Source organism: Saccharothrix sp. CB00851 (assembly GCF_001905065.1).
Taxonomy (GTDB): domain Bacteria; phylum Actinomycetota; class Actinomycetes; order Mycobacteriales; family Pseudonocardiaceae; genus Actinosynnema.
Genome location: NZ_LWLC01000027.1, coordinates 57,672 through 115,342, shown reverse-complemented (window position 1 = coordinate 115,342; position 57,671 = coordinate 57,672). Strand labels below are relative to the sequence as shown.

Sequence of the window (57,671 nt, the reverse complement as noted above, 5' to 3'; positions counted from 1 at the left end):
CCGACCCGGGCCTGGGCGCCGTGTCGCCGTTGCTGCTCTACCCCGGTGACGGCGCGCTGGTGCAGTGCGCGGGCGGCGCGTCCACCGCCGACGGCCGCATCGGGCCCGTCGGGCGCGGCCAGCGGCTCGGTCCGCGACACCGCGAGCACCGCGAGCAGTCGTGGGCGCCCACCGCCGCGCTGATGGTGCGGCACGACTCGTTCCGCCGGGTCGGCGGGTTCGACGAGTCGTTCGACCCGGTCTCGCTGTGCGAGGACGTCGACCTGTGCTGCCGGCTGCGTGCCGACGGCGAACGGCTGCGCTACGTCGGGTCGGTGGCGATGCGGCACTTCGAGGGCACCACGTTCAACCACGTCGGCCACGACAAGCTGCCCATCTGGAAACGCCACATGCGCGTGATCCGCAGCCGTTGGGCCGAACCTTTCGCCGCCGGACCCACCCACACCGCCGCCGACCTGGAGTGGGTGCCGGTCCAGAAGGACTACACCGACCTGGACCGGCCGCGGGTGTCGGTGCTCGCCGACCCGGACTCCGCCTCGGCGGACCTGAGCTTCTTCGCCAGCGACCGCGTGCTGGCCACCGCCGAACCGGCCGACGTCCGGGTCGTGCTCGTCGGCGCCGACCCGGTGCCCGCCGTGCGCGGTGTGCGGGTCGTCGGCGTGGCCGATCCCGACTTGCGCGTGCTGCTGCCCGCCGCCCGCGCCCACGGTGCGCCCTGGGCGCTGCGGGACGGCACACGGCTGGTGGAGACGGTGCCCGCGGAGGGGGTCGTGGTGCGTGCGCCGGACACCGCGGCGGCGCTGACGGCGTTGCGCCGGGGACTGCACGTGCTGCTGGGCAAGTACGCCGTGGACGACCTGGCGGGTCTGGTCGACGCCGCCCGGCAGGCGCCCGGCCGGTGCTCGGTCGACCTGCCGTGGGCGCACCACCCGCAGCTGGTCGAAGTGGGCAAGGCCGTCGCCGAAGGCCGCGCCGAGGGCTTCACCGTGCGGCTGGAGCAGCCCGAGGGCCGTGACGTCGTCACCGAACTCGGCCCCGACGCGCTGGACGCCGTCGAACGGGTGCTCGGCGTGCCCGTGACCGACCTGAAGACCGTCACCGCGACCCGCTCCCGGGTTCGCGCCGTGGCGGTGGCCGGCAGCCTGACCGGGACGATCGAACTCGGCTGGGGCGAACCCCGCTTCCACCTCTCGGTCACCGGCATCACGGCGACCGCGGACCTCGTCGCCGCACCGGTGAGCGGCGCGTACGCGGACTTCGTCGGCGCGCTGCGGGGCGGACCGACGCCGTTGACGGACCTGGACGCCGTCGCCGGCCTGTTCGACGTGGTGCTGGAGTGGCGTGCGGAAGTGGCCGCGCTCCTCGGTTTGTGACCCTTCCCGCCCTCCTGGCGGGCCCGAGTAGGGAGAACCCTGGGATGAACCTGGTCGACGTGCTGCGTGCCGGAGCCGACGCCGGAGGGTGGCTGGACCACCCGGCCTACGAGATCGACGGCGCCATGCTGACGCACGCCGACGTGTACGACGGTGCGGGCCGCGTCGCCGGTGGCCTGGTCGGCGCGGGCGTGCGGCCCGGTGACCGGGTCGCGCTCGTGCTGGACGACGGTCCGGACTTCGTCCTGAGCTTCCTGGGCGCCGCGCACGCCGGCGCGGTGGCCGTCCCGATCAACCCCCGGCTGCACACCGACGAACTGCACCAGGTGCTGCGTGCCGCCGCACCGGCACTCGTCGTGGTCAAACCCGGCTTCGCGGTCGAGGGGTTCCAGGTGACCACGTTCGCCGAACTCGAAGCCACCCAGGCCGTCCCCGTGACGCCGCGCACCGCGGACGACCAGGTGTATGCCACGTTCACCTCGGGCACCACCGGCGTGCCCCGACTGGTGCCGCAGCTGCACGGCGACCCGATCATCCACCACCGGTCGTTCGCCGTGCCCGCGCTGGAACTCGGACCGGACGACGTCGTGCACTCGGTGTCGAAGATGTACTTCGCCTACGGCCTGAGCAACTCCCTGTTCTTCCCGCTGCTCAGCGGCAGCCGCGTCGTGCTGAACCCACAGGCGCCCCTGGTGGACGACGTGCTGGCGATCGTGGACAAGTACAACGTCACCGCGCTGTTCGCCGTGCCGACGTTCTACAGCAGGCTCATCGCCCAGCCCGGCAGCGAACGGCTGGCCAACCTCCGCATCGCCGCCACCGGGGGCGAAGTCCTCTCCCCCGCGCTGGAGGAGCGCCTGATGGAGGTCCTCGGCGACCGCCTGCTCAACGGCATCGGCACCACCGAAGTCGGCCAGGCGTTCACCCACAACACCCGCGCCGCACGCCGTTCCGGCACCGCCGGCCGTCCGCTGCCGCCCTACGAAGTGCGCATCGTGGACGACCACGGCGACCTCGTCGAACCGGACGTCATCGGCCGCCTTCAGGTCCGCGGCCCCACGATCACCCTCGGCGTCGACGAGAACGGCAAGGCCCTGCGCACCACCGACTGGTACGCCACCGGCGACCTGGCCTCGGTCGACCCCGACGGCTACGTGCGCGTGACCGGCCGGCTGGACGACATCGAGAACGTCGGCGGCATCAAAGTCCACCCGCTGGAAGTCGAACACCTCCTGGCCAGTCACCCACTGGTCCGCGAGGCCGCCGTCTGCGCCGTCACCAACGCCGACCAGTCGGTCCAACTCCGGGCCTACGTCGTGCGCACCGACGGCCCACTCGAAGACGACGACCTGGCCACCGCCCTGACCACCCTGACCCGCCAACACCTGACCGCGTACAAGGTGCCGCGCAGAATCGTCTTCGTACCGTCCTTGCCGCGCACCGGATCGGGCAAACTACGCCGCCACGTCGTCCGAACCTGGAAACCCTGACCCGAAGCCGACGCCATAACCACACCGCCGCCACCGACTAATACCCGACCCGCACGAAACCCGAGCACCAAAAACCGCTCCCCCATTCCTCACCCACCCCCGCTCCACACCTGCCGCCCTCACATCACCCTGCGACAGACGTCGACATCCCATCAACCACCCCAGCGACGCCCAAAAGTGTCATCGACACATTCCGTAAACCCACATCACCCAACCCGGACCGGTCCCACGCCCACCCGGACCCCAGGACCGGCCCCAGCCCGACCACAGCACCCCACTACCGCGGATCAGGACGCTGCGCCTCCATGCTCGCCGCCCGCGCAACAAGCGCACTGGCCGCCGCATGCGCCCTGTCCAACCCGACAGCCAGCAGCGTAGCCCGGATAACCGAGACCGGAACGCGGTTCCTCAGCGCCAGCGAAGTGCGCTCAGTCTCGATGTCGAGCCGAGTCGCAACATCCGCCGGAAGCATCACCGGCACCAGATCCGTCACGTCGTCATAGATCAGAGGAGGAACTTCATTAGTCACCGCGCCAGCGTCGCCGGTCAGATCAACAAATACCAGTGCCCAATAGGCTGACGATGCAGCACCCCACGACCGAGTGTCCCAACCTCACACCTCCTCCACCCCCAACACCGCACCTCAACCTCCCCCCAACCACCATCAACCCAACCCCCACGGGTCCCACCACCTCCCGATCTCCACCCTCCCACCACCACCCCCACCGACCACCAACCCAACACCACCTCCCTGACCAGCCCAAACCGCCTCCAGACCCCCCGATTTGGACCACGGAAGACGATCATGTAATCTATGCGCACACCACGGCGAGAGCCGAGTCCGGGTGGCGGAATGGCAGACGCGCTAGCTTGAGGTGCTAGTCCCCGCAAGGGGGTGGGGGTTCAAGTCCCCCCTCGGACACCAAAACGGCTGAGATCTCAGCCGCCGAAGTCCACGCAGAGTCACAAGTTGACCACTCTGCGTGGACTTCTTTGCGTCTGTGGCGGGATCTCGGCCTCTGCGACTCTCAAAAGAGGGCTAGATGATCTTACCAACGGTGTTGACGGTGCGGCAGTTACCACGGTTGCGGCTGAAATCCCAGCAGGCTGAATCGGCGGTGCTGTCATGAAAGAACGCGCTGTTCCCTTGTTCGTCCCACCGGCCGTGCGCCCGAAGATGGCGCCGCAGCCGCAGCACTTTCCGGCACTTCCTCGACGTTGTGAGGACACCGACCTGCGGTTGGCGATCACGCGCGTCGATCACTCGGGTCGCGTCGGCGACCGGTGGCTGATCGACGCACTCGGATGGCAGCCCGGTGATCGCCACGAGGTGGTGGTGACGCCTGATGGTGCGGTCGTATCGGTCGACCCAGAAGGTTCATACCGCATCGACAAGCGCCGCCACGTGTTCTTGCCCGCTGCTGTCCGGCAGGGGTTGGGCGTGGCCACGAACGACCGTGTGGTCCTGGTTGCCCGCCTTGAGATCGCCACGCTGACCATCCACGCGACCTCAACGATCGCCGACCTGATCCTGCAGCACTACGTCACCCAGGAGGCATCCCGTGGCTGGTGACTTCGACAAGGCGGAGCTGGTACGTCGTCTCCTCTCCGAGCTGGGCGTCACGTTGTCGGATCTGTCCGCAAGGGCGGTCCCCACCGTTGCCGAGTACATGCCGCAGGTACGGGCGGCGGCATCGAACTGGCAGCTGAAGGCATACCAGGCGCACTGGCGACGAGCAGAGGTCAACCTCTGTCGCCGACGGGTGAATGCTGACCCAGTACGGGCGGGCGAAAATGGACCCACTCCCTGACAGTGGGGAGTGATCAACGTGGAGGACTGGGCGGAGATCCGCCGGTTGCACCGGGCCGAGGGCATGCCGATCAGGGCGATCGCCCGCAGGCTCGGTCTCGGCCGGAACACCGTGCGTCGGGCGTTGGCGGCGCAGGGCCCGCCGCGGTACCGGCGGCCGGTGAAGGGCTCGATCGTGGACGCGGTCGAGCCGCGGATCCGGGAGTTGCTCGCGGACTGGCCGACGATGCCGGTGCCGGTGATCGCGGAACGGATCGGCTGGCGGCACGGCATGACGGTGCTCAAGGACCGGGTCCGGGAGTTGCGGCCGTTGTTCACGCCGCCGGACCCGGCCTCGCGGACCAGTTACGAGCCGGGTGAGTTGGCGCAGTGCGACCTGTGGTTCCCGCCGGTCGACGTTCCGCTCGGGTTCGGGCAGTCGGGTCGTCCGCCGGTGTTGGTCATGGTGTCGGCCTACTCGCGGGTGTTCACCGCGCGGATGATCCCGTCCCGGCGGTCGGCGGACCTGTTGGCCGGGCAGTGGGCGTTGCTGAGCGGGTTCGGGCGGGCCCCGAGGGCGCTGGTCTGGGACAACGAGTCCGCGGTCGGGCAGTGGCGGGGTGGTCGGCCGGTGTTGACCGAGGCGATGAACGCCTTCCGGGGGACGTTGGGCATCGCCGTGATCCAGTGCCGCCCTGCCGATCCGGAGGCGAAAGGCCTGGTCGAAAGAGCGAACGGCTATCTGGAGACCTCGTTCCTGCCGGGGCGGGGATTCGTCGACCCCGCCGACTTCAACGCGCAGTTGGTCGAGTGGCTGGTGCGGGCCAACAGCCGGCGGCACCGGAGCCTGGGGTGCCGGCCGGTGGACCGGTGGGAGGCCGACCGGGCCGCCATGGTCGAGTTGCCGCCGGTGGCCCCGGCGGTCGGGTGGAGGTCGAGCGTCCGGCTGCCGCGTGACCACTACGTCCGGCTGGACTCCAACGACTACTCGGTGCATCCCGACGTGATCGGCCGCCGGGTCGAGGTCGTCGCGGACCTCGAACGGGTGACCGTCACCTGCCAGGGCCGCCTCGTCGCCGCGCACCAGCGGTGCTGGGCCGATCACCAGAGCCTCACCGACCCCGACCACGCGGCCGCCGCGGCCGGGCTTCGGGCGGCCCGTCGACGGGCCGCCGTCCGCCCGGTCGACACCGCGGTCGAGCACCGCGCCCTGACCGACTACGACCGGGCTCTCGGCATCGACGACGCCAACGCGGGTCAGGGGGTGGCGTGATGGCCGCCAAAGCCACCGGCGCCGCCGCGACCGGGCGCGACACGGCCTCCGAGATCGCCTATCTGACCAGGGCGTTGAAGGCACCCTCGCTGGCCGACGCGGTCGACAGGTTGGCGGATCGGGCACGGACGGAGGGCTGGACGCACGAGGAGTTCCTGGCCGCGTGTCTGCAACGCGAGGTCGCCGCCCGTGAGTCCCACGGCGGTGAGGGTCGGGTGCGTGCCGCCCGGTTCCCGTCACGCAAGTCGTTGGAGGAGTTCGACTTCGATCATCAACGCTCGTTGAAACGCGACACGATCACGCACCTGGGAACCCTGGACTTCATCACCGCCCGGGAGAATGTCGTCTTCCTCGGGCCGCCCGGCACCGGCAAGACGCACCTGTCGATCGGGCTGGGGATTCGGGCCTGCCAGGCCGGGCACCGGGTCGCGTTCGCCACCGCGGCGCAGTGGGTCGCAAGGTTGGCCGACTCCCATCACGCCGGACGACTCCAGGAGGAACTGGTCAAACTCGGTCGCGTCCCGTTGCTGGTCGTGGACGAGGTCGGCTACATCCCGTTCGAGGCCGAGGCCGCCAACCTGTTCTTCCAACTGGTCTCGTCCCGCTACGAGCGGGCGAGCCTGATCGTCACCAGCAACAAGCCCTTCGGCCGGTGGGGCGAGGTCTTCGGCGACGACGTCGTCGCCGCGGCCATGATCGACCGGCTGGTCCACCACGCCGAGGTCATCTCGATCAAGGGCGACAGCTACCGGCTCAAGGACCGCGACCTCGGCCGCGTCCCCGCGGCCAGGACCAACGACTGAAGATCGACAAGGAGTGGGGTGGGTCCATTTTCAGACGGCGCTGCTGGGTCCACATTCGAGCGCCGTTGACAGACGCGTGTGGTAGCCCGGAGGGAGGTCGGTGGGATGACACGCACCCCGGGACCACGACGCAACAGGACATCCCCGACGCAACGAGACCGAGACGGAACGAGCGGGAGGTCATCCTGCTGATCTGCCCGTCCGGCGAGGACGCTTTCAAGCTTTCAANCCGGCTCAAGGACCGCGACCTCGGCCGCGTCCCCGCGGCCAGGACCAACGACTGAAGATCGACAAGGAGTGGGGTGGGTCCATTTTCAGACGGCGCTGCTGGGTCCACATTCGAGCGCCGTTGACAGACGCGTGTGGTAGCCCGGAGGGAGGTCGGTGGGATGACACGCACCCCGGGACCACGACGCAACAGGACATCCCCGACGCAACGAGACCGAGACGGAACGAGCGGGAGGTCATCCTGCTGATCTGCCCGTCCGGCGAGGACGCTTTCAAGCTTTCAAGCTTTCAAGCTCCGAGCTATCGAGCTATCGAGCTATCGAGCCTTCACACCCTCAGGCGACTACGGCGGGCTCGGGCAGGGGGAACAGACCGAGGAAGCGCTCGACGCGCTCCCGGTTGCCGGTGAGCTTGATGTCCCCCTGCTCGATCGCCTCCGACAGCCCGCGCCCGCTCCAGATCAGCGCGTTGAGCGTCACCGGGTCGGTCTCGATGACGGCCTGCGGGTGGTCCAGGTCGCCACGCATGATCCAGATCCGGTCCGCCGAGAGCTGCACCCGGAACGAGTCCTCGCCCAGGCGCAGCACCAGGTCGGCGGTGAAGCCGTCGGCGCGGCTGGGGTCGAACAGCGTCTTCAGCGCGAGCATCAGCGAGTCCACGCTGATCGCGGCGTCGTGCCGCAGTGACGGCGACCGGCCGCCCCAGCGCCCGAGCGAGGTGATGACGGGCTCCAGCTCCTGCCCCCACTCCGTCAGCTCGTACACCCAGGCAGCGGCGGGCGGCGGCAGCTTGCGGCGCCGGACCACGCCGAACTCCTCCAGCTCGCGCAGCCGGTGCGACAGCACGTTGGGGCTCGCCCCCGGCATGCCGGTCCGCAGGTCGGTGAACCGCTTCGGTCCGAACAGCAGCTCGCGCACGATCAACAACGCCCAGCGCTCCCCCACCAAGTCGAGGGCGTGAGCGGTCGCGCACCCGTCGTCGTACTTGCGCTTGGTCGCCATGACCCCACTCTACCAGCGGAAGTCCTCTGTACGCCGTCTATGGTTGTGTTTTAGGACTAGATGCTAGTACCGTTCTACCGAACGAGTTGTTTTCAGGACCGACCAGTCCTAGGAGAGCGGATGTCCAGTCAACGGAGCGACCAGCCATCACCGACGCCGGACTCGGTCGAACCGCCGGATCCGCGCCGCTGGAAAGCGCTGGCCCTGCTCGGCACGGCGTTCTTCATGGTCATCCTGGACGCGACGATCGTCCTCACGGCGATCCCGTCCATCCAGGAGGACCTGAACTTCGACGTCGCCGGCGTGCAGTGGGTGCTCACCGGCTACGTGATCACCTTCGGCGGCCTCATGCTGTTCTTCGGCCGGGTCGCCGACCTCATGGGACGCCGAGGGGTCTTCCTCGCCGGCACGGCCTTGTTCGTGGTCTCGTCGCTGCTGTGCGGCGTCGCGTGGGCCCCCTGGGTGCTCATCGCCGCCCGCGTGGTCCAGGGCATCTCGGCCGCGATCATGGCTCCCACGGCGCTGTCGATCGTCGTGTCCGTCTTCCGCGACCCCGCCGAGCGCAACCAGGCGCTGGGCGTGTGGGGTGCGCTGGGCGGCATCGGCGCCACGGCGGGCCTGCTGCTGGGCGGCGTCATCACCTCCGGCATCAGCTGGGAGTGGATCTTCTTCATCAACGTCCCGGTCGGCATCGCGATCTTCCTGCTCGTGCCGGCCCTGATCAGCGAGTCCAAGGAGCGGGTCGCGGTCCGCAAGTTCGACGTGGCCGGCGCCATCACCGTCACCGCCGCGCTCGTGCTGATGATCTACGCGATCATCAACGCGCCCGAGGTCGGCTGGGGCAGCACCGGCACCATCGTCCAACTGGTCGCCGCGGCCGTGCTGATGGTGCTGTTCATCGTCATCGAGTCCCGCTCGGCGGCGCCGCTGGTGCCGCTGCGGATCTTCAAGCTGCGCACCCTCACCGCGGGTAACCTGACGATCTTCGCGGTCGGCCTCACCGTCGACGGCATGCTGTTCCCGCTGACGCTCTACGTCCAGGACGTGCTGGACTACTCGGCGCTGCAGTTCGGCCTCACCAGCGCCGTCATGACCGTGATGTCCATCGTCGGCGCGTTCGCGGGCCAGGCGGCGGTCACCAAGCTCGGCCTGCGCCCGATCGGCGTGCCCGCGCTGCTGCTGATCGCGGTCGGCACCGGTCTGCTGATCACCGTGTCGGCCAACGGCACCTTCTGGGGTGACCTGTTCTGGGGTCTGCTGATCTTCGGCCCCGGTATGGGCGCGGCGTTCGTCGCGTCGCAGATCGCCGCCCTCGACGGTGTCGCCGAAGAGGAGTCCGGCCTGGCCGCGGGCCTGGTGGACACCTCGTTCAACATCGGCAGCGCCCTGGGCATCGCGATCGTCACCTCGGTCGCCCTGTCCGTCTCGAAGGGCTTCGCGACCGACGACCCCAAGATCGCCCTCACCGAAGGCCTGCAGTCCGCGTTCCTGGTCGCCACGGTGTTCGCGGTGCTGGGCCTGCTCGCCGCGTTCCTGCTCCCCGGGAAGACCCCCGACCCGGCGGGAGCGGACGCGGGCGCGGAGGCGGCGTTGGCGTCCAAGAAGGACTGACGTCCGCCGCCCGGAGTCGCGCGGGTGGACCGGGGCACGGCCCACCCGCGCGGCTCGCCGTCAGATCACCATCGAGAGGAACGACATGAGCACGCACGTGATCCAGTACACCGCCAAGAGCACGGAGACGGCCGACGAGAACCAGGAGCTGGTCGAGCGGATCTTCACCGAGCTCAACGCCCAGGACCCGGGCGGCATGCGGTACGCCACCTTCCGGCTCGCGGACGGCGTGACCTTCGTGCACGTCGTCATCCACGAGACCGACGACAACCCGCTGGACGACATCGCCGCGTTCGCCGACTTCCAGAAGGGCTTCGGTGACCGCGTCGGCGGCCCGCCGTCGTTCAGCGACGCGACGCTCGTCGGTTCCTACCGGTTCGCCGGGTAGCAGGGGCCGAGCGCGGACGTCGGCCCGCCTCGGCACGCGCCGGGTGAGGCGGGCCGACCGTTCCGCACCACCGCCCGGGCCACCCGGGCGTCATCGCAAGACCGTCCTCACCCTGGGCAGGTGTACCCGTGGCGAGCAAGCGCAAGTACGAGGAGAGTTGTGCGGCCGCCCACGCGCTCGACCTCGTCGGCGAGCGGTGGGCGCTGCTGGTGGTCCGCGAGCTGTTGTTCGGTCCCAAGAGGTTCACCGACCTGCGCAGCGGGATACCGGGCGCGAGCCCGGACGTGCTGTCGCAGCGCCTGCGGCAGTTGGAGAACTCCGGTGTGGTCCGGCGTCGCAGGCTGCCGCGGCCCGCGTCGACGCGGGTCTACGACCTGACCGCCTGGGGCCGCGAGCTGGAACCGGTGATCGTCGGGTTCGGCCGGTGGGGCGGGCGGTCGCCCGTGCTCGACCGGCACGCCGCCATCGGCGCCGATGCCGTGATGCTCGCGTTCAAGAGCCTGTTCGAGCCGCGGCTGGCCGCCGGGTTCGCCGTCGACGCGTTCCTGCGGGTCGGTGGCGACGGGTTCCGGGTCGCGGTGTCCGACGGCGCCATCGACGTGGACCGGGGCGACGCCGCGGGCGCGGACGCGGTGGTCGTGACCGATCCCGGGTCGCTGCACGAAGTCGTGTGGGGCGCCCGGCGGCTGGAAGACGCCGAAGCGGCGGGCGAGATCGCCGTGCGGGGTGACCGCGACGGGTTCGTGCGGCTGCTCGCCGTGCTGGTCCCACCCGAACCAGCCGTGGTCGACAACAGGGAAGACGACAACCGGGAAGACACCGTCCCCGTCGCGTAACGGCGCTCGCCGCCACGGCCGCCTATCGCGTTTGACAGGAGTGCCAAGGTGGTTGTCGTGGAGCGAAACGACAGTGCCGCGAACACGATCCTCCGCCTCGCCGGCCTGGCCACACCGATGGCGCTCCGGGTCGCGGTGACCCTGGGCCTGCCGGACCGCCTGCTCGGCGACGGCGCGACCACCGAGGACCTCGCGGTCGAGCTGGACGTCGACCCGGTCGCGCTCGGCCTCCTGCTGAACCACCTCACGACGCTCGACATCGTCGAGCGCACCCCCACCGGTTACCGGACGACGGCGTTCGGTGAGCACCTCCGCGCCGACGCCGACAACCGCCTGACCGACCTGCTGCACCTGGACACCGCCGGCGGTCGCGCCGAGCTTGCCCACGTCGACCTCGTCCACAGCGTCCGCACCGGGCAGGCGGCCTACCCGCGCCGCTACGGCCGTGACTTCTACACCGACCTGGACGACCAGCCGCACCTGCGCGAGTCGTTCGACCGGCAGATGGCCCGCCGGTTCCGCGACCAGGTCCCGCGGATCGTCGCGGGCGTCGACTGGTCCCGCTTCGCCACGATCGTGGACGTGGGCGGTGGCGCGGGCGGCCTGCTCGTCGCGATCCTGACCGCCCACCCGGACGTGCACGGCCACCTGGTCGACCTCGACCGGACCGCCGCCGAGGCCCGCCGCACGTTCAGCGCCCACGGCCTCGACGGGCGGGCGCGGGTCACGGCGGGGAGCTTCTTCGACCCGCTCCCGGCCGGGGCGGACGCCTACCTGCTGGTCGACGTCCTCCACAACTGGGACGACGAACACGCGCACCGCATCCTGGGCCGGTGCGCGGAGGCCGCGCGGCCGGACGGGCGGATCCTGGTCGTCGAAGGGGTCGGCGGCCTGCGGGCCGACAGCGAGAGCGACCTGGCCATGCTGGTGATCTTCGGTGGCCGGGAGCGCCACCTCGAGGAGTTCCGCGTGCTCGGCGCGGCGCACGACCTGGGTCTCGACTCCGTCACCGAGCTGACCGATCACCGCTGCCTGCTCGAGTTCCAGCTCGCCGGAGGCCGCTGAACACGTCACTCGATCGTGTGACAAAGCGGTTCTCGCAGGCGAGCGGCCGGGGTGGACCGCTTGACAGCCCGCGAACGGAGTCGCCAACCTCGACCACGGCGGCGACCGGGGGGAAGTCGCCGCCGATCGCTTTTCGACGTGATATCGGGGGGAATCATGTCGGTGACCGCTCGCACCGCGGGTGCGGAGCAGCGCGGAGTCGGGAACCTGGTCGAACGACTGGAAGGCCTCGCCCGCGACGGGGGTTGGCTGGACCGGCCCGCCTACCACGTCGGCGCCGAGAGCTACCGGTTCGCCGACGTCTACGAGGGCGCGGGCCGGGCCGCCGCCGCGTACACCGCGCGCGGACTCGGCGCGGGCAGCCGGATCGCGTTGCTCCTGCCGGACGGGATCGACCTGGTGTGGGCGTTCCTCGGCGCCCTGCGGATCGGCGCGGTCGCCGTGCCGGTGAACTCGACCATGCACCCGGACGAGGTGCGCCGCGCGATCCGGATCGCCGAGCCGGACGCCGTCGTGGCCGAAGAGGACCCGGGCGGTCCGGCGGTCGCCGTGATCGCGCCCGAGGACCTGCGGGCGGACGGTGTCGTGCCGTACGCGCCGACCACGCCCGACACCCCGGCGTACGCGGTGTTCACGTCCGGCACCACGGGTGACCCGAAGCTGTGCTTCCACACCCACGGCGACCCGGGCGTGTACGAGCGGGCAATCGGGTCGGTCGTCGGCATCACGCCGGACGACGTCACGTTCTCGGTGTCGCGGATGTACTTCGCCTACGGGCTGGGCAACTCGCTGTTCTTCCCGCTGCACGGTGGCGGCACGACGGTGCTGTCACCGGAACGCGCCACCGAGGACGATGCGCTGCGGATCATCGAGGACCACGGCGTGACGGTGTTCTACGGCCAGCCGAGCTTCTACGCCCGGCTGGTGCGCCACCCCGACCACGGGCTGCTGTCCGGGCTGCGGCTGGCGCTGGTCGCCGGCGAGGTGCTGCCGGACGTGTTGGAGTCACGGCTGCGGCGGGTGCTCGGCGAGCGGCTGCTGAACATCTTCGGCACCACGGAGATCGGGCACGCAGTGGTGGCCAACGCGACCGGCCACCACCGTGATCACACGATCGGGCGGGTCCTGCCGCCGTACCGGCTGCGGATCGTGGACGGGGCGGGGGCTGAGGTGCCACCGGGCGTGCCGGGTGCGCTGGAGGTGGCAGGCCCGTCGATCGCGCCGGGCGTCGCACGGGGTGGCGATCCGCCGTCGCGTGCCGGGGATTCCTGGTACGCCACCGGTGACGCGGCCACCGTGGACGAGGACGGGTACGTGCGGCTGCACGGCCGGTTGGACGACGTGGAGATCGTCGGCGGCCAGAACGTGCACCCGGCGGAGACCGAGGACTTCCTGATGCGGCACCCCGACGTGCGCGAGGCGGCGGTGTGCTCGGCGCGGCGCGAGACCGGTGTCACGACCCTGCGCGCCTTCGTGGCGCTGGCCGACCACGCGTCGCCGGACAAGGTGCGCGCCGAACTGCTGGCGGGCGCGCACGCGGCCCTGACCTGGTACAAGGTGCCGGACGACGTGGTGTTCGTGGCCGAGTTGCCCCGCACGCCGACCGGGAAGCTGCGCCGGCGTGAGCTGCGCGCGCTGGCAGGGGGGTGAACCGGTGGCACAGGTCCGGGTCGGGCAGGTCGGTGTGAACGGGAAGGCCGCGGCGGCGGTCGTGGTCACCATGGTGCTGTGGGCGTCGGCGTTCGTCGGCATCCGGTACGCGGGGCAGCACTTCGAGCCGGGGTCGCTGGCGCTGGGCCGGTTGCTGGTCGGTGCGATCGCGCTCGGCGCCGTCGCCGCGGTGCGCGGTGTCGGCGTGCCGCCGAGGGCGGCCTGGCCGGGGATCATCGGCTCCGGGGTGTTCTGGTTCGCGTTGTACATGGTGGCGCTGAACTGGGGTGAGCGGCACGCGGACGCCGGGACGGCGGCGCTGATCGTCGGTGTCGGCCCGATCCTGGTGGCGTTCCTGGCCGGGTGGCTGCTCCGCGAGGGCTTCCCGGCCCGGCTGCTGGCGGGGTTGGCGATCGCGTTCGCGGGCGTCGCGGCGGCCGGGCTCGGCGACGGTGGCGGCGGCTCGACGACCCGGGGTGTGCTGCTCTGCCTCGTCGCGGCGGCCGGGTACGCGGTCGGGGTGGTGGCGCAGAAGCCGGCGCTGCGGCACGCGTCCGCCCTGCAGGCGACGACGTACGGCTGCATCGTCGGCGCGATCGTGTGCCTGCCGTTCGGCGGTCAGCTCCTCGGCGACCTGCGCGACGCGCCGGCGAGCGCGACGGTGTCGGTGGTGTACCTGGGGTTGCTGCCGACCGCGCTGGCGTTCTACACGTGGGCGTACGCGCTCTCCCACATGACCACGGGCAAGCTCGGCGCCACGACGTACCTGGTGCCCGCGATCGTCGTGCTGCTGTCGTGGGCGCTGCTGGACGAGGTGCCGGATCTGGTGGCGTTGGCGGGCGGCGCGCTGTGCCTGGTCGGTGTCGCCGTGTCACGCGGCACACCGCGCCCCGCCGTCCCGGCGTCGAGGTGAACGTCACTCAGCGGGCGCCGTGCCGACCCCGATCAACGTGGTGGCGTCGAGTTCGCCGATACCCCCGTCGCGCAACGAGGACAGGTACAGCTCGCGAACGGTGTCGACGGTCTCCGGCGCGAGCTCGGCCAGGGCACCCCGGAAACCGGACCCGAGGACCACCAGCCAGGCGACCTCCGGCGTCATGGTGAGCCGGAGCTCGTTGACCTTCACCTCCACTTCGGACAGACCGAGCCCGGTCAGCCACTCGGCGTACGGCTCCGCCTGGTTGATCTCGTCGATCAGGTGCGGCGCCCGCTCCGGTGCGGGCTCGGTGGCGGTGGCCTCGGCGACCGCCAGCCTCAGGTGCCGACCGGCGGCGACCATCGAGTCACCCCGCCAGATGGTGAAGGCGACCCGCCCACCCGGCCGCGCCATGCCGATCGAGCTTTCCGTGCCGGCGGTCATGTCGGGGAAGAAGAAGATGCCCAGCGCCGACACGACCACGTCGTAGCCGCGACCGTCCCAAGCGGTGACGTCGGCCTGGTGCGCGTGCAGCTGCGGCAGCCCGGCCGCGTTCCCGCGCAACTCCTCGACCATCGGACCCGAGATGTCGACGGCGTCCACGACACCGTCCGGCCCGACCAGCCGTGCGGCGGGCACGGCCGAAGCGCCGGTGCCGCAACAGGCGTCGAGCACGCGGTCACCGGCCCCCGGCCCCGCGGCCGCCACCGTCGCCTCACCGATCGGGCTCCACAGGTAGCGGCCCAGCGCGGTGAAGTCCGTCGCGGCGGCGTCGAACGCCCGCCGGGTTTACTCGTTTCGCGATCCACTCGACATGGCCGCACGATAACCGCTGCCGCCGGAGATCGCGGCCTGACGCCAATCAGTCCCTTGGCCGAGGCCGGCTCTCATCGACCGGGACTTCGAAACGCCGCGCTAGATCCGGCCGGTCGTCGACACCAGCCTCACGACCTCGTGCGGTGGCCGTGCGGACGCGCGCCGCTCCGCCTCCCGGTAACCGTCGCCGTAGACCGGGTCCGGGTTGGACGACAGCCGGTCCAGGTAGTACCGGGCCAGTCGGCCGCCGCGGTGGCGCAGCCACCAGCTCGCGACCAGTTCGCAGAGCCCTTCCTCCTCACGGGCGCCCCGGATGCCCGCACCGGGGCAGAGCGCGAGCCAGGCGTGGCCCATCTCGTGCGCGAGCACCTGGCCGAACTGCGTGGCGGGCATCCCGGACACCACCAGCAGGCGCGTCACCTGGCTCGTCCCCCCCGCTGTGCACGACGCTGGTCAAGCCGTGCACGGACGTGCCGGCGAGCTGTCCGAGGTGGTCGGGGGAGGTCAGTTCGACCCGGACCCGGTTCGGCAGCCGGATGCCGTAGGAGTGCAGCAGGGGTCGGACCAGGCTCACCACCGCACCGACGTCGGACTGCCGGTCCACGGCCCAGGCCGAGCAGCGCCCGCACCTGGTCCTGCCGTCGTCCAGCACGGTCCGGGCGCGCACGCCGGAGCCGCCCGTGGCCGCCGAGCAGCTCCAACACCGGGCACCGCGGGAACACGCGTGGCACATCGACTCCCCGAAGTGGTCCACCGCCCACGAGAAGCCCACTCCGTTACCGCACACGACACACACGTCGCCGGCGTTCACGGCTAAGCTCGCCTGATGAGAGCGGACGTGGTACTCGCCCGCTGCCGCCAGGGGTCCGCGCTGTACAGGCTCAGGGTGGAGCAGCACCCCGACTCCTGGTACGCGAACTGGGCCTTCGCGATCGACGAGGCCAAGGCCCGTGGCGAGCGGTACGACGCCACCACCATCGACGGCGGCCTGCGGATCGGTGAGGGATTCCCCGGTTGTCCCCGGTGCACCGCCGACTCCTTCGTCCAGTGCGGCTCGTGCGGTCGCCTGAGCTGCTGGGTGTCCGGTTCCTACTGGCACTGCCAGTGGTCGCCGTGCACGTCGTCCGGGAACCCCAGCGGGGCGATCCGCACGTTCAGCGCGCACGGCGACCACTGACTACTGCTCGATCACCGCGCTGACGGCGTTGAACTCGATCTGCGAGCCCGGCACCAGCGCGACCGACCGCCCCGGCGCGACGGGGGTCGCGACCTGCGAACCGGGTGGCGTCACGAACCACGGCAGCGTGCTCAGGTTCTTCAACCCGTACCTGTCCTGCTCGGGGTGCTTCGCGACCTCGGCCAGCGGCGGATCGGTCAGCACCACGTCACCGCGCCGGTTCACGTGGTGGGCGTACAACTTGGTGTCGCGGTCCAGCACGACGGTCCGCCGGCCGTCGATGACGAGCTTCATGGGCACCTGCATGGGCTTCCGGCAACCCCAGCAGGTCGCCGCGCGCCTGGTGGCGCAGTAGAAGTTCTCCCGCTTGCAGTGCGGGCACGCGAAGATCGCGTCCAACGTCGCCGAGATCGCCGCCTCCCACTCGCCGAACGTCGGGCGGCGCGCCGGATCCGCCAGCCCGGCGGTGAACACCTTCGTGAAGATGTCCCGGACGGCCTGCGGGTAGAGGTCCCAGAAGATCCGCGCGTTCACGTGCACGCCGGGTATGGGGCGGTTGCTCGCGTCGTGCGGGTCGAAGATGAACACCGGCTGGGTGCCGTAGATCCGGCGCATCGCGGCCGCGTCGAACACGTGGATGCGCGACTCGGCCTCGCCCTGCAGCGGGTGGTCGTTCATCAGCAGCAGGAAGAGCAGGACCGCCATCGAGAAGCTGTCGGTCAGCGCGGACGGCTTCTTCTCGTTGCGCACGATCTCCGGTGCCATGAACCGGGGTGTGCCGAGCACCCTGGGCGCGGTGCGCGAGGAACCGACGTTGTCGTTGTCGCAGATCAGGATGTCACCGGTGCGGGGTTCGACGAACAGGTTCCCGTCGGAGATGTCGCAGTAGAACAAGCCCTTGGCCTGCAACGCCTTGAACGCCGACACGGTGTGCCCGGCGGCCTGCACCAGCTGCCGGAACCTCATCGGGACCTTGCGCCCGAGCACTCGCGTCAGGCCGACGTAGTCCGGCGGCCGCAACGGCATCACGTACCCGAACTCGCCGTCCTTGAACACGATGTCCTCGGGCCAGAGGAACTTCGCCGACGGTGCGTGCTCGTTCACCAGGTAGGTGATGTTCCGGCGCAGCTCGTCGGTCTGGAACGGCGGCAGGTACCACTTGATCGCGACGACCCGGCCGTCCGGGGTCCGCCCCTCCCGGACCTCGCCCTGACCGCCCGCGCCGAGCACGTCCCCGACCGTGATCGGCGTACCGGACTCGCTGTCGAGCCGCTCACCGGCCTTGATCATCGCCGGTCACGCCCCTTCCCGTGTTCGTCTGCGCGGACTCGTCCGGCGCCACGTCCGCTTCGGCGAGGTCGGTGTCGACCCGCGTGCGGGCGAGCCCGGTGGTGGGGTTGTGGATGCTCACGCCGGGCCGGTCCTCGGGCACCTGCTCGAGGTCTTCGGAGGCCGGCTCCGCGATCTCCGCGGGCGGCGAGGCGGCCTCGCGCTCCGCGGACTCCGCCGCCACGTCCACGGCACCCGTCGATTCGGGGAGCACCTGCACCGAGGCCGGTGGAGCCTCGTCGCGGTGGTCGGTCGGCACCTCGCCCGCCCAGGCCAGCGCGACGCTCATGTCGTCCCCGCTGCCCCTGCGCGAGATCTCGGGCAGCCAGCGTTCCAGGTCGTCGACGAACACCGACCTGCCCCGCCCGTCGCGCGTCGGCCCGCCCGCCGCCCTGGCGCGCTCCGCGACGTCCTGGCAGAACTGGAAGAACCCCCGTTCCTCGCGGTAGGAGTTCACCACCCCGTCGGTCGTCAGCACGATCGCGGACGGCACGTGACCGTGGTCGAGCGGGATCGTGCCGACCCGGATGCCGTCCGGCGCGTTGTCGTCGCACAGCGACGGGGTCATGTTGCCGATCGCCTCCGGTGGCGGCGGCACCAGGTAGCTCGCCTGGCCGCCGACGATCTTCACCAGCGCACCGTCGCCGAGTTGGACCCAGTGGAGTGAATCGGGGCCCACGATCACGCCCAGCACCGTCGTGCCGTACGCCTTCGCCTGCCAGCTCCCGAGCTTCGGCAGGTCCCACCGCGGGTCGTCGGGCAGGGGCAGCGGGCCCAGCTCCGCGGGCGTCGGCGCCGTCCACTGCCCCGCGTACTGCGCGAACCCGCGCAGCTGCCAGAACAGCTGCTCGGTCTGGGCGAGCCCGTTGTGCTCGGCGAACTTGGTGACGAACCGGATGATCCCGCGTTCACCGCCCTGCCTGCCCGGCAGCACCGGTGGCTCGGCCACGAGGTCGGCGTGCACCATCGCCCGCCACGTCGGGACGACGTGACTGGTCTCCTGCTCCCACAAGGCGTGCAGGTCACCCGGGTCGACGCTCTCCCGCGCGGCGCGCACGCGCTCGTGGAAGGCGAGGAACACCTCCCTCATGGTCTGCACGGCCAGCTGCGCGCCGCGATCGCTGCGGAAGTGGCGCTCCGAGCCGTGGCCGTCCGCGACGACGACGAACGCCCACTTGCCGTCGTCGAGCACCCGGCTGTCGCTGTAGTCCTGGCAGCTGATCCCGTCGCGGACGTGGGAGGCGCCCAACGCCGAGTGGTGGGCGGCCCGCCAGTTCCGCTGCTGTCTTCTCCCCCTGCCCTTCAGGGCGTCGACCACCTGGTTCACGACGTTCACCAGACGAGGTCCTCGGCCGAGGTGGTGGGCGGTGGCGGAGGCGGCGGCGGTGTGCCGAGGAACTGCGTGCCCACCGGCTGGCTCGCGGGCGAGGAGGCCGACTTGAGCACGGTCGTGGACGCGTACTTGATGAACTGGACGAGGTCGCGGGGGTTGCGCGCGGTCAGCGGTTCGATCTCGGGGTGCGCGATGAACTGGCGCAGCACGTCGAGGTCCGCGTCCGGGCCGATCCCGATCGCGATGCGGATGGCCCGCTTGCCCCACGGCTGGTCCATCAGCGCGCGCAGCCCGCTGTCGATGTCGTCGGTGGGCTGGCCGTCCGACACCAGCACGATCACCGGTGGCAGGCCGCGCTCGGGCATGTTGTCCACGGACAGCTCCGCGGCCATGGCCTTCATCGCGGCGCCCATGTCGGTGATGCCGCTGACCGAGACGTCGGCCCAGCTGAAATCGGCGAGCGGCACGGGTCGCGGCGTCATCCAGCGGTAGCCGGTGCTGAACGTCATCGCGCGGACCTCGACCGCGGCGTGCGGGTTCTCGTCGGCGGAGGCGACCATCTCCGGCAGGGTTTCGCGGATGGCGTGGTTGAGCTGGCCGATCTTCTGGCCGGCCATGGAGCCCGACACGTCGAGCATCCAGAAGAAGCGGAGCGGTCGGTGGGAGATGGCCCCACCGGGCAGATCGGAAGTCACGGGGAACTCCTGTCCGGGGCGTGCGTCGATCAGGTTCGTGCGTTCGGGGGCGGTCGGGGGTCAGCAGTCCTCCACGGGGACGGTGTTCAAGGGCCCGTGGCGGCCTTCGATCATGGGGTAGACGTTGACGGTGATGGACCCGTCGGGCTTGCCTTCCTTGGGGTTGCCACCCCAGAACGCCCGGCTGGCCACCAGGCCGCCGTCGTCGCGGTGCGAGAACGCGCCGAGCCTGGGCAGGATCTCGGCGTTGAACGCCTTCGCCCGGTCCGCTCCGCTGGTCGGCTGGTCGGCGACGCCGAAGGACAGCACGACGCCCGCCCTGCGCCCGTTGAGGTCGGGCTGGGACAAGCGGGCCACCACCTGGTCCTCGACGGCCTTGAGGTGGGCGTCCCGCTCCGGTGACGCGCGCCCCGTCAGCAGGGTCGGGTCGGCGGTGACCCGGAAGCAGATGAACGCGCTGTCCACGCCGGGCGGCGGTGTCGACGTGGTCGTGGTCGTCGTGGTCTTGGTGGAGGTAGTAGGGGTGCTCACCGCGCCGCCGGTCTGCGTCGCGAGGAAGATGACGACGAGCACCAGCAGGGAGTCGGCGAAGATCCAGCCGACCACACCCACGAGGTTGGACCCGCTCTCCGCACGGCGCTTCACCGCGTCAGCCCGCCCGTCCCGACCCGCGCCGCCACCACCGCCGCCTGACCTGGCTGTCGAGTTCGACCACGCGGGTCATCGCCTCGACCACCCGGCGGCTCTGCTGGGCGCTGTCGGCCAGTTCCACCGACACCGCGTGGAGTTCCGGGAGCAGCAGCGCCGGGGCGGCGCGCAGGTCGTCCACCGCGCGTTGGAGTGCCTGCGCGGCCTTGACCGCGGACTCGTCGAACTTGACGAACGAGTCACCGACCTGGCCCGCCGCGGCACGGCGCTCCTCCAACTCGCGGTCCAGGGCGACGACCACGGACTTGCGCAGGTGTTCCATCTGCGCCGGGAGGTCGGCGACCACGGTCCGCAGCACGGCTTCGGTTTCCTTGGCCAACTTCGCGGTGCGGTTGGCGGCCGTGGCGGCGGCCAACGGGTTGTCGGCGAGCACGCCCAGTTCCTGCGTGACGACCTCCTGGCGGGCGTGGATGCCGTCGAGCTTCGCGCCGAGCTCGCGGATGCCCGCCAGGACGTCGAGCACCTGCTGCTGCGCCGCCGGCAGTTTGCTGTTCAGCCCTTCGGCACCGGTGACGAGCGTGTCGACCCGGTCGCCGAACCGGTCGGTGGACCGCGCCAGCGCCTCCACGTTGGACTTCAGGCCGTCCGAGCTGTCCACGATCGCCTTGCCGCCCACCGCGAGGGCGTTGGCGGCGTCGACGAACTCCGCGAGGCCGCGCTTCCCGGCCTCGATCGACACGACCAGTTCCTCGCGAGCCTTGGCGAGTTCCGCGACGGCGGCGCTGTGGGCGGCCGCTTCGTCGCGCAGGTCGTCGACCCGGGCGTGGTAGATGTCGTTCAGCCGGCCGTGCAGTTCACCGACCGCGCGCACGACGGCGAGCAGGTCGTCCCGCGCGGCGGGCAGGTTGGCGTTGACCTCCTGCACGCCCGCCGCGAACGCCCCGGTCACGGTCTCCATCTCCCGGACGCGCGTGGCCAGCTCGGTGGTGGGCCCCTCCAGGCTCTTGGCGCTGCCCGCGATCACGGCCCCCGTCCGGGCGAGGTCTCCCGTCGCACGCACGAGTTCGGTGATGTTGGCGCGTCCGTCGTCCACCAGCTCCGCCAGCACCTTCTGCGCGTCCACGAGCCGGCGGAGGGTCTCGTCGTAGACCGGGAGCAGCTCCTTGGCGCTGTCCGTCAGCCGGTCCACCACCTGGTCCTCGACCCCGCGCACGGCCGCCCCCGCCTCGATCAGCACGTCCCGCAACGCGTCGACCTTCAGCAACCGGTCACGCTCCTCCGCCTCCGCCGCGCGGCGCTGCAGCAGCGTGCCGCCCACGAAGAACACGACCACCGCGAGGATGGCGCACAAGTCGAGCAGGGCGACCACGTCGAGCGTCACCCACGTCCGGTCGCCGAACCCACGCGTCCACATCTGCAGGAACGAGGCCTCGGCGAACTGCTCCTGCTCGGCCCGCGGCGCGTTGAGCAGCTCCCGGTACGCCTGCACCGCGAAGTAGATGCCACCCCACGTGACCAGCAGGGGCAGGAAGAGCAGCACCGTGCGGACGACATCGACGTGCCGGGCGCACCACGCCACCAGTCCCCGCCGCTGCCCCACCACCGCCTCGGCATCGAAGAACGCGAGCAGGTCCACGCCTCGCCAGGGTGCGGTGTTGCCGTTCCCCAGGTCGTCCGCCAGCCGAACGAGCCCGGAGGCGAGGTCGCGGTAGGCGGGTAATCCGGCCAATTCCCGAAGGCTCGCCTCGGGACTCTTCGACACCACTCGAACCTCGTTCTCGTCGCACGTGCACACGAAGCCGCCAAGACCTGCCAGGTGGCTCACCGATCGCGGTATCGCGACGTCCCGGACCGTCGTTACTCGTCTCGGCGGCATCGTATCGGAGTCATTGCGCGACGGTGACCGATACGACAAAAGAGCATTAGCCGCAACAATCCGAGCCTACGCAATCCGCAATTATCGGGCTACCGACGGGTCGGACTGTCGCGGTCACCCGATCACACCGGGACCATCACCGACTGCTGATCTTCCCAGCTCAGCCCGTCGCACCGGAACCCACTCACGCAATTCCGCGACGATTCCTCACATTGCCGCCGATACCCGAGTCACCGCGTCGATCAGCCGACTGGGCACCCGATGCGAGCCAGGCCGCGCGATAGGCGAGAACCGACTCCGGGGTCGAGTCCTCATAACCGAATTCGACGCCGCAGCGGTCGCAGATGTCGAACGAGGCAACCTCGCCATCCGCACCCCACGGCGGTTCCTCGTGCCACGAGCCGCAGACCCGGCACCTGTGGAGGTCATCCCGCATTGAAGTACTCCAGGTTCGCAGGGCCCGACCACCGCACCCGGGAACGACCGGCCGGAGCAGCCGAGTGCAGCGAACCAGGAACTTCGTCACAGGCGACGGTGGTTTCGCGGTAGAAGTACCTCACCGCCTACCACCCGAACCCGGTCCGCCCCCGACCGAACGCCGCCACGCTGAACTTCACCGCGGGTGCCGTGACCAACAACCTCGCCGTCACCGAGAACGTGACGGCGGCGTTCCACAACGGCAGCGACGGCACCCTCGACCTCGTCGTGGACGTGACCGGCTACTTCTACGAGTACTGACGGACGTTCTCCGGACGCGCGGCCGGACCTGTGGTCGGTCCGGACGCGCGGCCTTCGGATCAGCGGTTTCTCTCCACCCACAGGCAGTAGAGGTCGAACCCGCCAGGGCTGGCGTCGAACTGCTTGGCCAGCTCTCCGCTGCCCGCGAAGTCGGCGAGCACGTGGTGGGTGCCCTCGCGCAGGCTGACGGCGAACAAGGGTCGCCCGACAGGCGAGTCGCAGGCGGCGTCGCCGGTGCCGGGCGGGTGGAACTCCGGGCACGTCGTGCACGGCGGCAGGGTGAACTCGTGCGCGGTGGAGCCCGCCAGCTTGATGGTGATCTCGCTGTTGACGGTGTTGTAGAAGCTGATCGTGATCGGGCCGCCCTCGCCGAGGGGTGCGGGCACCGGCACCCGCGCGCCCGTGCCGATGGCCACCGCGGCGGCGATCCGCGCCGATCTGGCCTGCGGCAGGCTGCCGTGCTCGGGGAAGATCCTCATGAACCGGTCCAGTGTGACGACCGCGGCCTCCGCCTGGCCGTCCCGCAGCTCGCCCAGCCCGCAGTCGAGCATGACGCGCGGGTACTGCTCCTTCGCCTGGCCCGCCACCTTCTCGGCGACCTTGTTGGTCAGTTCCGCGAAGAAGCCGAAGACGTCCACCACCTCGCACGGCTTGCCGGCGGCGAGCGGCGCGGTGGCCGCCGCGTAGAGCGCGTCGAACGCCGCGGGCACCTCCTTGGCGGCTGGCGTGTCACCGAAGTCGTCGGCGATCGCCTCAAGAGCGGTGGCCGCCGCGCTGGCGCCGACGGGCGTCTCGGAGGTGAGCTTCTTCGCCAGCCGCAGGTAGGTGTCGGCGACCTCCGGGGCGAACGACTCGTCCTCGGCGAGCAGGTCGCGGTAGACCTTGATCGAATCGGACAGCCTGCCCTCGTCACGCAGGCCGCGGGCCCAGGTCGTGTAGGTCTCGATCAGCTTCTCGCGGACGAACGGGCCCAGCGGGCTGTCCGGGTGGTCGCGGCGGAACTGGCCGTAGCGCTGCACGACGGTGGCTTCGTCCTCGGAGTCGGCCGCACGGGTGAAGTCGGCGCACTCGACCAGGCCGCGGTTCGCCGCGGCGATGTCCGAGCTGAGCGTCAGCTCGTAGGGCCCGGTCACGGCCTTGAACCGGTCGGTCGCCGCCACGCAGTCACCGCGGCCCTGAGCGGCGAGCCCGTCGTCGTAGGCGCCGCGACCCAGCACGCCGTACCCGGTGTACGCGCCCACCACGGCGACCACCGCGACCGCCCCGACCACCACGGGCCGGCGATTGGCGATCGGCGGGTGCTTCACCGCGATCCGCCGCGCGTCGAGGACGAGGACCACCAGCCAGACCGCCGCCAGGCTGCGCCACAACCACGGGTTGGCCGCCGCGTTGGTGGCGAACGCGACGCCGACGAGCGCGACGGCGAGGACCGTCGCCGTCCACGCCTGCCAGCGTCGGCGCAGGTAGAAGTAGCCGGCACCGACCCCGGTCAGGTTCAGCAGCACGGCGGCCGCGGTGGACTTCGGCTCGGGCGGCGTCGGGAGGATGCGCAGGATCGGGTCGGTCGGCGTCGGGTCGACCCACACGGCTTGTTCCTGCGGCCCGTTCGGCCGCGCCCACGGATTCACCGCCACGGTCGGGTGAGCCGCCGCGAGTTCGGCCGACTGGGTGGCCGCCGCTCCAACGGCCGCCGGCTCAGCGGCTGGGGCAGCGGTCGCGTCAGCCGGGGCCGGTCCGGCGGCGGGCGAGTCGGCCGCCGCCTCGGTGGCCCGCGGTGCTACCGGTTCGGCCGGTGCGGGGTCCGCCGGCGGTTCGGTGGTCGCCGTTTCGGTGGTCGGTGCTTCCTGGTCCGCCGTCGGCGGCTGTACGTCCGTGTTCTCCGGCTCTGCCGACACGGCACCCGGCGGTTCGGCCGCCGGTGGCTGTGCCGTCGATTTGTCCTCGCTCATCCCAACCCCCCACAACGGTGTCCCCCGACCCGATCACCAGGGGACCACACCGCGGTGGTCGGTTGCATGGTTTTTGTCGCCGACAAGCCATTCCGAGTCCAAAGCGTGAACGGCGAGCCGCACGACCGCGGCCCCACCCCGGTCGTGCGGCTTCGCGGTGACTTCAGCCCGTCCCGTCCCCCTGCTCCGGCGGCAGGTCGATCCAGCTGCCGACCGCGGTGGGCACGGAGATGCTCGGCGCCTTCGGCGGACCCAGCGCGCTGGCCACGGCCTCCTTCCACACGTCCTGGTCGCGCGGCTCATCGCCCTCCTGCACCTCGGCGAACCGGATGATGCCCTCGGTGTCGATCAGGAACGTGCCGCGCCGGGCGATGCCCTCGGCGTCGTTGAACGTCCCGTAGGTCGTGGCCACCTCTCCGTGCGGCCAGAAGTCCGACAGCAGCGGGAACGGGTACTTCTGCCGCTCGGCCCACTCCCGCAGCGAGAACGGCGAGTCGACCGACACGCCGAGCACCTGGACGTTGTAGCTGCGGTAGACCTCGATCTCGTCGCGGATCCGGCACAGCTCGCCCCGGCAGACGGGGGTGAACGCGCGCGGGTAGTACACCAGCAGGACGCTCTTGTCACCGGCGTACGACGACAACGTGACCGGCCTGCGGTTGTCGTCCTCCAGGGTGAAGTCGGGAGCCTGCGAACCGATCTCCAACACAACACACCTCCTCGTCCCGCTCAGCCCACGACCGAACGCCGCACCTGCTCCACGTCGAGCGCGCGGGCCTGGCGGATCACGTCGGCCAACGCCCGCTCGCTCAGCGAGCCCTCGTGCGCGAAGATCAGCGCCCCGGCCCGCATGACCGCGATCGTGGGTATCGTCTTCACGTTGAACGCCGTGCCCAGCTCGGGCTGCTCGTCGGTGTCGATCGAGGCGAACACGACGTCGTCGTAGTTCCCCGCGGCGCTGCGGAACACCTCGGTGAACGCCTGGCACGGGCCGCACCAGTCCGCCGAGATGTCGATGACGATCACGTCGTTGCTCTTGATCAGCTCCTGGTACGACGGCACGTCCAGCTCGATCACTTCACGGCCGGTCTCCGACATCGGTCACCGCTCCTTCCACGTCGACCACCACTCCTCACACCGTCACCGGGTCGGCGACCTGCTCGACCTTCTGCATCACGTAGGCGACCAGCTGCAGCAGCGTCTGCTTCACCTCGGCACGATCACGCGCGTCGCAGCGCAGCACCGGGATGCTCGGGTCGATCGACAGCGCCCGCCGGACGTGTTCGAGGGGGTGGTGCAGGATCCCGTCGAACGTGTTGACCCCCACGGCGTAGGGGATCTTGCGGTTCTCGAAGAAGTCGATCGAGGTGAACGAGTCGGCCAGACGCCGGCTGTCGGCCAGCACGACGGCGCCGAGCGCGCCGCGCACGAGGTGGTCCCACATGAACCAGAACCGCTCCTGCCCCGGTGTGCCGAACAGGTAGAGCAGCAGGTCGTCGCTCAGCGCCACCCGGCCGAAGTCCATCGCCACCGTGGTCGCCATCTTGTTCGGGATCCGGGTGGTGTCGTCCAGCTCGTTGCTGACGACGGTCATCATCGCCTCGGTCTTCAGGGGCTGGATGTCCGAGACCGCGCCGACGAAGGTCGTCTTCCCCACACCGAACCCGCCCGCCACCACGATCTTCGTGGAGGTGACCGAGCCGACCTTCTTCACTGGACCGAAATCGTGGATGTTCATGGTGCGTCGCCCTTCCCGGTCCCTCAGTTGGCCGCGGAACCGGCGGAGACGCCCCGCTCCGCGTCGTCCACGCGCTCACCCGGCGTCAACTGGTCGCTGAACTTGTCCACGAGCAGCGCCATCTCGTAGGCGATCTGTCCGATGTCGTAGCCGGGATCGGCCAGGATGGACAGGCACGAGCCGTCGCTGATCGCCATCAACAGCATGGTGCCCGCGTCCATCTCCACGATGGTCTCCCGCACGTTGCCCGCCTCGAACCACCGGGCCGCGCCCTCGGTGAGGCTCAGCAACCCGGACGACACCGCGGCGAGCTGGTCCGCCCGGTCCTCCGGCAGGGCGCCGGAGGCGGCGAGGAGCAGTCCGTCCGCGGAGACCGTGATGCCGTGCGCCACCCCGGGAACGCGGTCCACGAACTCGTTGATGAGCCACCGGCACTTGTCGACGAGTTCCTGGTAGGTCAGCGACTTCGACTGTCCGCTCATTTTCCTGTCTCCCTCTCCAACACGGTCCAACCGCCTGTGTGTTGTGGTCGGCCCCGCATCCGGGCCTCTTGTTCCTTCGCCTTGCGCACACCGCCCTGGTAGCTGGACAACCTGCGCCGCAGGTGCGCGGGGTCGCGTTCGATCGGCTTGGGCCGGTCCGACCCGTTCGCACTTCCCGGCGGGAGGTGCGCGCCCTTCTGGCGCAGCGGCAGCCCGTCCTCCGTGTAGACGGTCTCCTGCCGGGGCGGCTCGGGCGGGGGTGACGGTTGCGGTGCCGCATCAGCGCCCCGCTCGGGTTCCGCCGCCCCGTCCCGCGCCTTGAACCACCGGGACGGTGCCCGCGGGTCCGGTACGCCACCGGCCGGGCCGCTCGTGGTGACACCCGCGGGGACCGCCGCGAGCACCGGCGTCGCACCACGATTGCCGGGAATCCGCACCGGCAGGTCAACGGGGACGTCGTCGTGCTCCGCGCCCTTGCGCTCGACGGCTCCGCGACGCGCGTTCCGCACGGCCTTGTCGCGTTCGGCACGCCACGCCTTCGACTTGCCGTACCAGGAAGAGACGCGGCGCCCGCCCTCGTCGTCGTCCGGCGCGGACCTCGTTTCCGGCGTCCTCACGGTGGTCATCACCGTCACCGGACCGGCAACGCCCGCGCGCACCGCTTCCTCCTCCAGCAGCACCGAACTGGGCACCGAGATGAGCGCCGACACGCCCTCCACGTCGTCGCCGCCGAACAGCTCGACCTTGAACCCGTGCCTGCCCGCGAGCCTGCCCACCACGAACAGGCCCGTGCGGCGCGAGCGGGCGATCTGCGCCGAACCCAGGTTCGTCAGCCGCTCGTTCGCCTTGCGGACGTCCTCGTCGGACATGCCGATCCCGTTGTCGAACACCCCGATGGACAGCCCTTCGTGCCTGCCCAGCTCGGCGTTGACCGTGACCTCCTTGTCCGGCGGGCTGAACGCCGTCGCGTTGTCGAGCAGCTCGGCGATGATCCGGATGAGGTCGCCCGCCGCGGTGTTGGAGATCCGCACCGACGGGATGCCCAGCACCCTGATCCGCTGGTACTTGTCGACCTCGGACATCGCGGCCCGGAACACGGCCTCCATCGGCACCGGGTTCTTGGTCGCCCGCACCAGCTCCGTCCCCGCCAGCACGAGCACGTTCTCGTTGTTGCGCCGCATCCGCGTGACCAGGTGGTCGAGCTGGAACAACAGGTGCATGTCGGCGGACGACCGGTCACCGCTCTCCAGGCGTTCGATCACCTCCAGCTGGCGCTGCAGCAACATCTGCGACCGCCGGAACATGTTGACGAACACCTCGGTGTACCCGGCCCGGACGTCCTCGTTCTCCAGGTCCGCCCGCAACGCGGCCGCGCACAGCTCCTCGACCCGTCCGACGAGCAGGGCGAGACCGGGGTCGGACACCGCGGGAAGCCTCTTGGCCGGCTCACCGGCGTCCTTGCGGCCGAGCGCGCCGGCCAGGACGTCGGTGAGCGGCACCGCGGCCAACGCGTCGATCTCCTCCCGCACCAGGGTTTGCGCGTGGTGGAGGCGTCGCACTATCACCACCACCGCGGCCAGGAGTGCGAGTGCTCCGACGGCGAGGGCCGCCACCGCCGGGCGGGCCCAGCCGTCGGCCCGGAACAGGGTCGCGAGGGCCGCCACCACGAGCTGCGCCAGCCCGATCGCGGCGAGCACGACACCCAGACGTGTGTTCATGGCTGCTCCGTCCTGGTCATCCGGCATCGGGCAGCTGTGACAGCCCGGAGTAGACCCGCCGGAGCAGGTCCATCGACGGCAGGCCGTTGACGATGACGGCCGTCTCGTGCACGCGCAGGTAGCCCTTCGCGATGCACTCGCCGATGATCGTCAGCGTCAGGCCGAGCGGCGCGGAGACGCTGACCGCGACCTCGGCGACCGACTGGGGCGCCAGGCACACCCGGCACACCTCCCGCTGGTCGGCGGTCATCTGCCGGGCGGGCAGCAGGGAGAAGGGTCGGGCCAGCTCGACCACGGTCTCGAAGCCGAGGTCGTCCGGGGTACCGGAACGCTCGGCCGAGCGCACGTACGGCCGGATCAGCGCCGCGTCATCGAGCTCGGGCACCGGGTCGGGTTCGGGCTCCGGCTCGGCCACCCCGGTCGACGGCACCAGGCAGGACCGCCGCGAGCCCTCGTTCTCCTCCTCCACCAGGACCCTGATGGGCACGAGGTGGGTCAGCGCCTCCACGACGATCGCCGTGTCCGTCGCGGGACCGGGTTCCTCCGCCGCGGAACGGTCGCGGAAGTCGTGCTCGGCCCACTCGCGGTAGTCGGTCCACCCGCCGAAGCGCGACGGTGCCGCGCGGTCGGTCCGTGCCGCCGCGGTCCGGTTCCCGTTCGCGGTCATCGCCGCGCCCCGTGGTCGGTGCGCATGCCGATCCCCCGGTCGGACTCCGGCCAGACGTCGTCGAAGCGCTCCGCCTCCACCGGTGGGAGCACCGCGCGCCGCGGTTCCCGGTACGGCAGCGGAACGACGACGCGCAGCCCGTGCGGCGAGTCCGAAGTGGCTATCTCGACTTCGGTGGTGAGGGAGGAGAAGTTGGGCGACTGCGCGACGGCCACGGCGGCACCGGCGCCGACGAGCAAGCCGAGCAGTGCGGGGAGCATCCGCGGGTTGAGTCGCATCACTTGCGCCTTTCGAGGTCGTTTCCCGGCTGATCAGACGGGCGACAGCGGGGGTGGCCCGGCGAGCTGCCGGTCCCCGGCCGCACCGGTGTCCGGCCAAGAGCCGGCTCGCAGCTTCTTCCCGTAGTCCAATACCGCCACCGAGCGGTCGAACCCGATGACACCGGTGAGCCTGCCGTCACGCAGGTAGCCGGTCAGCGAGCGCTCCGAGGAGGACGCCTGGTCGAGCGAGACGTGCTCGGTGCCGACCGACGGCATCCCGACGGCCTGGATCCGCAGCCCGTGCTGCTCGGACCAGAACCGGGGCACCGGGGTGAACGGCGTCGCCGACTCGCGGCCGCTCAGCAGGTTCTCCGCCGCGGCCCGGCCCATCTCGATCGCGTTCGTCCAGTGCTCGACGCGCCGGGGCTTGTCGTCGAACCGCAGGTTCGGCCAGGACGCGACGTCACCGGCGGCGACCACGTCCTCCATCCCCTCGACGTGGCAGGTGGCCTCGCACACCACCCCGTTCTCCAGCCGGGCACCGGAATCACGCAACCAGGACACCGCCGGAACCGATCCGATCGCCACGACCACGCAGGAAGCGCTGATGGCGCGGCCGGTGGACAGCAGCAGCTCCGCGCGGGACGCGTTGCCCGACCAGGACTTCACGGAGACACCGAGTTCGAGGCGGACCTTGTTGCGCCGGTGCAGGTCGGTGAGCCGGGTCGCCAGGTCGTTGTCGAGCAGGTTGTTCATCAACGTGCCGGTGCGCCCGACGATGGTGACGGACCGGTCCATGGACCGCAGGCTCGACGCGACCTCGCAGCCGATGAAACCGGAGCCGATCACCACGACCTGCTCCCGCGAGCGTTCGAGCAGGGTCTTCGTCTTCCGCGTGTCCGCGCGGGTGCGGACCACCACGACGCGCGGATGCCCGTTGAGCCCGCCGGGGTGCCTGCGCGGCTCGACACCGCTCGCGATGATCAGCCCGTCGTACTCCAGCTCCTCACCGCCGGGCAGGTGCACGACCCGCCTGCGCGGGTCCAGCTGCGTCACCGTGGTGTTCAGCCGCCACGTCGCGTCGAGGCTCTCGGACGGTGCCGTCAGCACGTCCGCGGCACCGAGTTCGCCGGTGAGCAGCTGCTTGGACAGCATCGGGCGGTGGACCGGCATGGTGGACTCGGACCCGACGATCACGACTTCACCGTCGAACCCGAGGTCGCGCAGCCGTTCGGCGGCGCACAGTCCCGCGATACCGGCTCCGACCACCACGATCCTCGGCACTTCGTTCATACGTCCCTCCCGGCGACTTCGATGGCCCGCATCGGGCAGGACCGCGCCGCGGAGAGCACGTCCAGGTTGCGGGTGATGTCAGGGCTCTGCCGGTAGGCCAGCCGACCGTCCTCCTGGAGCTGGAAGACGTCGGGCGCCTCGGTCTGGCAGAAGCCGTAGCGGTGGCAGCGCTGGTTGTCGACGCTCACCGTGAGCGGCGCCGCCTTGTCCACCGGCGTCGCCCGCACGGAGTCGCCCTCGATGAGCCCGACCTTGGCCAACACCCTCGACGGCACGAACCGCACCGCCACCAACGCGATGGCGGGCGCCGAGGCGGTGAGACCGGCGAGCCACACGAGCTCGAAGTTGCCGTTGGCCCACGCTCCCCACCACGCGTGCGCGGCGCCGAGCACGAACACCGCGTACGCGGTCTGGTGGAACCGCAACCAGTTCCGGTAGCGGAAGACGCGGTGCATCCCGGCCGTGACGACGATCGCCACCATCAGGTCGAAGGCGATGATGCCGAGCGCGTGCCGGACGTAGCCGTTGAGGAACGGGATGAACACCTGCGAGCCCACGACGAGCTGTTCGTCCAGGAACCAGAACCCGAAACCGTGCACCGCCGCGGTCGCCAGGGTGAACGTGGCCAGCATGGCGTGCCCGCTGCGCAGCGCGTGGTGGCCGGTGAACCGGCGGACCCAGCCGGTGGCGGTGAAGATGCCCCAGCACAGCGTCAGGCACATGGTGAGGTAGGACAGCCGCGCGGAGAACGCCACCACGCTGCGCACGCCGTTGTCGTTGCCGGTGTAGCCGGCCGCGAGCACGTCGATGGGCAGGCTCGTCATCGAGATCACGTCCACGCCTCCGCTTCCTCTTCCTCGGCGGCCTCTTCCGGCCGCATCCGCGAGCCGACCCGGACCACGAGCAACGTCCCGAAGCCCACGGTCACCAGCAGGGCGACACCGAGGACGAAGTCCACCGGCGCGGGCAGGGCCTGGTACCGCGCGTCGGTGCCGGAGTGCACCGCCAGCGCGTCGGACGTCGCCAGGCCCGTGCTCTCCAGCAGGGCCATGTGCCGGGACACGTAGTCCTCGGCGATCGCGGCGGCGGAGCGGACGACGTCGTTCTCCGTCGTGGACCGCACCGCGGCGATGGCCATGTAGACCGACCCGTGCGCGGCGCGCGTCAGGTTGACGTAGACCCGGTCGAGCTCGTCACCGCTCGCCGCCCGGATCTCGTCCCGCCAGCCCTGCTGCTGCGGGGTCGGTGCCTGCGGCAGCTGCACCTGCAGGCGGTCCGCGGCGGCGATGTTGGTCTGGTGGAGGACGTGGTGCTCTTCGGCGAGCTGCGCCGCCACCGCCCGCACCTTCGGGTTGGTGCTGCGCCGGGCGACGTCCTCGCTCGCGGGTGCCTCCCAAAGGCCCGCTTGCGCGACCGCGACGAGCATCTTCACGTCCGCCGGGTACAGCGGGCCGTACGGCGCGTCGATGGTCGTGTCGTTGCGCAGGCCTCGTCCCGGCGGGTCGCCGTCGTGCCAGCCGCTGGTCGCCGAGACACCGCACGCACCGACCGTCCCGGTGACGGCCAGGACGAGCGCCAGCCGGACGGGCAGCGATCTCCGCCCGGCACGCGTACGACCCGTACTACGCGAGAGAACGCTCATCAATGCCTTCACCTGGAAGTCCTGAGCTGCGATGTGGTCGAGCACCGGCCACCGCGGTTCGGGCTCACTCCACTTGCGACGGTGGCCATGGTGTACTCCCGTTCGGTCTTGTCGAGGGCCACCACGAGTGTTCATCCGGGAGCGTTCGCCGGTCAGCCGCCGGGGACCACCTCTGCACGAACTGACCGTCAGGTGTGCCCGAGTCCGCCCTCGGAGCGGAGGTCCGACGGGACGGCGCACCGGCGGAAACGCCGAAGTGGCGCCCCCGGAGATCCGGGGGCGCCACTTCTTGAGGGGTGGAGAGGTGGTCAGGCGGCCGCGGGGGCCTCGGTGAGCGGTTTGGCCTTCGCGCGGCTGATGGTGATCGACAGCACGGCCGCGCCGATGCTGAGGAAGCCGGCGACGTACCAGGCGGGTGCGTAGTCGCCGAAGTTGTCGCGGGTGATGCCGGCCGCGGTGGACGCGATGGCGGCACCGATCTGGTGCGAGGCGAAGACCCAGCCGAAGACGATCGGCGCCGACATGCCGAAGTGCTCGCGGCACAGGGCGACGGTCGGCGGCACAGTGGCGATGAAGTCCATGCCGTAGAAGATCACGAAGATGATCATTGGGCCGGTGACCGACTCACCGAACAGCGACGGCAGGACCAGCAGCGACGCACCGCGCAGCACGTAGTAGACGCCCAGCAGGATGCGGGAGTCGACGCGGTCGGTGAGCCAGCCGGACAGGATCGTGCCGATCAGGTCGAACACGCCGATCAGGGCCAGCAGGCCGGCCGCGGTGACGCTCGGCATGCCGTGGTCGTGCGCGGCCGGGATGAAGTGGGTGGCGACCAGGCCGTTGGTGGTGGCACCGCAGATGGCGAAGCCGAGCGCGAGGAACCAGAACGGCTTGGTGCGGGCGGCGTTCTTCAGGCCGGTGAGGGCGAGCCGCGCGGCGTTGCCGGTCGCGGGCGGGGCCGGCACGATCTCGTCCGCGCCGTACGGCGGGATGTTCACGTCCGCGGGGTGCTCCCGGAAGAACAGCAGCACCATCGGCACGGTCGCGAACGCGACCAAGGACACCACGATCGCGGCGGTGCGCCACCCGCCGTCGGACTCGCTCAGCGACGCCACCAGCGGCAGGAAGATCAGCGAACCCGTGGCGCCGCCGGCCGAGAGCAGACCGGTGACCAGGCCCTGGCGCTTGACGAACCAGCGCGTGCCGATGGTCGCCACGAACCCGAGCGAGATCGAACCGGCACCGACGCCCACCATCACGCCCCAGAGGAGCACGAGCTGCCAGGCCGACGACATGAAGATGGTCAACCCGCTGCCCAGCGCGATCAGCGCCATCGCACCGGCGGTCACCCGGCGCACGCCGAAGCGCTCCATCAGGGCGGCGGCGAACGGGGCGGTGACGCCGTACAGGGCGAGGTTGACCGACATGGCGAAGCCGATCGTCCCGGTGGACCAGCCGAACTCCGTCTGGAGCGGCTCCACCAGCGCACCCGGGGTCGCGCGGAACCCAGCCGCGCCGACGAGTGCGACGAACCCGATGCCCGCGATCATCCAGGGCCACAGTTGCTTGTTGCGAATCACGGGGCAAGAGTGCTCGATCCACGGCCGTTTCGGAAAGTGGCTGGAAGGCCATCCTGTGCAAGAATCGGGCCATGACCCGACCCCACCAGGTGGCCGTGCTCGCGCTGGACGAGGTCGTCGCGTTCGACCTCGGCACCCCGACGCAGGTCTTCAACGCCGCCCGCGACCGGGACGACCAGCGGCTTTACCAGGTCCGGATCTGCACACCCGGCGCCCGGCCGGTGCGCAGCGCGGCGGGGTTCACCATCACCCCCGAGCACGGTTTGGAGCTGCTGGCCGAGGCCGACACGATCATCGTGGCCGGGGTCTACTACGGCGCCCAGCCGCTGACCGACGGCACGCTCGACAAGCAGGTGCGCGACGCCCTGCGCACGGCCGCCCACTGGGGCGCGCGGGTCGTGTCGATCTGCACGGGCGCGTTCGTGCTGGCGGCCGCCGGCCTGCTGGACGGTCGCCGGGCCACCACCCACTGGGCGCACGCGGACACGTTCCGCCGACTGTTCCCCCAGGTCGACCTCGACCCAGGGGTGCTGTTCGTGGACGAGGGACGTGTGCTCACCTCGGCCGGTGTCGGTGCGGGCGTGGACCTGTGCCTGCACATCGTGCGGGGTGATCACGGCAGCGAGGTCGCCAACATGGCCGCGCGGCGGTGCGTCGTGCCGCCGTGGCGGCCCGGTGGCCAGTCGCAGTTCATCGTGCAGCCGGTCCCGGAGGTGTCCGACACGTTCATCGCCGGGGTCCGGGCGTGGGCGCTGGAGCACCTGCACGAGCCTCTGGACCTGCACGCGATGGCCGCGCACGCCCGGATGAGCGTGCGCACGTTCACCCGGCGGTTCCGCGAGGAGACCGGGTTGAGCCCGGCCAAGTGGGTGACGCAGCAGCGCGTCGAACGCGCTCGGCACTTGTTGGAGACCACCGATCTGCCCATCGACCAGGTGGCCCGGCACTCGGGCTTCGGTACCGGGGCGACGTTGCGGCAGCAGATGGGCGCGACGCTCGGGGTGGCGCCCAGTGCGTACCGGACCACGTTCCGGTCGGCGGGCTGAGTGGGCTGGCGGGCTGGTGGGCTGGTGGGCCGCGAAAGCTTGAAAGATCAAAAGCGTCCTCGCCGGACGGGCAGATCAGCAGGATGACATCCCCCGGTTCCGGCTTCCTCTTGTTCCGTCGGGAACTGCTGTTGGGTTGGTGGTCCCGGGGTACGTGTCATCCCACCGACCTCCCTCCGGGCTACCACACGCGTCAAGAGGGCCCCGAAGTCGGAGTGTCAGGCAGCGCTTGCACGAGGCCCTCTTGACACGTGCGGTAGGGCTACGCCAGGTCGGCGGGATGACACGAACCCCTCCCAATGAAAAGCGGAAGCGCATCGCGGCCTCCACCCGCCCCGGGCCCGTTCGTCCCCGCGCTCGTCGGCGACCCCCGGCACGTGCCACTGGCGGCGCTCTTCTCTCTACAACAGGTAGGGCTTCGTGTCATCCCGCCGACCTGGCTTTGCCCTACCGCACGTGTCAAGGGCGGCGCGTCCAACTTCGACTGTCACTTCACTGGGACCGCGCGCCGCCCTTGACACGTGTGGTAGCCCGGAGGGAGGTCGGTGGGATGACACGGAGTCCGGGACCACGCTGGGACAGCAGTTCCCGACGGGACAAGACGGAGACGGGACAGGGGGATGTCATCCTGCTGATCTGCCCGTCCGGCGAGGACGCTTTTCAGCTTTCAAAGGCTTCTAAAGGCTTCAGCCGTCCGGCGCCGGTCCACAGTAGACCGGCGCCGGACCGCCGCGGGCGACCTGAGGGGCATCAGGCCGAGGCGTCGCCCGGTTCCGCGACGGTGACGCTGTAGAGGTCAAGCTCGCGGAACGGGTTCGGCTGGACGGTGCGCAGGCGCGTCGACCAAGCCGAGAGCGTGCTCTGGTACCAGACCGGGATGGTGGGCATGTCCTCCAGGATCATCCGCTCCGCCTGCTGGTACAGCGCCCACGCCTGCTCACGATCAGGACTCCGGTCGGCGGCTGACAGCAGGGCGTCGACCTCGGGGTTGCTGTACTTGCCGACGTTGTCGGAGGCGCCGGTCCGGTACATCGGGGTGAGGAAGTTCTCGATCGACGGGTAGTCCGCGATCCAGCCGGAGCGGAACAGCGCGGTGACCTCTTGGGCGTTGAGCTTGCGGCGGAACTCGCCCATGGTCGGGATCGGCACGAAGCGGCACGGCACGCCGAGTGCCTCGGTGACCGACGCGCAGATCTCCTCCATCCAGGGCTGGTTCGGCGAGTCGACGTTGGACGTCAGCTCGATCTCGCCCTCGAACCCGGTCTCGTCGAACAGCTCCTTGGCCCGCTGGGGGTGGTAGCCGCACAGCTCGCCGCCCTGGTTCTCGGCGCGCCCCGAAACAGCGGGCGGGACCAGGCCGTCGGCGGGCACCTGGTGGCCCTGGAAGATCCGGTCGATCAGCTTGACCCGGTCGATCGACATGGAGATCGCCTGCCGCACCCGCCGGTCGGCGTAGCGCGAGTCGTACAGCGGGAACGACACGGTCTGGATGCCGAGGTAGGTCCGGTCGTGGGTGCGGCCGGGCAGGTCGCGCTGGTACCGGTTGCCCTCCAGCGCCCAGTACGGGGTGACGTCGAGGTAGTCGAGCTTGTCGGCCATCACGTCGTGGTAGGCGTCGCCCAGGTCGCGGTAGATCCGGAACTCGACCCCGCCGATGTGGGGCTTGTCGTCCCCGGCGTAGCCCTCGTAGCGCTCCAGCAGGATGTACTCCTCCCGCTCACGGGACACGAAGCGGAACGCGCCGTTGCCGATCGGGTGCGCCTCGTAGGCCGCCCGGTCCTCGAAGAACGCCTTGGGCAGCGGGAAGAACGCGCTGCACCCGAGCGTGACGGGGAACTCGGAGAACGGCGCGGACAGCCTCACCACGAAGGTCAGGTCGTCGATCACCTTCAGGCCGGACAGCTCGGCGACCTCCGACTCCGGCGCGTTGACCTCCTCGAAGCCCTCGATGTGCGACAGGAAGCTGGCCGCCTGCATCTTGTTCGGTCCGTGCGCGGTGAAGTTCCACGCGTCGACGAAGCTGCTCGCGGTGACCGGCGTGCCGTCGTGGAACGTCCAGCCCGGCTTGAGCCGGATGGTGAACTCCGCGGAGTCCGCGGTCTCGATCGACTCGGCGACCGCGTTCCTCGGGTGGGCGTCCACCGCGTCGTAGGAGACCAGGCCCCGGAACAGGGCCGCGATCACCTTGACGCCACCGGACTCGGTGGTGTGGCCGGGGATCAGCGCGTTCTCCGGCTCGGTGCCGTGGTAGCTGATGACCGGGCTCTCGCCGGCCCGCGTGGTAGGTCGCACACTTCCTCCGTAACGCCGTGGGTTTGCTCAGCGCTGGTCGTTCAGCGCGTGGTACTGGCCGTGCAGGAAGACCAGGGCGGGTGCGTGCTGGTGCTCGTTGACCGCCACGACCTCGCCGATGACGAGGGTGTGGTCGCCCACGTCGAAGCTGTCCCAGAGCACGCACTCCAGCCAGCTCGCCGAGTTGAGCACCAGCGCGCCGGTCTCGTGCCCCGGCGTGGCGCGCAGCGCGCCGACCACGGGCGCCCGGGTGACCCGGTCCCTGGCGAGCTGCCTGGCGACCTCGCGGGCCCGACTGTCCAGGATGGACACCGCCCACTTCTTGGTCTCCAGCAGGTCCGCCAGGAACGCCGAGTCGAGCCGCAGGGCCAGCGACACCAGCGGCGGGTCGAGCGAGACCGAGGTCAACGAGTTCACCGTGACCGCGTCGTGGCGCCTGCCGCCGGCCCGATCGCTGTAGGTCGTCGCCACGCACACGCCGGTGGCGAAGTTCCGCATGACACCACGCAGGTCGAGGGGCATTGTGACCTCACCTTCCGGTGCCGCCGTCCGCCGGGGCACGGGTCAGATCGCCTGGGAGAAGGAGAAGACCCGGTCGGGGTCGTAGCGGCGCTTGATCTCCGCCAGCCGGTCGGCATTGGGGCCGTGGTACGCGGCGCGCCAGTCGTCGAGGTCCGGGTCGGTGAAGTTGACGTAGGACGCGCCGGTGGCGTACTCGCCCATGTCCCGGTGCAGGTCGTGCAGCCAGTCCAGGTTGCCGCGCACCACCTCGGGCGACTCGTCCGGCAGCCACGAGGTGTCCAGCGACACGAGGAACAGCACGTCCCGGTGCGGGAACGCGGTCTCGGTCACCGGCACGTCGTTGATCGCGCCGCCCCACGTGAACAGGGCCGCGCCGGCGCCGTCGGGGTTCGCGCTGCCGGGCCACTTGTCCACCGCGGTCACCAGGGTCCGCAGCCCGTCCTCGGACAGCGGCTCCGGCGTGCACCGGGTGCGCACCGCGAACGCGCCGCCCGCGGTCTCGTGGTGCAGGTAGTCCGCCGCCTCCCAGTAGGTCCGGTCCGCGATGTCGACCCGGGACGGCGGTGCCGCGGCCAGCGCCGGTGCGAGCAGCTCCCGCAGTTCTTCGGCCGGGCCGAGGTGCTGCCCGATCACCGAGACGACGCCGGACTGCCCCGCCGCGCGGCTCACGCCGATGCGGGCGGAGAAGGCGTTGGGCGCCAGGCGCATGACCTCCTGCATCACGGTCAGCACGTCCATCGCGTGCGGCCAGTCCCACAGCACCAGGCACGTGGACGCGGCGGGCACCGGGCGCGCCTGGAACGTGAACGAGGTGTGCACGCCGAAGTTGCCACCGCCACCACCCCGGCACGCCCAGAACAGGTCGGGGTTCTCGGTCTCGCTGCACGTCACCGTGCTGCCGTCGGCCATGACGAGGTCGGTGGACACCAGCGAGTCGCAGGTGAGCCCCATCGCGCGGGACACCACCGAGACGCCGCCGCCGAGCACCAGGCCGCCGATGCCGACGTCGTCGGAGTTGCCCAGCGGGAAGACCAGGTCGTGCTCGCGCAGCGCGTCGTAGATCCTGCGCGTCCGCGCGCCGCCGCCGACGGTGACCAGCGCGGTCGACGGGTCCACGTGCACGTCGTCGAGGTCCTGCAGGTCGAGCACCAGGCCGCGGTTGACGGAGTTGCCCGCGTAGCTGTGCCCGCCACCGCGGGCGACGAGCGGCACCCCCGCTTCCCTGGCCCAGCCGATCGCCCGGCCGACGTCGGCCGGTCCCGCCACGGACAGCACCGCAGCCGGCCGCACGTCGCGGAAGCGCTCGTTGAACGGCCTGCTGCGTTCCTCGAACCCGTCGTCGCCGGGCAGCCTCAGCCGCCCGTCGACCACGTCGCGCAACCCGTCCCACCCGGTCATGCCCACACTCCCCGTTCGCTCCGAGTCCGACGTCCGCGTCGGCACTTCCTCGAGGTACGACACCCCGCTGGCAGCGTGGTCGCCGAAGCGCTGCCACTCCTCGCGCAGCACCAGCCGCCCGTCGGGCCGCGGCTGCGGCACGTTCACGGTGTGCCCGGAGATCACCTCGCCGGTGCCGAGCACCATGGTGTACGCCAGCCGCAGCGTGCCATCCGGCGAGCACACCCCGGTGACCGTGCCCCGCCGCACCTTCCCGCCGGTGAAGTCGGCCCACACCAGGTCGCCGTCCTGGTGGTACTGGGCGACGGTGCCGTCACCACCGCCGGCCTTGCGGAACAGCCTGCCGTCGTAGTTGATCATTCGTCCACGTCCAGCAGCCCGGCGGGCATCTCCAGCACGGCGCCCCGCGGCTTCGGGGCCACCTCTTCGGAGTCCACCTGGACCAGCGCGCTCGCCGCGACCAACCGCTCCTCGCAGCTCTGCGGGTCGTCGGCCTGGCACACCACGAACGAGTGCCGGGCGATGTAGCCGCCGGGGGGCAGCCGCAACGTGGTGCCCGGCTCCACCATCGGGGACGCCGTCACCAGGCCGGGCGCCTCCGTCGGCACGGTCACCGAGCGGACCAGGCAGTCGTGCTCGGGGTAGCCGAACCGGATGCCGGCCACGCCGCGCCGGTCGCGGACGATGTCGGGCCGCTGCCCCAGGGCCACGTCCACCATGACCTCGCCGGGGTCGATGCCGGTGGCGGTCTTGCCCAGGAACGGGATCAGGTCGCCGCCGACCCGGCCGTTGATCTCGATGATCAGCGGGCCGCGGTCGGTCAGCCGCACCTCGGCGTGGGTGATGCCGTCCTCGATGCCGAGCACCCGGTGGGCCCGCGCCAGCGTGTCGAGCAGCACCGGGTCGTCCAGCAGCGGGTCGGCGGCGTCGACGACGTGCCCGATCTCCTCGAAGTACGGGTGCTCGCCGGTGCGCTTGCGGGCCACGAACATCGGCAGGTACTCGCCCTTGTGCAGGGCGCCGTCCACGCTGATCTCGGGGCCGACGGCGTACTCCTCCACGATCGCGCCGCCGCGGTAGGGCTCGTCGCCGACCAGGCTGGCGTCGGAGGCGACCTGGAAGGCGTCGACCAGCTCCTGCTCGTCGCGGGCCAGCACCACGCCCATGCTGGCGCCGAGCGCGCGGGGCTTGACCACGACGGGGTAGCCGATCCGCTCGGCGGCGGCCCGCGCCTCGGCCAGGTCGGCGGTCATCGCGAAACCGGGCTGGAGCAGCCCGCCCTCGGTCAGCCGGGTCCGGGCGCTGTACTTGTCCCGGCAGCCGTGCACGCCGGGGATGCTCAGGCCGGGCACGCCGAACTCGGCGGCCAGTTCCGCCGCGGGCATGACCAGCGGCTCGTCCCAGCACAGCACGCCGACGACGGTGTGCCGGGCGGCGATCTCGCGGGCGGTCGTGGCCAGCAGCTCGTGGTCGAACACGTTGACCACGGTGATCTCGTCGAAGTACTCGTGCTGCCAGGTCGGCTGCAGGTTGTTGATCAGCACCAGCTGGTGGCCCGCCCGGCGGGCCCTGGCCGCGGCCGAGCGGACCAGGTACTCCCGGTAGAGCTTGAGCCCGCTGCCGATCACCAGCAGCACGGTCTTGGAGCTGCTCATGTCGTGGTTCCTCCTGTTTCGCAAGAAAGTGCTGGGGCGACTCAACCGGCGCGCAGGGCGTCCGCGATCCGGTCGGCGACCAGGGGCGCGGTGCGGAACCCCGCGCCGCCGCTGGCCGCCCGGGCCCAGACGGCCGGTCCGACGCGGACGAGGTGCGCGTCGCCGGTGCGCGCGTCCACCGCGTAGTGGCACCGCTTCACGGCGGCGACGGCGTACCGCTCCACGTCGGCCAAGACCTCGGCCGCCATGACCCGCTCGGCCCACCGGGTCTCGTCATCGTCGTCTTCGTCGTCCACGTCGGACACCTCGCGGCAGACCGCGTCGGTGCTGATCTTCAGCAGCGTCCCGCCGCCGGACGGCATCAGCCACGCGCGACCGTCCGCACCGATCCGGCCGGCACTGGGCGCGGTGTCCCACCACCCGACCAGCTCGTCCGGCGGGCGCAGGTACACCATGGTCTGCCGGTGCAGCACGGTCGGCAGGTCCACCAGGGACCTCGACCACGGGCCGCCGGCGACCAGGGTGAGGTCACCCTGCTCGACCGTGCCGTCGGCCAGCGCCACCCGACCCGTCACCGGGTCGACCGAGGACACCTCGCACCACGGGCGCAGCCGGGCCGCCGGGTGCTCGTCCAGCCACCGCGCCGCGCTCCACAGCACGCGGTCGGCCAGCAGCACGCCCGCGTCGAGTTCCAGCACGCCGACCGAGCCCGCCGGGAACCGCACGTGCGGCAGCTCGTCCGGCTCGACGAGCTTGACCGCGAGGCCCGCCTCGGCGCCGAGCGCGGCGACCGACGCGGCCCGCCCGTCCGGCCACGCGGTCACCACGCCGACCCGGCGGTAGAAACCGGCGTCCGGCCCGCACAACAGGGCCTCCAGCTCCAGCCACCGCTCGTAGGCCGACGCGGCCAGCCGGGTGCCCTCCGGGTCGGTCGGGTCGAGCGCCCGGACGGCCCGGTGGTGGTCGAACGAACTCGCACCGGGGTGCGGGATCGGGCCCCGGTCCAGCACGGTCACCAGGTGCCCGTCCCGCACGCACCGGATGGCGGTGAGCAGCCCGGTGACGCCCGCGCCGACCACGACCACCCGCCGGCGCGCGCCGTCCCGCACCGGTACCGGCCGGGCGTCCTCGGTCATCTCATGCCGTCCATTCGGGCAGCCGCGGCAGGCTCGTCGGCGTGACGGTCGTCGCGCCCGCCCCCGTCGGGATGTCCGTGTCCGGCAACGCCTTCTCCGCCAGGTCGATCAGGATCGGCGCGGCGCACCGCAGCACCACCTCGACCTCGTGGCAGAAGTCGCCCTCCTCGCCCGGCCGCACCGACCACCGGGCCAGCCTGCCCAGCTGCTCGGCCAGCACCTCGGCCGCCCGGGTGAGGCTGAAGACCTCCAGCTCGTAGCAGGCGGCGAACCGCTCCACGATCCGGGTGGCCGCGCCGCGCGACCGCTCCGACACCGGCAGCGGACCGCGGCCGGTGAACCGGTCCACCTGGTCGGCCACCCGGTTCCACGGCGTGACCAGGCGCGTGGACGTCACCCTGGCCAGCGCGGCCCGGCTGAAGTCGGTGCGCTGGTTCTCCGGGCTGGTCGCGGCCAGGTGGAACCGCACCAGGTCGCGCGGCACCTCGGCGACCAGCTCCCGGCCCCACACCACGTGGCCCCTGCTGGTGGAGAACTTCGAGTTGTCCAGCTCGTAGAACTCGTTGGTGACGAACTCCTCGGGCAGCAGGTACCGCCCGTCGGCGGCCAGCAGCATCGCCACCATCGCCACCGCGAACGGGTAGGTGTTGTCGAAGCCGAGGAAGTAGACGACCTTCGTGCCGGCGTCGGCGAGCCACATCTCGTCGTCCACGGCGAGCGGCACCGCGCGCCGCTCGGCCGACAGCGTGCCGCAGTAGATGCTCCACGCCGCCGGCTCGGCGTTCGGGTTGATCCGCTGGCCGGCGACCTCCGGGAACGGCGCCGGGATGCCCCACGACGTCGGGTAGGTGACCGGGTAGTCCGGCAGCGGCCGGGACAGCATCTCCCGGATCGCCTGCGCCATGTGCGGCCGCATCGCCCGGCCGTGCACCGCGAAGTGCTCGCGGATCCGCTCGCGGTACCGCTCCATGGGCAGCACGAGCACCTGCGCCTCGCGCAGCTCCAGCGGGTCGTCGGGGTCGACGGTCGACTTGGGGTCGATCAGGTCGCCCGCGGCGATCGGGTGGCCGCAGCTCTCGCACAGCCCGGCGCACCCCTCCGCGAGGCACAGCGGGCAGCCGCCCTTCACGAAGCCGTCCACCAGGTACTCGCCGGTCGCCGGTGAGTACGGGAAGGTCATCGTGCGCAGCTCGAACTTGCCCGCCGCGTGCAGCCGTTCGACGAACCCGAGCACCGCCTTGACGAACCGGTCCTCGTCGCCGGTGTACCCGTCGACGTCGATCCCGACCGCGGCCAGCGTCGACTCGATCTGCTCCGCCGACCGCGCCACCAACTCCCGCGGCGTCACGCCCAGCCGGTGCGCCGTGGTGACCACGTAGGTGGAGGTGTCCTGGTAACCGGTCGCGAGCAGCACTTCGCGGCCGGTGGCCCGCAGGTACCGGGCGTGCACGTCGGCGGCCAGGAACGGACCGGCGACGTGCCCGAGGTGCAGGTCGCCGTTCGCGGTCGGGGCCGGCGAGATGATCAACGTCGGTCGGCTCACCGCGGTTGCTCCTCGTGCCGGGCGAGGAACTTCTCGGACATCTCGGCGTCCCACCAGACGCCGTAGTACTCGAAGTCCTCCGCGCCGCCGTTGACGACCTTGTGCGTGCAGCCCGGGGGCAGGTGCACGATGTCGCCCGCGACGAAGTCGTACCGCTCGCCGTCCACGTCCAGCTCGGCGGTGCCCTTCATGGCGATGAAGATCTCGTACTCGTGGTGCGAGTGCGGCGTGGACTCGGTGCCGGCGCGCAGCACGCACCAGGCGCCCTCGAACGGGGCGTTGAGCGCGGGCCAGGGCATCAGGCGCTGCCCGTCCAGGCCGTACGCCGGTTCCAAGTTGTCCCGGTCCAGCTTGCGGATCTCGACCATGTCGTTCACACCTCCGCCGCGACTTCGGCGACCGTGCGGCGGGCGAGCAGGTCCTCGGTGATGTCCTGGGACCGGTGCGCGAGCACGCTGATCAGCGAGTCGGCGATGCCGTGCGTCTGCTCGTTGACGCCCTGGAGGTAGATGGCGCCCCAGGCCGAGTCGCCGAGGTCGACCCGGTAGCGCCGGCTGACGTTGACGTCCGCGAGGCCCATCCGGTCCGCCAGGTCGCCGACCATCGCGGGCATCCGCGGGTCGTACCCGGTGCCGAGGAACACCGCGTCGCAGCGCAGCGGCTCGACCTTGCCGCTCTTGCGGTCGCGCAGGTCCAGCACGACCTCGTCGCCGTCCATCCGCGCGCCGACGACCTCGGTCAGGCTCCGCACCGAGGACCGCTGCCGCCCCAGCATCTTCTGCTGGTACAGCATCGAGTAGATCTCCTCCAGGAACGGCGGCGCCAGGCCCGCGTAGTTGGTCAGGCGCATCTCGTCCAGCACCTGCGACCGCGCCTCGGGCAGCATGGTGTAGAACTCGTCGACGAACGACGGGTAGAACAGCTCGTTGACGAACTTGCTCGTCTGGTAGTTCTGCAGGCCGATCGAGCGCAGCACCAGCGTCGGCTCGCTGTCCGGGAAGTCCTGGTGCAGCGCCATGAACATCTCCGCGGCGCTCTGCGCGCCACCGATGACCACCGGGCGCATCGGACGGTCGGACGGCGCCGTCAACCCGGTGATCCGGCCGGAGTACTGGGTGCTGTGCACCACCCGCTCCCGCGGCAGGTCGCGGAACACCTCGGGGACGTGCGCGTCCCGGCCGGTGCCGACCACCAGGTCGCGGCACGTGATGGTGTCACCGTCGGACAGCGTGACGGCCCACCCGGCGACCGAGCCGTCCTCGGCGTAGCGCGGGTCGATCCGCTCGGTGCGGGCGTTGTAGCGGATGCGGACCTGCTCCAGGCCGTCGGCGACCCACTGCTGGTAGGCGGAGAGCTGCCAGCGGTAGGGGTTGAAGGTCGACAGGTTCACGAAGTCGTCCAGCTGCCCCTGCTGGTGCAGGTAGTTCAGGAACGAGAACCGGCTGCGCGGGTTGCGCAGGGTCACCAGGTCCTTGAGGAACGACACCTGGCTGCGCGCCCACGGCAGCAGCAGGTTGCGCTGCCACTTGACGTCCGGATACTGCTCCAGCACCAGGGTGCTCGTCGCCAGTTGGCGCTCACCGGACTCCTCGATCGCGACGGCGAGCGCCAGGTTCGACGGCCCGGCACCGATCATGAGAACTTCGACATCTTGCCCAGTCACATTCCCCACCTGACTACTAGGTCGGCTCACCCGCCGGGCAGCGGGCCCGCGGGTCGGATGTTCCTGCGCGCCGGGCACTGCGTGGCTCGGCACGACTTCCGGCGCTGGCACCGGCACGGCGCGGTCCGCGTCACGGCCCTCTCGGACCGCCGGATGCCCTGCGCCACAGAGAATCCCCATCCGGTCCGAACACCGCCGCGAACAAGTCCACAAGGGACCGGCGTCGACCGGGAAGGAGGGACGATCAGCTCTTCTTGCCGCCGCCGATGACGCCGAGCGACAGCGCGAAGGACGGCTTGCTGCCCAACAGGTACGCCCCCGCGGACTGCAGGATGCGGTCCTGGGCCACGACGTGCTGGCACATCGTGTTCGTGTCGCGCAACCACCGGTCCATGGGCGAGCGCTGGTAGATCGACGAGGTCTGGAGCAGGTCGTACAACCGCGACACGATCGAGCGCGCGGTGCGGAAGGCGTGCCTGCGTGACAACGGGAGCGCGGCACGCTCGTCCGCCGTCAGGTCGTCCAGGGTGCCGCCCGCCGACAGCACCTCGTGCTGCCGCCGCAGGGCCGCGTACACCGCGTGCCGCGTGGCCGCGAAGTCCGCCTCGCAGTCGGCGATGGTGACCTGGGTGCGGTAGTCGTCCGCCATCGCGCCGGCCGGGCCCACCTTGGTCGAGGCGATCTCCCGCACGTGGTCGAGCGCGGCACGGGCCACGCCGAGCGGCACGCCGGGCATGTTGCGCATGTGCACCTCCGGCTGGGCCAGCGGGCCCTCGCCGTTGCGCACGGTGTCGAAGGTGACGGTGCGACCCTCGGGCACGAAGACGTCGGTGATCGCGTAGTCGCAGCTACCGCTGCCGGCCAGGCCGGTGGTGTGCCAGGTGTCGATCACCTCGACGTCGGCGCGCGGCACGATGAACAGCTTGGAGTCGTGCGGGTCGCCGTCCTCACCCGGTTCCGGCTGACCGTCCCGGTACAGGAACGCACCGGAGATCACCCAGTCGGCGTGCGTGATGCCGCTGCCGAACGGCCAGCGGCCGGTGAGCCGGTACCCGCCGGGGACCAGCTCGGCGCGCCCGGTCGGGAACAGCAGGCCCGCGGTGACCATGTCCAGGCTGGTGAACATCTCCTTGGCCACGGCCTCGTCCAGGAACTGCGCGTACAGCCCGGAGTCCGAGCCGATCATCGCGCACCAGCCGGCACCGGCGTCACCGTAGGACAGCGCCTCGATCACCTCGGTCTGCTCCACCGAGTTCAGCTCGGGACCGCCCCAGTTGCGGCCGAAGCCCATCCGGAACACACCGGTCCCGCGCAGCACCTCCACCAGGTCGGCGGGCAGGCGGCGCGCGTCCTCGATCTCGGCCGCGCGCTCGCGCAGCAAAGGTGCGACGGCCTTGGCACGGGCCATGATCTCCGCCGCGGGCGAGTCCGGCGACACCGGGTCGGCGCCCACCCCGGTCCTGCCGGTCTGAACATCTGTGGCTGTCATCCGCTCGCTTCCCCTCGGCTGCGCTGATGTCACCCGATTCAAACCAGCGGGTCCGTTGACTGGAAGGATTGACCGGATCAGACAATCAACCGAAGAAAAACGCCGCGTTCGGCGGCGATGACCGGGACGTTCTCCGTCACGAGACCGTCGCCTCGCCGCGCGCGACCAGGTGCGCCGCCACGACCGCCCGCCACGGCCACCACCCCTCGGCCGCCCGCTCCGGGTCGCGGACGCCGAGTTCGCGCAACGCCCGGCGGACGGCGGGGGCGTCCACCGGGAAGGCGTCCCGGTGCCCCAAGCGCAGCGCGATCTGCTCGGCCGCGGCCCGCCCGATCCCCTCGACCGCCGTCAGGCCGGCCACCAGGTCCGCCGAGGACGCGCCGCCGTCCAGCACGACGTCGCCGTCGGCCACCCGCCGCGCCAGCCCGCGCACGGTGTCGGCGGCGCCGGTCGGCAGCCCGATCCCGGTCAGCTCCTCCCCCGCCAGCACCTCCGCCGACGGGAACAGGTGCGTCAGCCCGTGCGTCAGGCCGGGCACCGGCAGCCCGAACCGCCGGACCAGCGCCCCCGTCCGGGCCCTGGTCCACGGCAGGTCGCCGTGCTGCGCCACGACCGCGTGCAGGGCCACCTCGAAAGCACCCCACGCGCCGGGCGCCCGCAAGCCGGGCCGGGCCGACACCAGCGGCCCGACGACCGGATCGGCCGACAGGTCGTCCACCGCCGGACCGGTCTCCACGTCCACCGCGACCATGCGGCTCGCCCGCTCCACGACGTGGATCAGGCCCTCCCAGTAGGGCAGGTGCGCCACCAGCACGAGGTTGTCCTGCTCGCCGGGGTGCACCTCCAGCAGGCCCGCCTCGCCGTCCAGGCTGATCGTGCGGCGGTACACCCGTTCCTCGACCGACTCGACACCCGGCACCGCCCTGGCGGCGAGGTGGTCCAGGACGCCGTCCCAGTCGAACGGCCGGCGGAACGGCAGCCGCATCGCCAGCCCGCCGTCCGCGGCCAACCGGTCGGTCCGGCGCCTGCGCTGCCGCAGCTCGCTCGGCACGGCCCGGAACACCTGGCGCATCTCCCGGTTGAACTGGCGCAGGCTGCCGAAACCGGACGCGAAGGCCACGTCGACCAAGGCGAGGTCGGAGTCGTCGAGCAGCCTTCGCGCGAAATGCGCACGACGCGACCGCGCGAGCTGGTCGGGGGTCACCCCCAGGTGGTCGTTGAACAGCCTGCGCAGGTGGCGCGGCGACACGCCCAGCCGCGCACCGAGGGTGACCTCCGTGCCGCCGTCGAGCACCCCGGCCAGGATCAGCTGCACCGCCCGGCACACCAGCTCGGGCGCCTCGGGGCCGACCGGACCGGCGACCCGGTACGGGCGGCAGCGCAGGCAGGCACGGAACCCGGCGGCCTCGGCCGTCGCGGCCAGCTCGAACGTGCGCACGTTCTCGGCGAGCGGCCGAGCCGGGCACCCCGGCCGACAGTAGATGCCGGTGGTCACCACCGCCCTGAACGTCGTCATGCCGCAGGAATACAGGGACCGCCACCCGGCCCGCCACCGCGACCGCCGGGATGTCCGCATCTGACCAGACTCCTCCGGGCGGCTCCGAGATCCTCTACCGCGTTGGTCGTCCACCGCAGGAGGTCTTGTGCTCACCAAGGTCCTGTCGATCCCGCTCAAGCCCGGCAAGCAGGCCGAAGCCGAGCAGCTCGTCCGGCGGTTCGCCCTGCTCGGCCCCGAGCAGGAGCCCGCGACGCTGTCCTTCCGCGTGTACCGGAACGCGGCGCGCCCCGACTACCTGTTGCTCATCGGCAACTTCGCCGACCAGCACGCCTACGACGCCCACACCGGCTCGCCCGCCTACCGGGAGCTCGTGGCGGGCCGGCTCGCCGCGCTGGCCGTCGAGGTCGTGGAGACCGACCACGATATGATCATCAGCATCTGAGGACCGCCGTCACGTCGGGCGCCCGCGGCGCCCGACGTGACGGTCACCCGCCGCCGCAAGGGCCATCCGGGTGATCTTCGCCGGATCGTGCGAGGTTGATTGTTCGGGCCGATCAACTCTGCCGTTCAATGCCGCCGTCGGTTCGAATAACCGCGGCGCTACCCGTGGCGCCCGGCCCGACAGGGCCATCGAAGGCGGCGATAACGGAGACAGACCTGTGACTGGCATGGCAGAAGACCTGTCCGGCGCGTCGGCCCTCCCGCGCACGACGCCGTCACCTCACAACGCCCGCGTTTCGACGGTGAGACCGACCAGGGGCAACGCCGGACCACTCCGCCGCGAACCGCTCGCGCCGCGATCGCGGTGTCGGCCCTCCCGCCGCACCCAGGCCCCTGTCGCGTGACCGCTCCGCGCCCGGAGTCGGGCGCTGCCACCCGGTAGCCGGGAGTCGGCCGATCACTTCGTGTTACCGCACGTGCCTGCCCGGGAGCGTGGCCGTGTCGAGCGGCTGTCGACCGGGTGTGCCCATCTGTCCGCTGTGGCCGCCAGCCGGATCGACGCGCGCGCCGTCGGCGGCAGTGGTGTTCCGACGTCCGACGAATCCGTCGGCTTGAAGGAGGGGTTCCGTCATGGCGAGACCAGAGAAGCCAGTGGACGTCGGCGGCGGAGTGGCGGCCGCGTTCGCCACGGAGCTGCGCCGATTACGGGCGTGCGCGGGCAACCCGACGTACCGGGAGATGGCGCGCTCGGCGTTGTTCGCACCGTCCGTGCTGTCGAACGCGGCCAGCGGTACCCGGTTGCCGACGTTGCAGGTGACGCTCGGGTTCGTGGCCGCGTGCGGCGGTGACCGCGAGGAGTGGCGGCGGCGCTGGATGGAAGCCGCGAACGTGGCCAACACCGACACGCCGTCCTGGGGCCGATATAGGAGCTCGCCCAGCGACCGGGGGATGCCCCGGCCGGCCCAGCTGCCGCTGCGATCCTGGGGGTTCGTCGGCAGGCGACGTGAGCTCGACCTGCTCGACGTGCCCGCGGCCACCCCGGTGGTCGTCACCGGTCCGGTCGGGGTGGGCAAGAGCGACCTGGCCCTGCACCACGCGCACCGCGTCGCCGCCGACATGGTCGACGGCCAGCTGTACGCGGACCTCGGACCGCTGACCGGCACCGCGTCGGACGCCGGGTTCGTGCTGGACGGTTTTCTGCGAGCTCTGGGAGTGCCCGCAGACCGCCTGCCCGGCACGGTCGACCAGCGGGCGGGGCTGTACCGCTCACTGCTGGTGGAGCGCAGGCTCCTGGTCCTGCTGGAGAACGTCCGCGACGAGCGCCAGGTGCGCCCGCTGCTGACGGAGTCCCGGCACAGCCAGACCCTGGTGGTCAGCCGCAAGCCGCTGCTGGGCCTGGACGGCGTGCGCCGCGTCCGGCTGGACGTGCCGTCGCGGTCCGACTCGCTCGCGATGATCACCGCGGCCGTGCCCGAGCGGGCCGAGGCCGAGCCGCACGAGTGCGACCGGCTCGCCGAGCTGTGCGACGACCTGCCCCTGGCGCTGAACATCGCCTTGCGCAAGCTCGTCGCGCGGCCGGACGTGCCGCTGCACCGGGCGAACGCCAAGCTGGCGGAGCGCGACGGCGCGCTGAGCTGGCTCCGCATCGGCGACCTGTCCTTGTTCGAGTCGCTGAACTGCGCGTACCAGGAGGTGGGCGAGGCAGCTCGGGCGCTGCTGACGCGCATCGCCCGCCTGCCGTACCGCTGCGACCCGGACTCGGTTGTGCCCGAGGGGGGCGAACTGGCGGAAGAACTGGTGGAAGCCGGCCTGCTGCGCCGCGGCGACCAGCCGGGCAGCTACCGGGTGGAACGACTGGTGCGGGTGTTCGCGATCCAGGTGGCCGCGGGTCCGGGCAACCGCGCTTACCCGTCGCCGTTGCGCCTCGACGTGCCGCCGAGACAGTCACGTCGCCACGAACCGGTCGACTGGGACGCCTTCCGCGGCCGTCCCGACCGGGCGAACTGCCCCCCGGAGGTCACGGCCGGCACGCTGTCGCCCGTCCGCATCGAACTACCCAGCCGCTTCGTGGACCGGATGGCACCGGTTACCGAGGCACGTTCCTGAATCGCGGCGGCCGGTCCCGCTCGACCGGCCGTCCGCGGAGTTCCCCGGTTCCTCCGCTGTGGCCGCCCCCGACCTGGAGGCTCCCGGCCCGTGCGCAGACCTCACTTCGACGCGAACGTCGGTGTGCCACGGTGATCTGCCGCGGCGCGTTCCGCTCGCGCGGCTGAGGCGAAACCGACCCTCGGACGCCGTGCCGGGAGGTAGGCTCCGGGCGAATTCGCCGTGACACTGGGGGGAACCACCATGGTGCGAAGCGTGCTGCTGGCCGCTGCGCTGATCGTCTCGTCGATCGTGGCGGTGCCCTCCGCCGTCGCCGCCGCGAACCCGGTCGCGTCCGCCTACACGCCGGTGACGCCGGTGCGGGTGCTGGACACCCGCACGGGTGCCGCGGTGGGCGCGGGGCAGAGCGTGGTGCTCGACCTGTCCTCCCGCACGCCCGCGGGCGCCACGGCCGTGGTGCTGAACGTGACCGCGACGGAGCCGACGGCGAGCACGTACGTGACGGTGTGGCCGACCGACGCGCCGCGCCCGACCGCGTCCAACCTCAACCTCGTCGCGGGCGAGACGCGGCCGAACCTGGTCACCGTGAAGTTGGGCGCGAGCCGCAAGGTGAGCCTGTACAACAACGCGGGCACCGTGCACCTCCTGGCGGACCTGGCCGGCCATTACGCGCCGGGCGCGGGCTCGCTGTACCAGCCGCTGCCGCCCACCCGGGTGCTGGACACCCGGGTGGGCACCGGCGTCGCCCCCCGGAACCCCGACGGCTCGCTGCCGATGAACCTCACCGACGTCATCCCGCCCGGGGCGAGCGCCGTGACGTTCAACCTGACCGCCACCAACGTCACCGCCGACACCTACGTCACGGCGTGGCCGCACGGCGCACCGCGCCCGACCGCGTCGAACCTCAACCTGGTGCCCGGTGACACGAGGGCCAACCTGGTGACCGTCGCGCTGGGCGCGGACCGCACCGTCGACCTCTACCACCGGCTGGGCACGCTCGACCTGATCGCCGACGTCGCGGGCTTCTACGTGCCGGGCGAGGGCATCGCGTTCCACCCGATCGACCCGGTGCGGGTCGCGGACACCCGGACCTCGGCGCCCGCCCGGCCGGACAGCCCGTTGTCGCTGTTCCTGCGGGAGGACGTCATGCCGGTGAGCACGTCCGCGGTGCTGCTCAACGTGACGGCGACGGAGGCGACCGCAGCCACCCACGTCAGCGTGGTGCCGGGCAGCGGCTCCAACGTCGCCGCGTCGTCGGCGCTCAACGTCACGCCGGGCGCGACCGTGCCGAACCTGGCGGCGGTCATGTCCGGCATGCAGGGTTCGCTCGTGCTCAGGCCCGGTGCGGGCAGCGTGCACCTCGTCGTCGACCTGAGCGGTTACTTCGCGCCCGTGCCGAGCACCTGCGCGACGGCCGGCTGCGTGCACGCGTGGGGCCAGAGCAACAACGGGATGCTGGGCTCGGGTGGCGGTTCGGGCCAGGTCGGTTCCTACTACGGCGAACCCGAACCCCGGCCGGTGTCGGGTCTGTCCGGCGTGACCGCGGTCGTCGGTCGCTACGCGTTGAAGGCCGACGGCACGGTGTGGGCGTGGGGCGAGAACGAGGACGGCCAACTCGGCGCCGGGTGGCACGGGCTCGGCGGGTTCGCACCGGTGCCGGTCCGGGTCAGGGGCCTGTCCGACGTCACGGCGCTCGCGTCGTCGCGCACCAACGGCTACGCGTTGCGCTCCGACGGCACGGTGTGGGGTTGGGGTGCCAACTACAGCGGGCAGGTCGGACCCGTCACGACGGACCGCGTGGTCGACGTGCCGACCCGGATCGAGGGCGTGGACGACGTGATCGCCATCGCCACGTCCCAGGGCACCGCGTACGCACTGCGCTCGGACGGGACGTTGTGGTCGTGGGGCGAGAACATCTACGCCGACCTCGGCAACGGCACGATCGGTGGCTCCTCGCCGACCCCGGCACGGGTGGTCGGCCTGACCGACGTCGTCGAGATCGCCGCGGCGGCCAACTCCCGGTACGCGTTGCGCTCGGACGGGACCGTGTGGACGTGGGGCAGCAACTCCGAAGCGCAGTTCGGCAACGGCACGACCACCGGCATGAGCGGTACCCCCGCTCAGGTGCCGGCGCTGACCGGCGTCGTCTCGGTGGCGGCGTCGTACGCGACCGGGTACGCCGTGCTGCCCGACCGGACCGTCCTCGCCTGGGGCTCGCACGACAGCGGCGCCGCCGGTGTCGGCAACATCGGCAGCCGCTACGTGACCCAGCCGCAGCCGGTCCTCGGGCTGACCGAGGTCAAGGAGATCGTCGGTGCGGGCGGCAACGCCTACGCGGTGCGCGCGGACGGCAGCCTGTGGGGCTGGGGCGTGAACGTCTGGCGCCAACTCGGGCCGGGCTCCTCGTCCTCCGCGTCCTCACCGCAGCGGATCTCCGGCCTCCCCGTGGTCGCCAGGGTCGGTACCACCGGGTCGGGCGCCTACGCCCTCCTCGGCTGAGGCCTTGCGCTCGTCCCCAAGAACTGGGGCAGCGGCCTCACCGACGCCGGCCATGTCTACCTGCACGCCAGGCGGGCCGAGCCGGCCACGTCGGTGCCGGCCCGGGCCCGTCATGACGCGGTTCAGTAGTACAGCGTGGTCGAGGCGAGGTCTTCCTGGGCCCCGTTCGCGCCGTCCTGGATCCACACCTCCAAGTGGATCTCGTCACCTCGGTTGGGCGTGTGCCAGAACGGGTCGAAGTCCGCACCGTAGCCCGTGTTCTTCTGCGGAGTGCAGCCGTTGGCGCCGTTCTTGTCCACCGGGTACCCGAGGATCCTGCCCTGCGTCACGTTGACGGCCAGCGCCACGGCTCGTCTGCCGTCCCCCCTCGTGTCGCACACCTCGACCTCGCCGGAGTAGAAGTTCACGAGCCCCCGGGCCCCGGTGGTGGACAACGGGTTCTCCGCCGCCTGGGCGGGTGTGGTCACCATCGCGAGCAGCAACGCGGCGATGACCGGGACGACCCCGAACAGCACTTTTCGCATGTCTTGCTCCCCCTGTTCCCTGTTGCCGCGACCCGTCGGCCGCGACTGACACCAGGTTGACCGGCGGTTGTGGGGGAAAGCTCGGGCGGATCTGGGACGCACGCCTGGTCATGCGTCCTCGAGACGGGCGGCGACGCGGTGGGCGTCGGGTATCCGGTGTTGGGAGAGGAAGAGTGAAACGGCACGGCGGAGTGCGGCGGTGGCGCGGTCGTGGTGACCGGCGGCCGTGTGGGTGTCGGCGAGGCGTTCGAGGGTGTCGGCGTAGTCGTAGAGGGCTCCGACTTCGTGGAAACCGGCCAGCGCCTGCTCGTAGTGCGTGATGGCTTCGTCGTGATCGCCGGCCAGGTGGGCGATGTAGCCCAGGCTGTCCCGCGTGCGCGCCTGGGCGTCGAGGTCACCGTGGCGACGGGCGAGGTCGAGCGCCGCTCCGCAATGCGCACGTGCCAGCGGCAGGTCGTGCAGCTTCGCCGCGTACCACCCGGCTTGGTTGAGGGCATGCGCCTCACGCATCTCGACGCCGAGCGTGCGCAGGATCGTCAACGCGCGCGTCGCGTGGTCCAACGCGGACTTGTCGTCACCGCGCTGCTCGTGCACCCAGGCAAGGGACTGGTGCGCGCTGGCCCGCCCGGACGGGTCGCCTGCCGCACGGCTGAGCTCCAGCGCCCGGTGGAGGTGCCGTGACGCCCCGGCGAGGTCGGCACCGCGGGCCAGTGCCGACCCGAACCTCCACGACGTCAGGGCACGGGCAGCGTCGTCGTCCGCGCGCTCGGCGGCCTCCATCGCAACCCGCCACACGGCCAACTGGTCGTCGATGAGACCTTGGCGCCGCTGGAAGGTGTCCAGCGACCAAGCCAGCTGCCAGACGACCGCACCCCATCCGTGACGCGCGGCCAACTCCTGTGCCGCCGACAGGCACCCGTACTCCGACGCCAACCACGTCAACGCGTCCGCCTCACCGGCGAACCCGGGATCCGCGGGCACCGACTCCCCCAACGCCGACGGGTCCTCGTACGGGTACAGCACACCCTCGGCGGCCAGCCCGGTCCGAGCGTAGTGCAGGACGACCCGGCGCAACCCCGCCTCCAGCTCCGCCCGGTGGTCGTCACGCGCCCGTTCGGCGGCGTAGAGCCGGACCAGGTCGTGCATCCGATACCGCCCCGGCACGTGCTGCCGCACGAGGTGCCAGTTCTCCAAGTGCCCCAGCAGCTGACGCGCCCGCGGTGTCGACTCGCCCAGGAGTTCGGCCGCCGCGGCCGACGAGGTGTCCGGACCGGGCGCCGCGCCCAGCAACGCGAACGCCCTCGCGACCGGCGGTGGCAGCACCCGGTAGGAAGCGGCGAACACGGCGCGCAGGCTCGCGCTCAACTCGGTGGCACCGGGCAGGTCCAAGCCGTCGGCCTCGTGCAGCTCCGCCACCAGCGCGTCGAGCGGGAAGTCCGGGTACGCCGCGGCGCGGGCGCCGATGACGGCCACGGCCAGCGGCAGTCCCGCGCACCACTCCAGCAGCGCCGCGACGGCATCGGGCTCCTCGTGCATCCGCTGCGCGCCGACGTGCCCGGCCAGCAGTTCCCGCGCCTCGGCGTCGGACAGCACGTCCAACTCCACCGTCGGCATGCCGTGCGTGGCCGCCAGCCCGATCAGCCGGTGTCGACTGGTGATCAGCACGGCGCAGGTCCCGCTGCCGGGCAGCAGCGGGAGGACCTGGTCGGTGTCACGAGCGTTGTCGAGCACGACGAGCAGCCGGCGCCCGGCCACCACGCTGCGGTACAGCGCCGTCTGCGCCTCCACCTCGGTCGGGACCGACGCCGCGGGCACGCCCAACGCGGTCAGGAACCGGCCCATCACCACCGACGGGGACACCGGCGGTCCGGTCGGGTCGAACCCGCGCAGGTCGGCGTGCAGCTGCCCGTCGGGAAACCTCTCGACCGCGCGGTGCGCCCAGTGCAGCGCCAGCGACGTCTTCCCCGAGCCCGCCGGTCCCACCACGGCCGACATCGGCGACGCGCCGCCGGACGGCGCCAACGCCTTGTCGATCCGGGCGAGCTGGTCCGCACGCCCCACGAACAGCCTCGGCACCGCCGGCAGCTCGCGCGGCGTGGGCGCGGCGACCGCTCGCTCCTCGCGCACCGACACCTCACCCGCGAGCACCAGTTGGTGGAGTTCACGCAGGTCCGGTCCCGGATCGGCGCCCAACTCCTCGGCCAACCGCCGACGAACCACCTGGTAGTGGTGCAACGCGTCCGCCTGCCGACCCGACCGGTGCAGCGCCACGATCAGCTGGCCCGCGAGCCGTTCGTCGAGCGGGTTCTCCTCCGCCATCGCCGACAGCTCCGCCAGCACCTCGCCGTGACGCCCCAGGCGCAGCACGACGTCGTTGCGGTGCAGCACGGCCTGCCAACGTTCCTGCGCCAACCCCCGCCGCACCGCCTCCGCCCAAGCACCTCCCAGCCCGCTCAACGCCGGACCGCGCCACAACCCCAGCGCCTCCTCCACCGATGCGCGCGCGACCCGGTCCTCCTCACCCCGCGACCGCCTGAGCAGCCCGCGGAACCGGTGCAGGTCCACCACGTCCTCGTCCACCGGCAGCACGTAACCGGCCTGCGTGCGGTCGATCACCACACCGGTCACGTCCGCGAACGCCTGCCGCAACCGGTACAGGTACCCGTACAACGTGCTCCGAGCCTGCCGAGGCGGCCGATCGCCCCAAACCCGGTCCACCAGGACGTCCAACCCCTGCCGCCGGTTGGGCTCCGCCAACAGCGCCGCCAACACACACCTCTGCCGCGCGTGCCCCAATCCGACCTCCACCCCACCCACCCACGCGCGAACCTCACCGAGCAACTGGAACTCCACCGACATCCGCACCCCCTCCCACAGGCGTAGCGCCCTCGAGAGCCACGGACAAGGGGCATCCCAGAACTTCCCCAGATCGCCGTACGACAATGCGCCGCTCGCGCGTTCAGACCCGGCGGTTGAGGTCGCGGCGTTCGAGGTCGCTCACCCGGGTCAGTCCCAGCTCGGTGGTGAGCGTCGAGACCTGCCGCTCCACGGCAGCCAGGTCACGTGATGATGAGGCGATCGACTTCCCGCAACGAGCCAACTCGCCACCCCGTGGACGCGTCGTCCGGGCGAATTAGGCGATCGGCCCTCGGCGCAGGTAGGAAGGCGACTCCGGCCTGATCAGCTGCCCTCCTGGCCCGGTCAGGGCGATGGCTGATGAGACCCGGGGCGCGAAGCCAGCCAACTCGTCGGCGAGCACGCGAACCCGCGCGGCGCGGTCGGGATGCGCCATGATCGCGCTCGACAGTCGGATCGTACCAACGGATCTCGACACTTGGCCTCGGTCTCCTCGCTGATGGTGGTCGTGTCCCCGCAAGAACGAGCAGGATTCGGCGGCTTCAGTGCCGCCAAGGCACGGCGATGAACTGCCCCGGGACCGCCTGCGAAGAGCGCAGCGTAGAGGCGGGCAAGAATTATGACAACGATGGCCCGCCA

General features: G+C 71.3%; 48 protein-coding genes, 1 tRNA gene and 1 pseudogene (1 of these 50 only partly in view). 17 read left to right on the top strand and 33 right to left on the bottom strand.

Going from position 1 to position 57,671, the window contains the following annotated elements:
• Nucleotides 1–1,373 carry the 3' portion of a glycosyltransferase gene (locus A6A25_RS46445; RefSeq protein WP_083668664.1) on the top strand. 469 nt of this gene lie to the left of the window's left edge, so 1,373 of the gene's 1,842 nt are visible here — the last part of the coding sequence; its start codon lies beyond the left edge, outside the window; its stop codon occupies nt 1,371–1,373.
• A 44-nt stretch (nt 1,374–1,417) separates the two neighbouring features.
• On the top strand, nt 1,418–2,863 hold the full coding sequence (locus A6A25_RS25675; RefSeq protein WP_073894126.1) for a class I adenylate-forming enzyme family protein: 1,446 nt from the start codon (nt 1,418–1,420) through the stop codon (nt 2,861–2,863).
• A 277-nt stretch (nt 2,864–3,140) separates the two neighbouring features.
• Here A6A25_RS25675 and A6A25_RS25670 read toward each other — a convergent pair whose 3' ends face one another.
• Complete coding sequence (locus A6A25_RS25670; protein WP_143193406.1) at nt 3,141–3,392, bottom strand: hypothetical protein; 252 nt, start codon at nt 3,390–3,392, stop codon at nt 3,141–3,143.
• 310 nt (nt 3,393–3,702) lie between these two features.
• Here A6A25_RS25670 and A6A25_RS25665 point away from each other — a divergent pair.
• The 4 genes from A6A25_RS25665 to istB all read left to right on the top strand — a co-directional run bounded on the left by A6A25_RS25665 (nt 3,703) and on the right by istB (nt 6,728).
• A tRNA-Leu gene (locus tag A6A25_RS25665) sits at nt 3,703–3,788 on the top strand.
• 201 nt (nt 3,789–3,989) lie between these two features.
• Nucleotides 3,990–4,436, top strand: a complete 447-nt coding sequence (locus A6A25_RS25660; protein ID WP_143193405.1) for a hypothetical protein — start codon at nt 3,990–3,992, stop codon at nt 4,434–4,436.
• A 247-nt stretch (nt 4,437–4,683) separates the two neighbouring features.
• Nucleotides 4,684–5,925 carry an IS21 family transposase gene (gene istA / locus A6A25_RS25655; protein ID WP_073894117.1) on the top strand — a complete coding sequence of 414 codons (1,242 nt, stop codon included), beginning with the start codon at nt 4,684–4,686 and terminating at the stop codon, nt 5,923–5,925.
• Entirely contained in the window at nt 5,925–6,728 is an 804-nt protein-coding gene (istB, locus tag A6A25_RS25650) for an IS21-like element helper ATPase IstB (protein WP_073894114.1), read from the top strand. Before istA ends, istB begins: the two co-directional genes overlap by 1 nt.
• A gap of 563 nt (nt 6,729–7,291) precedes the next feature.
• On the opposite strand, the gene A6A25_RS25645 is transcribed toward istB, so the two are convergent.
• On the bottom strand, nt 7,292–7,957 hold the full coding sequence (locus A6A25_RS25645; RefSeq protein WP_073894111.1) for a winged helix-turn-helix transcriptional regulator: 666 nt from the start codon (nt 7,955–7,957) through the stop codon (nt 7,292–7,294).
• A 120-nt stretch (nt 7,958–8,077) separates the two neighbouring features.
• Here A6A25_RS25645 and A6A25_RS25640 point away from each other — a divergent pair, with 120 nt between their 5' ends.
• From A6A25_RS25640 to A6A25_RS25615, 6 genes are all read left to right on the top strand, one after another.
• On the top strand, nt 8,078–9,568 hold the full coding sequence (locus A6A25_RS25640) for an MFS transporter (protein ID WP_083668663.1): 1,491 nt from the start codon (nt 8,078–8,080) through the stop codon (nt 9,566–9,568).
• 85 nt (nt 9,569–9,653) lie between these two features.
• Nucleotides 9,654–9,956 (top strand): hypothetical protein, encoded by a 303-nt coding sequence (locus tag A6A25_RS25635; protein WP_198932858.1) that lies wholly within the window; start codon nt 9,654–9,656, stop codon nt 9,954–9,956.
• Between the two features lie 128 nt (nt 9,957–10,084).
• Complete coding sequence (locus A6A25_RS25630) at nt 10,085–10,792, top strand: winged helix-turn-helix transcriptional regulator (protein WP_073894109.1); 708 nt, start codon at nt 10,085–10,087, stop codon at nt 10,790–10,792.
• Nucleotides 10,793–10,849: 57 nt separating this feature from the next.
• Complete coding sequence (locus A6A25_RS25625; protein ID WP_241828910.1) at nt 10,850–11,857, top strand: methyltransferase; 1,008 nt, start codon at nt 10,850–10,852, stop codon at nt 11,855–11,857.
• A 162-nt stretch (nt 11,858–12,019) separates the two neighbouring features.
• Nucleotides 12,020–13,507 (top strand): class I adenylate-forming enzyme family protein, encoded by a 1,488-nt coding sequence (locus A6A25_RS25620; protein WP_241828909.1) that lies wholly within the window; start codon nt 12,020–12,022, stop codon nt 13,505–13,507.
• Nucleotides 13,508–13,511: 4 nt separating this feature from the next.
• Nucleotides 13,512–14,420: a DMT family transporter gene (locus A6A25_RS25615; RefSeq protein WP_073894290.1), complete on the top strand. Its 909-nt coding sequence runs from the start codon at nt 13,512–13,514 to the stop codon at nt 14,418–14,420.
• 3 nt (nt 14,421–14,423) lie between these two features.
• Here the strand turns inward: A6A25_RS25615 and A6A25_RS25610 are convergent, their stop codons facing one another.
• Nucleotides 14,424–15,131: a class I SAM-dependent methyltransferase gene (locus A6A25_RS25610; protein ID WP_241828908.1), complete on the bottom strand. Its 708-nt coding sequence runs from the start codon at nt 15,129–15,131 to the stop codon at nt 14,424–14,426.
• A 207-nt stretch (nt 15,132–15,338) separates the two neighbouring features.
• Entirely contained in the window at nt 15,339–15,659 is a 321-nt protein-coding gene (locus tag A6A25_RS25605) for a protein DA1 (RefSeq protein WP_073894100.1), read from the bottom strand.
• 406 nt (nt 15,660–16,065) lie between these two features.
• Here A6A25_RS25605 and A6A25_RS25600 point away from each other — a divergent pair, with 406 nt between their 5' ends.
• A complete protein-coding gene (locus tag A6A25_RS25600; protein WP_143193403.1) occupies nt 16,066–16,416 on the top strand; it encodes a hypothetical protein in 351 nt (116 codons plus the stop codon).
• Here A6A25_RS25600 and A6A25_RS25595 read toward each other — a convergent pair whose 3' ends face one another.
• From A6A25_RS25595 to A6A25_RS25510, 17 genes and pseudogenes are all read right to left on the bottom strand, one after another.
• Nucleotides 16,417–17,706, bottom strand: coding sequence for a protein kinase domain-containing protein (locus tag A6A25_RS25595; protein WP_073894094.1), 1,290 nt, complete (start codon nt 17,704–17,706; stop codon nt 16,417–16,419). It lies immediately after the preceding gene.
• Nucleotides 17,690–19,081: a protein phosphatase 2C domain-containing protein gene (locus A6A25_RS25590; RefSeq protein WP_073894091.1), complete on the bottom strand. Its 1,392-nt coding sequence runs from the start codon at nt 19,079–19,081 to the stop codon at nt 17,690–17,692. Before A6A25_RS25590 ends, A6A25_RS25595 begins: the two co-directional genes overlap by 17 nt.
• Nucleotides 19,078–19,773, bottom strand: coding sequence for a vWA domain-containing protein (locus A6A25_RS25585; RefSeq protein ID WP_073894088.1), 696 nt, complete (start codon nt 19,771–19,773; stop codon nt 19,078–19,080). Before A6A25_RS25585 ends, A6A25_RS25590 begins: the two co-directional genes overlap by 4 nt.
• A gap of 60 nt (nt 19,774–19,833) precedes the next feature.
• Entirely contained in the window at nt 19,834–20,418 is a 585-nt protein-coding gene (locus A6A25_RS25580) for a hypothetical protein (RefSeq protein WP_073894085.1), read from the bottom strand.
• Between the two features lie 4 nt (nt 20,419–20,422).
• On the bottom strand, nt 20,423–22,150 hold the full coding sequence (locus tag A6A25_RS25575) for a hypothetical protein (protein ID WP_073894083.1): 1,728 nt from the start codon (nt 22,148–22,150) through the stop codon (nt 20,423–20,425).
• A 944-nt stretch (nt 22,151–23,094) separates the two neighbouring features.
• On the bottom strand, nt 23,095–24,984 hold the full coding sequence (locus tag A6A25_RS25565; RefSeq protein ID WP_073894078.1) for a hypothetical protein: 1,890 nt from the start codon (nt 24,982–24,984) through the stop codon (nt 23,095–23,097).
• A 262-nt stretch (nt 24,985–25,246) separates the two neighbouring features.
• Nucleotides 25,247–25,717, bottom strand: a pseudogene (locus A6A25_RS25560) (peroxiredoxin); the annotation flags it as partial.
• Nucleotides 25,714–26,082, bottom strand: a complete 369-nt coding sequence (locus A6A25_RS25555; protein WP_073894072.1) for a thioredoxin family protein — start codon at nt 26,080–26,082, stop codon at nt 25,714–25,716. The pseudogene A6A25_RS25560 and the gene A6A25_RS25555, both read right to left, overlap by 4 nt.
• A gap of 34 nt (nt 26,083–26,116) precedes the next feature.
• Nucleotides 26,117–26,722, bottom strand: a complete 606-nt coding sequence (locus A6A25_RS25550) for a GTP-binding protein (RefSeq protein ID WP_073894069.1) — start codon at nt 26,720–26,722, stop codon at nt 26,117–26,119.
• A gap of 23 nt (nt 26,723–26,745) precedes the next feature.
• Nucleotides 26,746–27,204, bottom strand: coding sequence for a roadblock/LC7 domain-containing protein (locus A6A25_RS25545; RefSeq protein WP_073894066.1), 459 nt, complete (start codon nt 27,202–27,204; stop codon nt 26,746–26,748).
• Nucleotides 27,201–28,922 (bottom strand): sensor histidine kinase, encoded by a 1,722-nt coding sequence (locus tag A6A25_RS46440; protein ID WP_073894063.1) that lies wholly within the window; start codon nt 28,920–28,922, stop codon nt 27,201–27,203. Before A6A25_RS46440 ends, A6A25_RS25545 begins: the two co-directional genes overlap by 4 nt.
• A 16-nt stretch (nt 28,923–28,938) precedes the next feature.
• Nucleotides 28,939–29,589 (bottom strand): DUF742 domain-containing protein, encoded by a 651-nt coding sequence (locus A6A25_RS25535; protein WP_073894060.1) that lies wholly within the window; start codon nt 29,587–29,589, stop codon nt 28,939–28,941.
• Nucleotides 29,586–29,867: a hypothetical protein gene (locus A6A25_RS25530; protein WP_073894057.1), complete on the bottom strand. Its 282-nt coding sequence runs from the start codon at nt 29,865–29,867 to the stop codon at nt 29,586–29,588. The genes A6A25_RS25535 and A6A25_RS25530 overlap by 4 nt, the downstream gene beginning before the upstream one ends.
• A gap of 33 nt (nt 29,868–29,900) precedes the next feature.
• Nucleotides 29,901–31,142, bottom strand: a complete 1,242-nt coding sequence (locus A6A25_RS25525) for an NAD(P)/FAD-dependent oxidoreductase (protein WP_073894054.1) — start codon at nt 31,140–31,142, stop codon at nt 29,901–29,903.
• Nucleotides 31,139–31,981, bottom strand: coding sequence for a 4Fe-4S domain-containing protein (locus tag A6A25_RS45750; RefSeq protein ID WP_241828907.1), 843 nt, complete (start codon nt 31,979–31,981; stop codon nt 31,139–31,141). The genes A6A25_RS25525 and A6A25_RS45750 overlap by 4 nt, the downstream gene beginning before the upstream one ends.
• Nucleotides 31,972–32,784, bottom strand: coding sequence for a DUF4142 domain-containing protein (locus tag A6A25_RS25515; protein ID WP_158073816.1), 813 nt, complete (start codon nt 32,782–32,784; stop codon nt 31,972–31,974). Before A6A25_RS25515 ends, A6A25_RS45750 begins: the two co-directional genes overlap by 10 nt.
• Before the next feature lie 308 nt (nt 32,785–33,092).
• Nucleotides 33,093–34,334 carry an MFS transporter gene (locus A6A25_RS25510; RefSeq protein WP_198932864.1) on the bottom strand — a complete coding sequence of 414 codons (1,242 nt, stop codon included), beginning with the start codon at nt 34,332–34,334 and terminating at the stop codon, nt 33,093–33,095.
• A gap of 101 nt (nt 34,335–34,435) precedes the next feature.
• Between A6A25_RS25510 and A6A25_RS25505 the strand changes: the two genes are divergently transcribed.
• Entirely contained in the window at nt 34,436–35,410 is a 975-nt protein-coding gene (locus A6A25_RS25505) for a GlxA family transcriptional regulator (protein WP_073894047.1), read from the top strand.
• Nucleotides 35,411–36,160: 750 nt separating this feature from the next.
• On the opposite strand, the gene A6A25_RS25500 is transcribed toward A6A25_RS25505, so the two are convergent.
• From A6A25_RS25500 to A6A25_RS25455, 10 genes are all read right to left on the bottom strand, one after another.
• Nucleotides 36,161–37,702, bottom strand: a complete 1,542-nt coding sequence (locus A6A25_RS25500; RefSeq protein ID WP_073894043.1) for a peptide ABC transporter substrate-binding protein — start codon at nt 37,700–37,702, stop codon at nt 36,161–36,163.
• Between the two features lie 27 nt (nt 37,703–37,729).
• The gene (locus A6A25_RS25495; RefSeq protein WP_073894040.1) at nt 37,730–38,224 is read right to left on the bottom strand and encodes a flavin reductase family protein; all 495 of its coding nucleotides are present in this window, start codon (nt 38,222–38,224) and stop codon (nt 37,730–37,732) included.
• A 42-nt stretch (nt 38,225–38,266) separates the two neighbouring features.
• On the bottom strand, nt 38,267–39,982 hold the full coding sequence (locus A6A25_RS25490) for an FAD-binding oxidoreductase (RefSeq protein ID WP_241828906.1): 1,716 nt from the start codon (nt 39,980–39,982) through the stop codon (nt 38,267–38,269).
• The gene (locus A6A25_RS25485) at nt 39,979–41,277 is read right to left on the bottom strand and encodes an ATP-grasp domain-containing protein (RefSeq protein WP_073894037.1); all 1,299 of its coding nucleotides are present in this window, start codon (nt 41,275–41,277) and stop codon (nt 39,979–39,981) included. Before A6A25_RS25485 ends, A6A25_RS25490 begins: the two co-directional genes overlap by 4 nt.
• Nucleotides 41,278–41,318: 41 nt before the next feature.
• Nucleotides 41,319–42,413, bottom strand: coding sequence for an FAD-dependent oxidoreductase (locus tag A6A25_RS25480; RefSeq protein WP_073894034.1), 1,095 nt, complete (start codon nt 42,411–42,413; stop codon nt 41,319–41,321).
• Nucleotide 42,414: 1 nt separating this feature from the next.
• On the bottom strand, nt 42,415–43,956 hold the full coding sequence (locus tag A6A25_RS25475; RefSeq protein WP_073894031.1) for a class I tRNA ligase family protein: 1,542 nt from the start codon (nt 43,954–43,956) through the stop codon (nt 42,415–42,417).
• Nucleotides 43,953–44,324: a cupin domain-containing protein gene (locus A6A25_RS25470; RefSeq protein WP_073894283.1), complete on the bottom strand. Its 372-nt coding sequence runs from the start codon at nt 44,322–44,324 to the stop codon at nt 43,953–43,955. Before A6A25_RS25470 ends, A6A25_RS25475 begins: the two co-directional genes overlap by 4 nt.
• Nucleotides 44,325–44,329: 5 nt before the next feature.
• Nucleotides 44,330–45,619, bottom strand: coding sequence for a lysine N(6)-hydroxylase/L-ornithine N(5)-oxygenase family protein (locus A6A25_RS25465; protein WP_073894028.1), 1,290 nt, complete (start codon nt 45,617–45,619; stop codon nt 44,330–44,332).
• Between the two features lie 244 nt (nt 45,620–45,863).
• Nucleotides 45,864–47,108 carry an acyl-CoA dehydrogenase family protein gene (locus A6A25_RS25460; RefSeq protein ID WP_083668660.1) on the bottom strand — a complete coding sequence of 415 codons (1,245 nt, stop codon included), beginning with the start codon at nt 47,106–47,108 and terminating at the stop codon, nt 45,864–45,866.
• Between the two features lie 136 nt (nt 47,109–47,244).
• Nucleotides 47,245–48,624, bottom strand: a complete 1,380-nt coding sequence (locus A6A25_RS25455) for an AlkA N-terminal domain-containing protein (protein WP_083668659.1) — start codon at nt 48,622–48,624, stop codon at nt 47,245–47,247.
• Between the two features lie 127 nt (nt 48,625–48,751).
• Here A6A25_RS25455 and A6A25_RS25450 point away from each other — a divergent pair, with 127 nt between their 5' ends.
• The 3 genes from A6A25_RS25450 (at nt 48,752) to A6A25_RS25440 (ending at nt 53,652) form a co-directional block, all read left to right on the top strand.
• Entirely contained in the window at nt 48,752–49,048 is a 297-nt protein-coding gene (locus tag A6A25_RS25450; protein ID WP_073894022.1) for a putative quinol monooxygenase, read from the top strand.
• Between the two features lie 629 nt (nt 49,049–49,677).
• Nucleotides 49,678–51,153 (top strand): XRE family transcriptional regulator, encoded by a 1,476-nt coding sequence (locus A6A25_RS25445; protein ID WP_143193402.1) that lies wholly within the window; start codon nt 49,678–49,680, stop codon nt 51,151–51,153.
• 243 nt (nt 51,154–51,396) lie between these two features.
• Complete coding sequence (locus A6A25_RS25440; RefSeq protein ID WP_143193401.1) at nt 51,397–53,652, top strand: RCC1 domain-containing protein; 2,256 nt, start codon at nt 51,397–51,399, stop codon at nt 53,650–53,652.
• 122 nt (nt 53,653–53,774) lie between these two features.
• Here the strand turns inward: A6A25_RS25440 and A6A25_RS25435 are convergent, their stop codons facing one another.
• Together A6A25_RS25435 and A6A25_RS25430 are read right to left on the bottom strand one after the other, a co-directional pair.
• Nucleotides 53,775–54,176, bottom strand: coding sequence for a hypothetical protein (locus tag A6A25_RS25435; RefSeq protein ID WP_143193400.1), 402 nt, complete (start codon nt 54,174–54,176; stop codon nt 53,775–53,777).
• Between the two features lie 108 nt (nt 54,177–54,284).
• Nucleotides 54,285–57,035, bottom strand: a complete 2,751-nt coding sequence (locus A6A25_RS25430; protein ID WP_073894011.1) for an AfsR/SARP family transcriptional regulator — start codon at nt 57,033–57,035, stop codon at nt 54,285–54,287.
• Nucleotides 57,036–57,671 lie beyond the last annotated feature (636 nt).

Excerpts from the sequence above, each read along its gene's own strand:
- A6A25_RS25550 (WP_073894069.1), bottom strand. The coding sequence starts at position 26,722 with ATGAACATCCACGATTTCGGTCCAGTGAAGAAGGTCGGCTCGGTCACC.
- A6A25_RS25495 (WP_073894040.1), bottom strand. The coding sequence starts at position 38,224 with ATGCCCCTCGACCTGCGTGGTGTCATGCGGAACTTCGCCACCGGCGTG.
- A6A25_RS25640 (WP_083668663.1), top strand. The coding sequence starts at position 8,078 with ATGTCCAGTCAACGGAGCGACCAGCCATCACCGACGCCGGACTCGGTC.
- A6A25_RS25485 (WP_073894037.1), bottom strand. The coding sequence starts at position 41,277 with ATGAGCAGCTCCAAGACCGTGCTGCTGGTGATCGGCAGCGGGCTCAAG.
- A6A25_RS25530 (WP_073894057.1), bottom strand. The coding sequence starts at position 29,867 with ATGCGACTCAACCCGCGGATGCTCCCCGCACTGCTCGGCTTGCTCGTC.
- A6A25_RS25430 (WP_073894011.1), bottom strand. The coding sequence starts at position 57,035 with ATGTCGGTGGAGTTCCAGTTGCTCGGTGAGGTTCGCGCGTGGGTGGGT.
- A6A25_RS25470 (WP_073894283.1), bottom strand. The coding sequence starts at position 44,324 with ATGGTCGAGATCCGCAAGCTGGACCGGGACAACTTGGAACCGGCGTAC.
- A6A25_RS25535 (WP_073894060.1), bottom strand. The coding sequence starts at position 29,589 with ATGACCGCGAACGGGAACCGGACCGCGGCGGCACGGACCGACCGCGCG.
- A6A25_RS25445 (WP_143193402.1), top strand. The coding sequence starts at position 49,678 with ATGGCGAGACCAGAGAAGCCAGTGGACGTCGGCGGCGGAGTGGCGGCC.
- A6A25_RS25455 (WP_083668659.1), bottom strand. The coding sequence starts at position 48,624 with ATGACGACGTTCAGGGCGGTGGTGACCACCGGCATCTACTGTCGGCCG.
- A6A25_RS25435 (WP_143193400.1), bottom strand. The coding sequence starts at position 54,176 with ATGCGAAAAGTGCTGTTCGGGGTCGTCCCGGTCATCGCCGCGTTGCTG.
- A6A25_RS25460 (WP_083668660.1), bottom strand. The coding sequence starts at position 47,108 with ATGACAGCCACAGATGTTCAGACCGGCAGGACCGGGGTGGGCGCCGAC.
- A6A25_RS25510 (WP_198932864.1), bottom strand. The coding sequence starts at position 34,334 with ATGATCGCGGGCATCGGGTTCGTCGCACTCGTCGGCGCGGCTGGGTTC.
- A6A25_RS25440 (WP_143193401.1), top strand. The coding sequence starts at position 51,397 with ATGGTGCGAAGCGTGCTGCTGGCCGCTGCGCTGATCGTCTCGTCGATC.
- A6A25_RS25600 (WP_143193403.1), top strand. The coding sequence starts at position 16,066 with ATGAGAGCGGACGTGGTACTCGCCCGCTGCCGCCAGGGGTCCGCGCTG.
- A6A25_RS25635 (WP_198932858.1), top strand. The coding sequence starts at position 9,654 with ATGAGCACGCACGTGATCCAGTACACCGCCAAGAGCACGGAGACGGCC.
- A6A25_RS25645 (WP_073894111.1), bottom strand. The coding sequence starts at position 7,957 with ATGGCGACCAAGCGCAAGTACGACGACGGGTGCGCGACCGCTCACGCC.
- A6A25_RS25675 (WP_073894126.1), top strand. The coding sequence starts at position 1,418 with ATGAACCTGGTCGACGTGCTGCGTGCCGGAGCCGACGCCGGAGGGTGG.
- A6A25_RS25595 (WP_073894094.1), bottom strand. The coding sequence starts at position 17,706 with ATGATCAAGGCCGGTGAGCGGCTCGACAGCGAGTCCGGTACGCCGATC.
- A6A25_RS25555 (WP_073894072.1), bottom strand. The coding sequence starts at position 26,082 with ATGTCGGAGACCGGCCGTGAAGTGATCGAGCTGGACGTGCCGTCGTAC.
- A6A25_RS25505 (WP_073894047.1), top strand. The coding sequence starts at position 34,436 with ATGACCCGACCCCACCAGGTGGCCGTGCTCGCGCTGGACGAGGTCGTC.
- A6A25_RS25660 (WP_143193405.1), top strand. The coding sequence starts at position 3,990 with ATGAAAGAACGCGCTGTTCCCTTGTTCGTCCCACCGGCCGTGCGCCCG.
- A6A25_RS25480 (WP_073894034.1), bottom strand. The coding sequence starts at position 42,413 with ATGACCGAGGACGCCCGGCCGGTACCGGTGCGGGACGGCGCGCGCCGG.
- A6A25_RS25565 (WP_073894078.1), bottom strand. The coding sequence starts at position 24,984 with ATGAGCGAGGACAAATCGACGGCACAGCCACCGGCGGCCGAACCGCCG.
- A6A25_RS46440 (WP_073894063.1), bottom strand. The coding sequence starts at position 28,922 with ATGAACACACGTCTGGGTGTCGTGCTCGCCGCGATCGGGCTGGCGCAG.
- A6A25_RS25515 (WP_158073816.1), bottom strand. The coding sequence starts at position 32,784 with ATGAGCGTTCTCTCGCGTAGTACGGGTCGTACGCGTGCCGGGCGGAGA.
- A6A25_RS25525 (WP_073894054.1), bottom strand. The coding sequence starts at position 31,142 with ATGAACGAAGTGCCGAGGATCGTGGTGGTCGGAGCCGGTATCGCGGGA.
- istB (WP_073894114.1), top strand. The coding sequence starts at position 5,925 with ATGGCCGCCAAAGCCACCGGCGCCGCCGCGACCGGGCGCGACACGGCC.
- A6A25_RS25490 (WP_241828906.1), bottom strand. The coding sequence starts at position 39,982 with ATGATCAACTACGACGGCAGGCTGTTCCGCAAGGCCGGCGGTGGTGAC.
- A6A25_RS25545 (WP_073894066.1), bottom strand. The coding sequence starts at position 27,204 with ATGAGCGGACAGTCGAAGTCGCTGACCTACCAGGAACTCGTCGACAAG.